At 71.4% G+C, this 41,517-nt stretch carries 33 protein-coding genes and 2 pseudogenes; 23 read left to right on the top strand and 12 right to left on the bottom strand.

The window, feature by feature from the left end; translation table 11 throughout:
* The coding region (locus ABZ848_RS47335; RefSeq protein ID WP_360842706.1) for a S1 family peptidase at positions 1-1,219 on the bottom strand (1,219 nt) is incomplete at its 3' end.
* A gap of 191 nt (positions 1,220-1,410) precedes the next feature.
* On the opposite strand from ABZ848_RS47335, the gene ABZ848_RS47330 reads away from it, so the two are divergent.
* The 5 genes from ABZ848_RS47330 to ABZ848_RS47310 all read left to right on the top strand — a co-directional run bounded on the left by ABZ848_RS47330 (position 1,411) and on the right by ABZ848_RS47310 (position 8,485).
* On the top strand, positions 1,411-1,824 hold the full coding sequence (locus tag ABZ848_RS47330) for a PaaI family thioesterase (RefSeq protein ID WP_360842703.1): 414 nt from the start codon (positions 1,411-1,413) through the stop codon (positions 1,822-1,824).
* Between the two features lie 450 nt (positions 1,825-2,274).
* Positions 2,275-2,490 carry a type A2 lantipeptide gene (locus ABZ848_RS47325; RefSeq protein WP_133043658.1) on the top strand — a complete coding sequence of 72 codons (216 nt, stop codon included), beginning with the start codon at positions 2,275-2,277 and terminating at the stop codon, positions 2,488-2,490.
* 151 nt (positions 2,491-2,641) lie between these two features.
* Positions 2,642-3,448, top strand: a complete 807-nt coding sequence (locus ABZ848_RS47320; protein ID WP_360842700.1) for an HlyD family efflux transporter periplasmic adaptor subunit — start codon at positions 2,642-2,644, stop codon at positions 3,446-3,448.
* A complete protein-coding gene (locus tag ABZ848_RS47315) occupies positions 3,445-5,667 on the top strand; it encodes an NHLP family bacteriocin export ABC transporter peptidase/permease/ATPase subunit (RefSeq protein WP_360842698.1) in 2,223 nt (740 codons plus the stop codon). Before ABZ848_RS47320 ends, ABZ848_RS47315 begins: the two co-directional genes overlap by 4 nt.
* Position 5,668: 1 nt before the next feature.
* Positions 5,669-8,485: an NHLP bacteriocin export ABC transporter permease/ATPase subunit gene (locus ABZ848_RS47310; RefSeq protein WP_360842696.1), complete on the top strand. Its 2,817-nt coding sequence runs from the start codon at positions 5,669-5,671 to the stop codon at positions 8,483-8,485.
* 4 nt (positions 8,486-8,489) lie between these two features.
* Here ABZ848_RS47310 and ABZ848_RS47305 read toward each other — a convergent pair whose 3' ends face one another.
* A complete protein-coding gene (locus ABZ848_RS47305; protein ID WP_360842693.1) occupies positions 8,490-9,017 on the bottom strand; it encodes an SRPBCC family protein in 528 nt (175 codons plus the stop codon).
* Between the two features lie 6 nt (positions 9,018-9,023).
* The gene (locus tag ABZ848_RS47300) at positions 9,024-9,368 is read right to left on the bottom strand and encodes a metalloregulator ArsR/SmtB family transcription factor (protein ID WP_360842690.1); all 345 of its coding nucleotides are present in this window, start codon (positions 9,366-9,368) and stop codon (positions 9,024-9,026) included.
* Between the two features lie 178 nt (positions 9,369-9,546).
* Here ABZ848_RS47300 and ABZ848_RS47295 point away from each other — a divergent pair, with 178 nt between their 5' ends.
* The 4 genes from ABZ848_RS47295 to ABZ848_RS47280 all read left to right on the top strand — a co-directional run bounded on the left by ABZ848_RS47295 (position 9,547) and on the right by ABZ848_RS47280 (position 13,189).
* Positions 9,547-11,049: an MFS transporter gene (locus tag ABZ848_RS47295; RefSeq protein WP_360842688.1), complete on the top strand. Its 1,503-nt coding sequence runs from the start codon at positions 9,547-9,549 to the stop codon at positions 11,047-11,049.
* An 82-nt stretch (positions 11,050-11,131) separates the two neighbouring features.
* Entirely contained in the window at positions 11,132-11,626 is a 495-nt protein-coding gene (locus ABZ848_RS47290) for an isoprenylcysteine carboxylmethyltransferase family protein (RefSeq protein ID WP_360842685.1), read from the top strand.
* Between the two features lie 40 nt (positions 11,627-11,666).
* On the top strand, positions 11,667-12,674 hold the full coding sequence (locus ABZ848_RS47285) for a Ppx/GppA family phosphatase (RefSeq protein WP_360842683.1): 1,008 nt from the start codon (positions 11,667-11,669) through the stop codon (positions 12,672-12,674).
* 137 nt (positions 12,675-12,811) lie between these two features.
* Positions 12,812-13,189, top strand: coding sequence for an STAS domain-containing protein (locus ABZ848_RS47280; RefSeq protein WP_360842680.1), 378 nt, complete (start codon positions 12,812-12,814; stop codon positions 13,187-13,189).
* Positions 13,190-13,325: 136 nt separating this feature from the next.
* On the opposite strand, the gene ABZ848_RS47275 is transcribed toward ABZ848_RS47280, so the two are convergent.
* Entirely contained in the window at positions 13,326-13,745 is a 420-nt protein-coding gene (locus ABZ848_RS47275; RefSeq protein ID WP_360842677.1) for a subtilase-type protease inhibitor, read from the bottom strand.
* A 323-nt stretch (positions 13,746-14,068) separates the two neighbouring features.
* Between ABZ848_RS47275 and ABZ848_RS47270 the strand changes: the two genes are divergently transcribed.
* The 5 genes from ABZ848_RS47270 to ABZ848_RS47250 all read left to right on the top strand — a co-directional run bounded on the left by ABZ848_RS47270 (position 14,069) and on the right by ABZ848_RS47250 (position 19,389).
* On the top strand, positions 14,069-14,620 hold the full coding sequence (locus ABZ848_RS47270; RefSeq protein WP_360842674.1) for a hypothetical protein: 552 nt from the start codon (positions 14,069-14,071) through the stop codon (positions 14,618-14,620).
* A 194-nt stretch (positions 14,621-14,814) separates the two neighbouring features.
* The gene (locus ABZ848_RS47265; protein ID WP_360842672.1) at positions 14,815-16,410 is read left to right on the top strand and encodes a cytosine permease; all 1,596 of its coding nucleotides are present in this window, start codon (positions 14,815-14,817) and stop codon (positions 16,408-16,410) included.
* A 40-nt stretch (positions 16,411-16,450) separates the two neighbouring features.
* Positions 16,451-17,143 (top strand): alpha/beta hydrolase, encoded by a 693-nt coding sequence (locus ABZ848_RS47260; RefSeq protein WP_360842669.1) that lies wholly within the window; start codon positions 16,451-16,453, stop codon positions 17,141-17,143.
* A gap of 99 nt (positions 17,144-17,242) precedes the next feature.
* On the top strand, positions 17,243-18,412 hold the full coding sequence (locus ABZ848_RS47255; RefSeq protein WP_360842666.1) for a lactate 2-monooxygenase: 1,170 nt from the start codon (positions 17,243-17,245) through the stop codon (positions 18,410-18,412).
* Positions 18,409-19,389 (top strand): 2-hydroxyacid dehydrogenase, encoded by a 981-nt coding sequence (locus tag ABZ848_RS47250; RefSeq protein ID WP_360842663.1) that lies wholly within the window; start codon positions 18,409-18,411, stop codon positions 19,387-19,389. Before ABZ848_RS47255 ends, ABZ848_RS47250 begins: the two co-directional genes overlap by 4 nt.
* Before the next feature lie 10 nt (positions 19,390-19,399).
* Here the strand turns inward: ABZ848_RS47250 and ABZ848_RS47245 are convergent, their stop codons facing one another.
* The 3 genes from ABZ848_RS47245 to ABZ848_RS47235 form a co-directional block, all read right to left on the bottom strand.
* Positions 19,400-21,013 carry an RICIN domain-containing protein gene (locus ABZ848_RS47245; protein ID WP_360842660.1) on the bottom strand — a complete coding sequence of 538 codons (1,614 nt, stop codon included), beginning with the start codon at positions 21,011-21,013 and terminating at the stop codon, positions 19,400-19,402.
* Between the two features lie 517 nt (positions 21,014-21,530).
* A complete protein-coding gene (locus ABZ848_RS47240) occupies positions 21,531-21,908 on the bottom strand; it encodes a toxin Doc (protein WP_360842657.1) in 378 nt (125 codons plus the stop codon).
* A 3-nt stretch (positions 21,909-21,911) separates the two neighbouring features.
* Complete coding sequence (locus ABZ848_RS47235) at positions 21,912-22,157, bottom strand: hypothetical protein (protein WP_242767388.1); 246 nt, start codon at positions 22,155-22,157, stop codon at positions 21,912-21,914.
* 146 nt (positions 22,158-22,303) lie between these two features.
* Between ABZ848_RS47235 and ABZ848_RS47230 the strand changes: the two genes are divergently transcribed.
* A complete protein-coding gene (locus ABZ848_RS47230; RefSeq protein WP_360842655.1) occupies positions 22,304-22,810 on the top strand; it encodes a methylated-DNA--[protein]-cysteine S-methyltransferase in 507 nt (168 codons plus the stop codon).
* A gap of 41 nt (positions 22,811-22,851) precedes the next feature.
* Positions 22,852-23,016, top strand: a pseudogene (locus ABZ848_RS47225) (2OG-Fe(II) oxygenase); the annotation flags it as partial.
* A 75-nt stretch (positions 23,017-23,091) separates the two neighbouring features.
* On the opposite strand, the gene ABZ848_RS47220 reads toward ABZ848_RS47225, so the two are convergent.
* A complete protein-coding gene (locus ABZ848_RS47220) occupies positions 23,092-23,703 on the bottom strand; it encodes a hemerythrin domain-containing protein (RefSeq protein ID WP_360842652.1) in 612 nt (203 codons plus the stop codon).
* A 187-nt stretch (positions 23,704-23,890) separates the two neighbouring features.
* Between ABZ848_RS47220 and sigJ the strand changes: the two genes are divergently transcribed.
* From sigJ to ABZ848_RS47205, 3 genes are all read left to right on the top strand, one after another.
* The gene (gene sigJ, locus ABZ848_RS47215; protein WP_360842649.1) at positions 23,891-24,811 is read left to right on the top strand and encodes an RNA polymerase sigma factor SigJ; all 921 of its coding nucleotides are present in this window, start codon (positions 23,891-23,893) and stop codon (positions 24,809-24,811) included.
* Positions 24,808-26,328: a cytochrome bc complex cytochrome b subunit gene (locus ABZ848_RS47210; RefSeq protein ID WP_360842646.1), complete on the top strand. Its 1,521-nt coding sequence runs from the start codon at positions 24,808-24,810 to the stop codon at positions 26,326-26,328. Before sigJ ends, ABZ848_RS47210 begins: the two co-directional genes overlap by 4 nt.
* Before the next feature lie 81 nt (positions 26,329-26,409).
* Positions 26,410-26,910: a hypothetical protein gene (locus ABZ848_RS47205; RefSeq protein ID WP_360842643.1), complete on the top strand. Its 501-nt coding sequence runs from the start codon at positions 26,410-26,412 to the stop codon at positions 26,908-26,910.
* A gap of 7 nt (positions 26,911-26,917) precedes the next feature.
* Here ABZ848_RS47205 and ABZ848_RS47200 read toward each other — a convergent pair.
* A pseudogene (locus tag ABZ848_RS47200) lies at positions 26,918-29,160 on the bottom strand (glycoside hydrolase family 9 protein).
* A gap of 177 nt (positions 29,161-29,337) precedes the next feature.
* On the bottom strand, positions 29,338-32,436 hold the full coding sequence (locus ABZ848_RS47195; protein WP_360842641.1) for a glycoside hydrolase family 2 TIM barrel-domain containing protein: 3,099 nt from the start codon (positions 32,434-32,436) through the stop codon (positions 29,338-29,340).
* A 203-nt stretch (positions 32,437-32,639) separates the two neighbouring features.
* Here ABZ848_RS47195 and ABZ848_RS47190 point away from each other — a divergent pair, with 203 nt between their 5' ends.
* Entirely contained in the window at positions 32,640-35,027 is a 2,388-nt protein-coding gene (locus ABZ848_RS47190) for a SpoIIE family protein phosphatase (protein WP_360842638.1), read from the top strand.
* 4 nt (positions 35,028-35,031) lie between these two features.
* Here the strand turns inward: ABZ848_RS47190 and ABZ848_RS47185 are convergent, their stop codons facing one another.
* Positions 35,032-35,601 carry an RNA polymerase sigma factor gene (locus ABZ848_RS47185; protein ID WP_360842635.1) on the bottom strand — a complete coding sequence of 190 codons (570 nt, stop codon included), beginning with the start codon at positions 35,599-35,601 and terminating at the stop codon, positions 35,032-35,034.
* 19 nt (positions 35,602-35,620) lie between these two features.
* Between ABZ848_RS47185 and ABZ848_RS47180 the strand changes: the two genes are divergently transcribed.
* The 3 genes from ABZ848_RS47180 (at position 35,621) to ABZ848_RS47170 (ending at position 39,114) form a co-directional block, all read left to right on the top strand.
* Positions 35,621-36,973: a serine/threonine-protein kinase gene (locus ABZ848_RS47180; RefSeq protein ID WP_360842632.1), complete on the top strand. Its 1,353-nt coding sequence runs from the start codon at positions 35,621-35,623 to the stop codon at positions 36,971-36,973.
* A 117-nt stretch (positions 36,974-37,090) separates the two neighbouring features.
* Positions 37,091-37,774: a DUF4232 domain-containing protein gene (locus tag ABZ848_RS47175; protein ID WP_360842628.1), complete on the top strand. Its 684-nt coding sequence runs from the start codon at positions 37,091-37,093 to the stop codon at positions 37,772-37,774.
* Positions 37,775-37,857: 83 nt separating this feature from the next.
* Entirely contained in the window at positions 37,858-39,114 is a 1,257-nt protein-coding gene (locus ABZ848_RS47170; protein WP_360842709.1) for an SLC13 family permease, read from the top strand.
* Between the two features lie 14 nt (positions 39,115-39,128).
* On the opposite strand, the gene ABZ848_RS47165 is transcribed toward ABZ848_RS47170, so the two are convergent.
* The gene (locus ABZ848_RS47165; protein WP_360842626.1) at positions 39,129-41,075 is read right to left on the bottom strand and encodes an RICIN domain-containing protein; all 1,947 of its coding nucleotides are present in this window, start codon (positions 41,073-41,075) and stop codon (positions 39,129-39,131) included.
* Positions 41,076-41,517: the final 442 nt, after the last annotated feature.

The raw sequence follows: 41,517 nt of genomic DNA, 5'->3' as shown, positions 1-41,517 counted from the left end.
GCCCTCCTCGACGACGCGGCCCACCGGGACCTCCAACGGCGCCTGGACGCCTGGCAGTCCGAGGAGTCCGCCGTACGCCCAGCGTGGCGCCCGTGGCCGTGAGGGCCGTGGTCACCGGCTGGAAGAAGGTCTCGCCGCCGCTGGTGCAGTCGCCACTGCCGCCGGAGGTCATGCCGACCGCGCTGCCGTCCTGCGTGAACAGGGAGCCGCCGCTGTCGCCGGCCTCGGCGCAGACGTCGGTCTGGATGAGGCCGGTCACGGTGTCGACGCCGTTCGGGTCGGTCTCGCTCTGGAAGTTGACCGTGGCGTCGAGGCCGGTGACCGTGCCGTCGTGCAGACCGGTGGTGCTGCCCATCCGGAAGACCTGCTCGCCGACGGTCGCGTCCGCGGCCCCGGTGATCTGGACGGTCTGGCCGCCGCCGACGTTGACCTCGCTCGGCGCCTGGGTGGCCGGGTCGTTGTACTTGACCAGGGAGAAGTCGCCGTCGCCGGGGAAGGTGGCCTGGTCGACGGTGGCGATGGGCTCGCCGGTCTCGGAGTCGGACCACTCCTTGGCGGCGACCCCGCAGTGTCCGGCCGTCAGGAAGGCCGGGGTGCCGTCGCTCGCGGTGACGTTGAAGCCGAGGGAGCAGCGGACCGTGCCGCCCTCCGCCTGGGCGAAGATGGCGTCGCCGCCGGAGACCAGGGTCTTGAAGGTGCCGGAGGACTTCTTGACGGCCGCCACGTCCGAGCCGAGGCTCTCGACGGTCGACGTCAGTCTGTCCCAGTTGGCGCCGGTCACCGTGGAATCGGCGGTCACCTGGATCTTGTTGGTCTTCGGGTCGAGGGCCCAGGCGGTGCCCGGGATGGTCGCGTCCGCCGCCAGGGTCTTCGCCCCGGCCTGCAGGGTGGCGAGGCTGTTCTTGACCTCGCGGACCTTCGCGCCGGCCTTCTTCGCCTGGACGATCACGTTGTTGTTGTCGCCGGATATGACGTTGACGACCAGCTGCTGGGTGCCGGAGTCGTAGTAGGAACCGGCGAAGGCCTGGCCGAGCAGGTCCTGAAGCTGCGCGGCGAGATCCGAGGCGTCGTTCGCCTTGAGGGTCTTGGGGGCGGCGTCCGTCGACGAACCGTCCTGCGAGGCGTTCGCGTTCGGCAGCAGGATCGCCGCCGCGCCGAGCGCCACGACGCTGCCTGCCGCGATCGCGGCCTTGCGCTTCGGAATTCGCTTGTGACTCAAACTTCTCGACCTCCTGGGGGACCGGAGTCTGTGTGCCGCCGTTCGGCAGCGGTTCTGTTCGGGCGCCTGGATGGCCATGGGTACGCACGGGGCGGACGGGGCGTTCAATTCCGTTTGCCAACTCGCTTTGCACGACGAGGAATCGGCCATGACCCGGGACTTGCCGAGGGGCGCGGGGAACAATCCCCCATATGACGATGACCACCGCCGAAGCCGACAAGATCCTCTCCGCCAACTTCGCGCCCTGGGTGCTCGATCTGGGCCTGACCGTCGAGGAGTTGGGCGACGACCGGGCGACGCTGCGTCTGCCCTGGTCGGACCGGCTCTCAAGGGAGGGCGGCGCACTGTCGGGGCAGGCGCTGATGGCCGCCGCCGACACCGCCACCGTGATCGCGGTGTCGGCCGCCCGCGGCGCCTACGGGCCCATGACGACGGTTCAGCAGTCGACGTCGTTCCAGCGCGCGGTGACGGACTCGGATGTCCTGATCGAGGCGGTGCTCACCAAACTGGGCCGCCGGATGGCGTTCGCCGACATCACGATGACCGCCGTGTCGACGGGTGAACTCGCGGCGCGGGCGAGCACGGTCTATGCACTTCTGGGCTGACACGGTCCGCAGTCGGTCGGCAACGGTCCGTTCCGAACGCGAAGCCGAAACGAAGCTCCCGAGAATCTGCACAGTGAATGCTCAGCGAAGTCACCGTCAGCGGAGGTTCTGCACAAGCCGGCGAGGGCCGTCGGGCCATTGGGGCGGAGTGTCTGATTCGGCGAGCGATCAGCAAGGGGCGGGACGAGTCGATGCCGTGACGCATGTGAAAAAGTAGCCGCCGAGGCGTGCAGGAGCCTGCACGGATCGGTACCCGAGGGGCTCAAGTTGCCTGGTGAGACGGCTGGTTGATTGGAAGCCCGCGGCTGCCCCGTGCTTTGATCCATCGCACCGCGGGGGCCGCGAAGGGTTCCCGGCAACGGGCGCCCGGCGCTCGCGGTCGCGGCCGTCGCTCTGTCCCCAGAGGGGCCGCTCCCCCTTGTGAATATCCATATGAAGGGAAGTTCCATCATGAACTCCACCCCCCAGGTTGAGACCGTCGAGATCTCCGACGCCGAGCTCGACAACGTCTCCGGCGGCCTGTCCGTGAACGCCCTCGGCACCGTCACCGGCCTGGTGGACGGCATCGCCCCGGTTTCCGGCCTGGTCGACACCGCTGTCGGCACCGTCGAGGGTGTCACCGGCCTGAACACCGCCCCGGTCACCAACCTGGTCGCCGGTCTCTGATCGCTGCCTTTGTGATCGTCGGGTCCCGGAGCCGTACAGCGGTTCCGGGGCTTGCGGTTGCCATGCTCCATTTTTCCGGGGAGTGACCCCCGGACCCCCAGCCGGCTCGTGCGAGCCGGTCCTTCCTCGTTTTCAGGTGAGGGAAAGTTCCGTGCAGTTCCGCCAACAGGCCCTCGCCAAGCTCCAGTCGCCGGAGGAGCTCGACCTTCCGGTGCGCTTCGCCCGGCCGCAGGGCTGGCTCGTGCTGTCCGTGACGGTCGTCGCGGTCGCGGCCGCCTCCGTGTGGGCGGTGACCGGTTCGGTGGCCTCCACGGTCAGCGCGCCCGCCATCCTCACGCACGGCGAGGGCAGTTACATCCTGCAGAGCCCCGTCGCGGGCCAGGTCACCGCCGTGCTCGCCGAGCAGGGCGAGCGGCTGCCTGCCGACTCCCCCGTCCTGAAGGTCAAGACCGCCCAGGGCGAGACGGTCGTCCGCACGGTCGCCGCGGGCCGCATCACCGGACTCGCCGCCACCATCGGCCAGATCATCCAGACCGGCGCGAACATCGCCGCGGTCGAGAAGGTCGCGAGGGCCTCCGACCCGCTGTACGCAACCGTCTACGTGCCCGCCGAGAACGCGGCCTCCATCCCCGCGGACGCCGCCGTCGACCTCACCGTCTCCTCGGTGCCGACCCAGACGTACGGCGTGCTGCGCGGGCATGTGAAGTCCGTGGACCGCTCGGCGCAGTCGGCCCAGCAGATCGCCGCGTTCCTCGGCGACAGCCAGCTGGGCGAGCAGTTCACCAAGAAGGGCCGCCCGGTGGCCGTACTGGTGAAACTGGACAAGTCGTCGGGGACAAAGAGCGGTTACAAGTGGTCGTCCAAGGACGGGCCGCCCTTCGGCCTCACCTCCATGACCACGGCCACGGGTTCGATCCGGCTGGCCGATCAGCGTCCCGTCGATTGGCTGCTGCCGTGAGCACCGCACAACAGACGCGGAGCAGACGCCGCTCCGCCCCGCCCAAACGCCCCGTCCCCACGGGGAGGTCGAAGACGGTCCGCACGCCGACCGTCCTCCAGATGGAGGCCGTCGAATGCGGCGCCGCCTCCCTCGCGATGGTGCTGGGCCACTACGGCAAGCACGTCCCGCTGGAGGAGCTCCGCATCGCCTGCGGTGTCTCCCGCGACGGCTCGCGCGCGAGCAACCTCCTGAAGGCGGCCCGCAGTTACGGCCTGACGGCCAAGGGCATGCAGATGGACACGGCCGCCCTCGCCGAGGTCAAGACGCCGGCCGTGCTGTTCTGGGAGTTCAACCACTACGTCGTCTACGACGGCATGGGCCGCCGCTTCGGCCGCCGCGGGGTGTTCATCAACGACCCCGGCAAGGGCCGGCGTTTCCTGCCCATGGAGGACTTCGACGGCAGCTTCACCGGCGTCGTCCTGGTGATGGAGCCCGGCGAGGGCTTCACCAAGGGCGGCCGCAAGCCCGGCATCCTGGGCGCGATGCCGGCCCGGCTGCGGGGCACCGCCGGAACCATGCCGGCCGCGGTCCTCGCGAGCCTGCTGCTGGTCCTGGTCGGCGCGGCGGTGCCGGCGCTGAGCCGCACGTACATCGACATGTTCCTCATCGGCGGCCAGACCTCGCTGCTGACCGTGCTGTTCTCCTCGATGGGCGCCTGCGTCCTGCTCACGGTCCTGCTGACCTGGCTGCAGCAGGCCAACCTGCTGCGCGGCCGCATCATCTCCTCCACCCTCTCCAGCGCCCGCTTCCTGCGCCATCTGCTGCGGCTGCCGGTGACGTTCTTCTCCCAGCGCAGCCCGGCCGACCTGGTGCAGCGCCTGCAGTCGAACGACCAGGTGGCCGAGACGCTGGCCCGCGACCTCGCGGCGGCGGGCGTGGACGCGGTGGTCGTCGTCCTCTACGCCGTCCTCCTCTACACCTACGATCCGCAGCTCACCTTCGTCGGCATCGGTGTCGCGCTGCTGAACATCGTCGCCATGCGGGTCGTCATCCGGCTGCGCGCGACCCGCACCGCGAAGCTGCGGGCCGACAGCGCCCGGCTCACCAACACCGCCTACACCGGCCTGCAGTTGATCGAGACGATGAAGGCGACGGGCGGTGAGGACGGCTACTTCCGCAAGTGGGCCGGCCAGCACGCCACGACCCTGGAGGAGCAGCAGCGCCTCGGTGTGCCGAGCGCCTGGCTCGGTGTCGTCGCGCCGACGCTGGCCTCGCTGAACAGTGCGGTGATCCTGTGGGTCGGCGGCATGCGCGCGGTCGAGGGCGGCATCTCGGTGGGCCTGCTGGTCGCCTTCCAGTCCCTGGTCACCCGCTTCACCGCGCCGATCACGCGCCTGAACGGTGTCGCGGGCCGCATCCAGGACTTCGCCGCCGACGTGGCCCGGCTCAAGGACGTCGAGAACTTCCAGGCCGACCCGCTCTACGGCCGCCCCGGCGACGGCGACTCCACGCGCCGCCTGCACGGCCATGTCGAGCTGCAGAACATCTCCTTCGGCTACAACCCGCTCGACAAGCCCCTGCTCACCGGCTTCGACCTCACGGTCGGCCCGGGCCAGCAGGTGGCGCTGGTCGGCGGCTCGGGCAGCGGCAAGTCGACGGTCTCCCGGCTGATCTCGGGCCTGTACTCCCCCTGGGAGGGCGTGATCCGCATCGACGGACAGCGCCTGGACGACATCCCGCGCGGCGCGCTGGCCGCCTCCGTCTCCTTCGTCGACCAGGAGGTCTTCCTCTTCGAGGGCACCGTGCGCGACAACGTGGCGCTGTGGGACCCGTCGATCCCGGACGACGCGGTGGTCGACGCGCTGCGGGACGCGGCGCTCCACGACGTCGTGATGCGCAGGCCCGGCGGCATCCAGAGCAGGGTCGAGCAGGACGGCCGCAACTTCTCCGGCGGACAGCGCCAACGCCTGGAGATCGCCCGGGCGTTGGTGCGCCGCCCCAGCATCCTGGTCCTCGACGAGGTGACCAGCGCGCTGGACGCGGAGACCGAGCAGGTCGTGATGGACAACCTGCGCCGGCGCGGCTGTGCCTGCGTGGTGATCGCACACCGGCTCAGCACCGTCCGGGACAGCGACGAGATCGTCGTACTGCAGCACGGCACGATCGTGGAGCGCGGGCGGCACGAGGAGCTGCTGGCGCGTGGCGGCGCGTACGCGGCGCTGGTCAGGGAGCGATGAGATGACGACCGCACACGAAGGCGACCTGGTCCTGGGCGCCCTCGGCTCCATGGGCACGTATGTCGACTGCTCGGGCCTGACCCGGCTCGACCTGGAGGGCCCGCAGGTGCTGTGGCTGGTCGCGGCGGGCAGCCTCGACCTGTTCGCGGTGGACGCGGTCCAGCAGGGCCACTGGCACCACCTCGGCCGTCTGGAGGCGGGTTCACTCGTCCTCGGCCCGGTCCCGGGACCCCAACACACCCTGGTGGCACGCCCGTTGCGCGACTGCGTCGTGCACCGCATCGGCCTGCGCGAGCTGTACCAGACGGCCGACACCCAGACCTGGTCCTACGACGAGTACGGCAACGCCCAGTACGTCCCGCCGACGACCAGCCCGCTGGAGTACGCCCTCGCCCTCGGCGTCGGCCGCAGCCTGTCCGTCCTCTTCCAGGCGCCCATGGCGACCGAGCGGGCCGCCGAGGTCAACGACGACGACGTCTTCTGGATGCAGGTGCCGCCGGGGAGCGTGCAGTACGGATCGCTATACGGCGCCGAGGCCGCCGCCGATCTGCTGATGGACCCTGCGGTGTGGCAGTCCATGGTCGACCAGCAGTACCGGCTGCTGACCACGCTGGACCGCTGGATCGAGCAGCTGGAACGCACGCACGAAACACGAACCGCCGCCGGGATCAAGGCCGGTGAGGCGGTCCGGGCCCAGGCCGACCGGACGCTGCTGGCCTCCATCGGCAAGTCCTCGGCCAAGCGCGCCACGGCCGCCGACGCGGACGCCACCTACGCGGCCTGCAAGCTGGTCGCCGACGCGGCCGGGATAGAACTCGCCGAGCACGCGCAGAACGGCACGGGCAGCGACCGGCTCGACCCGGTGGAGCAGGTGGCCATCGCCTCCCGGGTGCGCACCAGGGCCGTACGCCTGGACGGCCGTTGGTGGCGGGACAACGTCGGACCGCTGGTCGGACACCGGGCGCTGTCGGGTGCGCCGGTCGCGCTGCTGTGGCGGCGCGGCGGATATGTGGCCGTGCATCCGGCGACCGGGCGCGAGACGCCGATCGAGAAGGCGAACGCGGAGGAGTTCGAGCCGCGCGCGGTGATGTTCTACCGGCCGCTGCCGGAACGGACGTTGAGCCCGCTGCGGCTGCTGCGGTTCAGCATGCGGGGCACCGGCGGTGACCTGGGCAACCTGCTGATGAGCGGCCTGGTGACGGTGGCCATCGGCGCGCTGGTGCCGATCGCGACCGGCAAGGTGCTGGGCGAGTTCGTGCCGAAGGCGCAGACGCATCTGATCGTGCAGGTCTGTCTGGCCGTGATGGTGACCAGCGTGGTGGCGGCGGCCTTCATGCTGCTGGAGAACCTCACCATCCTGCGCCTGGAGGGCCGTATCGAGTCCACGCTCCAACCGGCCGTCTGGGACCGGCTGTTGAGGCTCCCCACGAAGTTCTTCACGGAGCGCTCGACCGGTGAGCTGGCGAGCGCGGCGATGGGCATCAGCGCGATTCGCCGCATGATGGCGGGGATCGGTCCCGTGGTCGCCCAGTCGGTGACCGTCGGCGCGATGAACCTCGGTCTGCTGTTCTGGTACAGCCCCTCGATGGCCCTCGCCGCGATCGGCATGCTCGTCGTCATCGCGGGCGCGTTCCTCGGGCTCGGCCTGTGGCAGGTGCGCTGGCAGCGCAAGCTGGTCGTGCTGTCCAACAAGCTGAACAACCAGGCCTTCCAGACCCTGCGCGGTCTGCCGAAGCTGCGGGTGGCGGCGGCCGAGAACTACGCGTACGCCGCCTGGGCCTCGGAGTTCGCCCGGAGCCGGGAGCTCCAGCAGAAGGTCGGCCGCATCAAGAACCTGACCACGGTGATGGGCGCGGTCTATCTGCCGTTGTGCACCCTGCTGATGTTCATGCTGCTCGCCGGCCCGGCGCGCGGCTCGATGTCGGCGGCCGCGTTCCTCACCTTCAACACCTCGGTGACGATGCTGCTGACCTCGGTCACCCAACTGACCGGCGCGTTCGTGTCGGTGGTGGCCGCGCTGCCGCTGTTCGAGGAGATCAAGCCGGTCCTGGAGGCCACCCCGGAAGTGCGCACGGCGAGCACCCGGCCGGGCCCGCTGACCGGCGCGATCGAGGCCCGCCGGCTGTCCTTCCGGTACGCCGACGACGGGCCGCTCGTCCTCGACGACGTGTCCTTCGACATCCGCCCCGGCGAGTTCGTGGCGATCGTCGGCCCCAGCGGCTGCGGCAAGTCGACGCTGCTCAGGCTGCTGATCGGCTTCGACAAGCCGGTCTCCGGGAGTGTCCTGTACGACGGCCAGGACCTGTCCGCCCTCGACCAGTCGGCCGTGCGCCGGCAGTGCGGTGTGGTGCTCCAGCACGCGCAGCCGTTCACCGGCTCCATCCTGGACGTCATCTGCGGCACCGAACCGTACACGCCGGAGGAGGCGATGGCGGCGGCCGAGATGGCGGGGCTCGCGGAGGACATCAAGCGGATGCCGATGGGCCTGCACACCATCGTCTCGGGCAGCGGCGCGGTCTCCGGCGGTCAGCGGCAGCGCCTGATGATCGCGCAGGCGTTGATCCGGCGGCCACGGATCCTGTTCTTCGACGAGGCGACCAGCGCCCTCGACAACGAGACGCAGCGCGTGGTCATCGAGTCCACCAAGGCCCTCAACGCCACCCGGGTCGTCATCGCCCACCGTCTGTCGACGGTCCTGGACGCCGACCGCGTCATCGTCATGGAGGACGGCAAGGTCGCCCAGCAGGGCCCGCCCGCGCAGCTGCTCGCGGACACGGGCGGGCGGCTGCACGAGCTGGTGCGGCGGCAGCTGGCGTGAGGGGTCAGTCCAGGCCGGGGACGGGGGCTCCGGAGGGCACACCGGCGTCGAGGTAGCCGGCGTAGAACTCCTTCCAGGGCGCGCTCGCCCCGGCATGCGGGCCCTCGAAGCGCTCGCCCCGTGCCTTCGCGTCCAGGGCGGCGAGGCACACCTCCCAGCCGGCGCCGTTGCGGGCGGCGGTGTCGGCGGCCTGGAGGACGTTGGTGAGGGTGAAGCGGGTGCGCTTGTCGTCCAGCGCCTCCAGGTCGAAGTGGAGTTCGTCGCCGCCCCACTCGAAGGACAGGTGGCGCGGCTCGTCGAGCGCGAGCACCCGGCCCGTCGACTCCGGCATGTTCGGATCGCCGCTGAAGGTGATCGTGCCGCCGGGGCGCGGGTCGATCTCCGCCCGGGACGGGAACCACTGGGCGAGTTCCTCGGCGTCCGTCACGAAATGCCAGACGCGCTCGATCGGATGGTCGTAGGTACGGCTGAAGCGGACGGCCGGGCGGCCGTCGTCCAGGGTCAGATAGGTGCCGGTGAGGTCAGCGGCCATGGTGGATCAGTCCTTCGGGGCGGGTTCCTCGGGATCGTCCGGCGCCGTCTCGTCGAGGCGGCGGCCCAGCTTGTCCAGGCTGCGGTTCCACAGCGTGCGGTAGGGCGCCAGCCACGCGTCGAGCTCGGCGATCGGGGCCGGGTCGAGGGCGTAGACGCGGCGCTGCGCGTCCTGCCGGACCCGGACGAGACCGGCCTCCCGGAGCACCTTCAGGTGCTTCGAGGTGCTCGGCTGGCTCAGACCGCAGGCCTCCACGATCTCCCCGACGGGCCGCGGCCGCTCCAGGAGCAGCGCGACGATGGCCCGCCGGTGGGGATCGGCGAGGGCGGTCCAGAGCGAGGCGTCGGACATGACTCCAATATGCCTCGACGGTTATATGCCGGTCAAGGAATAAGAGATGGACGCCACATCCTGCGAAACGTTGCCGTTTCGCTTGGGGAGGGTCTAGTCTGCTGGTGTACGAAACCGTTTCGTTCTTGGTTTCGGCGCTTCCGGCAACCCCGAACGACTTCCCTGGAGTGGTTCTCCCATGTCCCAGAAGACACTCACCGACGACACCTCCAGAGGTGCCGTCGAGGCGCCCGCCTCGTCATCGTCGAAGCGCTGGTGGATCCTCGCGGTCATCGCCCTCGCGCAGCTGATGGTGGTGCTGGACGCGACCATCGTGAACATCGCCCTGCCCTCGGCCCAGGCCGACCTGGGCTTCTCCGACGGCAACCGGCAGTGGATCGTCACCGCGTACGCCCTGTCGTTCGCCTCCCTGCTGCTGCTCGGCGGAAGGATCGCCGACCTGTTCGGCCGCAAGACGGCCTTCCTCGTCGGAGTCGTCGGCTTCGCCGCCGTATCGGCGCTGGGCGGTGCCGCCAATGGATTCGGGATGCTGGTCACCGCGCGTGCCCTGCAAGGTGCCTTCGGCGCGCTGCTCGCGCCGGCCGCGCTGTCGCTGCTCAACACGACGTTCACCGACGCCCGCGAGCGCGCCCGCGCGTTCAGCGTCTACGGCGCCATCGCCGGCGCCGGCGGTGCGGTGGGCCTGCTGCTCGGCGGAGTGCTGACCGACGCCTTCGACTGGCGCTGGACGCTGTACGTGAACGTGCTGATCGCCGTCGTCGCCTTCGTGGGCGGCTGGCTGCTGCTGGCCAACCACCGCGACGACACCAGCGCCAAGCTGGACGTCCCGGGCACGGTGCTCGTCGCCGCGGGTCTCTTCTCCCTGGTCTACGGCTTCTCCAACGCCGAGACGCACGACTGGGGTTCGGCCCTGACCTGGGGCTTCCTGATCGCCGGTGGCGTGCTCCTTGCCGCCTTCGCCTGGTGGCAGACCAGGGCCGCGCACCCGCTGCTGCCGCTGCGCATCCTGCTCGACCGCAACCGCGCGGCCTCGTTCCTCGCCGTGCTGATCTCGGCCGGCGGCATGTTCGGCGTGTTCCTCTTCCTCACCTACTACCTGCAGCTCAACCTCGGCTTCAGCCCGACCAAGACCGGCGTGGCGTTCCTGCCGATGGTCGGCGCCCTGATGGTGGCCGCGCAGTTGGGCACCACGGTCCTGCTGCCCCGTATCGGCCCTAAGGTGGGCGTTCCGCTCGGCTTCGCGGTCGCCGCGGTCGGCATGGCCTGGCTGACCGGCATCGGCGTCGGATCCAGCTACGTCAGCGCGGTGCTCCCGCAGCTGATCATCACCGGCTTCGGCCTCGGCCTGGTGATGCCGGCGGCCATGCAGCTGGCCACCGGCGGAGTGGCGGCCGAGGACGCGGGCGTGGCCTCCGCGACGGTCAACGCCATGCAGCAGGTGGGCGGTTCGATCGGTACGGCGCTGCTGAACACCCTGGCCGCGAGCGCCGCGACCGACTACCTGTCCGGCAAGGACGCGACCAGCAAGCTGGTGCAGGCCCAGGCGACGATCGAGAGCTACACCACCGCCTTCTGGTGGTCGGCGGGCATGTTCGCCGCCGGCGCCCTGATCGCCTTCCTGCTCTTCCGCCGCGGAGTTCCCGAGCAGGACGCGGACGCCGCACCGGTCGTCCACATGTGATCACCCGGTACTGAGCCGCACGGACCGAGGGGCCGCCGTCTGCAGGGAGACGGCGGCCCCTCCTCGCTGGCATGGTGTGAGGGTGCGCAGGGCGTCGGCGGCGCTGGGCAGCGCCGTGTTCCTCGTTCTCGTCTCCGGCAGCGCGGCCGTACTGGTGCCGTGGTGGCTGACCGGCTGGCGGGCCGGTGACTGGTGGCTGCCGCTGCGGCTGCTGGGGCTGGTGCCGCTGGCGGCGGGGACCGCCGTGATTCTCCAGGCGTTCGGCCGGTTCGCCCTCGAAGGACTGGGCACACCGGCGCCGATCGCGCCGCCGGTGCGGCTGGTGGTGACCGGGCCGTACCGGTACGTGCGCAATCCGATCTACCTCGCGGTGGCCGCCGTACTCTGCGGCCAGGCCCTGCTGCTCGCCCGGCCGGTGGTCTTCGTCTACTGCGCCTGCGTCCTGCCGGTGATGTGGGCGTTCGTGCGCTGGTACGAGGAGCCCGGGCTGGTACGGCGGTTCGGCGCCGAGTACGAACGCTACCGGCGGGCGGTGCCGGGCTGGTGGCCGCGCCGGCGCCCCTGGCCCGGCGGCTGACCGGCTTTTGACCGGCTCCGAACTGGGTACTCACCGGCCCATGCGAATCAGCGTGGTGGATGTGGGGTCGAACACGGTCCGGCTGGTGGTGGCGGACGCGCAGGGCGGGGTACCGCTGCCGGTGCACACCGCTAAGTGGCGACTGCGGCTGTCGGAACAGGTCAAGCCCGGCAGCAGCATCCCCGAGGAGGCCGTCGAGCGGCTGGTCCGGGCGGTCGCCGAGGCGAGCCGGACCGCCGCCCGGTGGGGCGCGACGGCGCCGCTGGCCTTCGCCACCGCGGTCGTACGGGCCGCCCCCAACCGCCAGGAGGTACTGCGCACCGTCCGCTCACGGACCGGCGTCCTGCTGTGCACGCTGCCGGGCGAGCTGGAGGCCGAGCTCACCTTCCTCGGGGCGCGGCGCTGGATGGGCTGGCAGTCGGGTCCGCTGGCCCTGCTCGACATCGGCGGCGGCTCCCTCGAAGTGGCCTTCGGACGGGGCCGGTTGCCGGAGTTCGTGGCCTCCCTGCCGCTCGGCGCGGGACGGCTGACGCACGAGTTCTTCCCGGAGGCGGACGCGCCGCTGCCCGAGCAGCTGCGGGCGCTGCGCCGCAAGGTGCGGCACCAGCTGCGGGACGTGGCGGCACGGATCCGCTGGGAGGGGCCGCGCACGGCGGTGGCCACCTCGCGCACGTTCCAGCAGTTGGGGCGGCTGTGCGGAGCGGCGCCCGGGCGGCACGGCCCGTTCGTGGAACGGCAGTTGCGGCGCTCGGACCTGCGCACGGCGGTCGAACAGCTGGCCGTCCTGCCCGTCGCCGAACGCGCCCTGCTCCCCGGCATCTCCGCCCCGCGCGCCGCGCAGAGCCTGGCCGGCGCGATCGTCGGGCACACCGCGATGAAGCTGACCGGCCTCAGGAAGGTCGACATCTGCCCGTGGGCGATCCGCGAAGGGGTCCTGCTGCGCCACATCGAGGACGGAGCGTCCTGGTGGGCGGAGATCAACCGCCTCGACGACTCCCCCGCCGCCAAGAATCCGGTGCCGCTGCGCATCGCATCTGCGACCAACTGAGCGGAAAGTCAAGCGGATCCATCTCAATTCACCAGGTCGAGTGAACCAGATCTTGCGCTCGGCGCGTCAGGGATGTTCGCCATCGCACCGGGGTAACTACCGGGATCGAATGCGCCCCTTGTCGAGGTGGAGCGGACATGACGCCCGACGCGGACGACCGCGCCTTTGAACCCCCGGCGGCGAACGCCCACGCCCGGACCCGGGCCGACGGCCGGTTCACCGTGGTCGTGGTCTCGGGTGAGATCGACCTGGCGACCGCGGAGTTCCTCACCGAGCACCTGGACGCGGCGACGGCCGGGCCGCGGCCGGACGTACTGGTCGACCTGCGACGCGTGGAGTTCTTCGACTGCTCGGGCCTGCGGGTGCTGTGCCGGGCCGAGAGCCGGGCCAGGGAGCGCGACGGCCGGCTGCGCCTCGTCTCCGACCGGCCGGCCATCCGCCGGCTGCTCGCCGGCGCGGGACTGCTCGGACGGTTTCCGCCCCTCCCCGACGTGCCCGGGGAGGGGCGGGAATGACCCGGGGGTCGGCGGGCGGCCCCACTCCGCCCGGCCGACCCCCGGTACGAGATCGCCGGTGTCCCCGCGACAGGGCCTCGCACTCCCCATCCGCGGGCCGCCGAGTGCGCACGGGGGACCGTGCGATCCCGGTCCCTCAGAACGCGAAGACGCTGGTCCCGTAGGAGGTCTTCACGCACTCGTTGGCGAAGGTGCGCTCGAAGGAGACGCGCTTGCCCTGCCAGACGCCGTCGACGGTGACGACGACCGGGTCGTACTCCTTGGTGCACAGCACGTCGGATCTGGGCGCCAGGGCGTCGAGGCCGCCGGCGGCGCGGAGTTCGGCGCAGGCGAGGGCGGCGGCCGGGTGGGTGCCGGAGGGCGTCGGGGCGCAGTTCAGGGTGACGGCGCGTTGTGGCGTGGTCGCCGCGGCGCTCTCGCCGTGGCCGGTGGTGAGCACCAGGGCCGAGGGGGCGTAGAGCGAGGCCGGGGCGGCGAGGGCGGTTCCGGTGAGCGGTGCGCAGACGGCGGTGGCCGTGAGGGTCAGGGTCGCTGCCCAGCGTGCGGTGTTCCGCATTGTGTGCATCCTTCCGCTGGATTCGAGGGTGTGCCGGACCGTTCGGGTTGGTGCCGGACCGGCGAGCGCGAGTCTGCCGAGTCCGCGCCGGAAACACACTTCGACCCCACGCGTTTCAGTAACCTTGCGTATTGAATCAGTGGCTCGAAGTTACGGAATCCGACCGGTCGAACCCCGGAACTGAGCGGTTCTTGATCGCTCGAAGCAGCCAGGTGGCCAGATTCCACCGCTTCGTTAATAGGCCTGAAACATTCCGATTGAGCTCTCGGCGGACTCCGCCGCACCCCCTTGTGTTCATGAACAGGCCGAGTAATCGTCATTACATGATTACGACTGAGCAGCACGAGAAACTGCGCGGCTGGTTCGCCGGCCGTCTGCCCGACGACCTCTTCGAGGAGGTGGCCGAGCTCACGGTCGACCGCGAGGAGATCACGGTGATCGGCCGCATCCCGGAACCCCGGCTCGCCGAGGACGCCTCGGCCGCCGAACGAGCGGCAGCGCTCAAGGCGCGGATCGAGGAGTTCCGGGAGCGCACCCGGGAGGCGCGGATCGAGGTGGCCCGGGAGGCCGAGCACCGGTTCCGCCGCAAGGTGTCCTGGGGCGTGGAGTGCGGCGGGGAACGCGCCATGTTCACGCACATCGCCGCACCGGTCATGACCCGGCTGCGCCAGCCCGAGCGGCAGGTCCTCGACACGCTGATCGCGGGCGGCGTCGCCCGCAGCCGCAGCGACGCCCTCGCCTGGTGCGTACGCCTGGTCCAGCGCCACACCGACGACTGGCTGACCGAGCTGCGGGAGTCCCTCGAACAGGTCCAGCGGGTACGGGCGCAGGGACCTGACGCCGAACCGGAGGACGCCGCACCGGACGACGAATGATGACGGAATCGCACACCTCGGGCCCGAAAGATGGATGAACCGTCCTCTGGTGCGGCTCTTGACCGTCCCCGTACGGTCGGCAGACCCCCAAGAGGACGGCCAACCCTGCCCGCCGCACACCCCGCGACGGCGACCGGCCGGCCACTCCGCCGCGCCACCAAGCGCTCCACCGCCCCGCCCCCGCTGGAGCCCCCATGACCCCGCAGTCTCCCGACGCCCCCGTCACGCCACCGCCGTCCCTCACCGAGGTCGAGGCGCACGGCGTCGAGCGCATCCCCGACGCGGACCGCACCGCTACCCCGCTCGACCTGTTCCGGCTCGCGTTCGGCGGCGCCAACACGTTCTCCACCTGTGTCCTCGGCGCCTTCCCGATCCTGTTCGGCCTCTCCTTCTGGCAGGGCCTGGCGGCCACGCTCCTCGGAGTGGTCGCGGGCGCGGTGATCCTGTGCCCGATGGCGGTGTTCGGCCCGGTCAACGGCACCAACAACGCCGTGTCCTCGTCGGCGCACCTGGGCGTGCACAGCCGCGTGGTCGGCTCGTTCCTGTCCCTCCTCACCGCGATCGCGTTCTTCTCCATCTCGGTGTGGAGTTCCGGCGACGCCCTGGTGGGCGGCGCGCACCGGCTGTTCGGCCTGGAGCGCAGCAATGTGTCGTACGTCGTCGCGTACGCGCTGTTCGCCGGTCTGGTGCTCGCGGTGTGCGTGTACGGCTTCCGGTTCATGCTGTTCGTCAACAAGGTCGCGGTGGCCTCGGCGACGGTGCTCTTCCTGCTCGGCGCGATCGCCTTCGCCGGGGACTTCGACCCGTCGTACGCCGGTGTCTTCACGGAGTCGGCGGACGCGGCGACCAAGTCGCTGTTCTGGCCGTCGTTCATCGGCGCGGCGCTCATCGTGCTGTCCAACCCGGTGTCGTTCGGCGCGTTCCTCGGTGACTGGTCGCGCTACATCCCGGCGAGCACCCCGCGCCGCCGCGTGGTCGGTGCCGCGTTCCTGTCGCAGATCGCCACCCTGATTCCGTTCGTCTTCGGCCTGGCCACCGCGAGCATCATCGCCACGCAGGCCCCGAAGTACGTCGACCCGGCGGCCCCCGACTTCGTGGGCGGGCTGCTGGCGATCTCCCCGGCCTGGTACTTCCTGCCGGTGTGCCTGATCGCCCTGATCGGCGGCATGTCGACGGGTACGACGGCGCTGTACGGCACGGGCCTCGACTTCTCGTCGGTCTTCCCCCGGCTGTCGCGGGTGCAGGCGACGGTGCTGGTCGGTGTCCTGTCGATCGCGTTCATCTTCATCGGCCGGTTCGGGCTCGATCTCGTGCAGTCCATCTCCACGTTCGCCACGATGATCATCACGTGCACCACGCCGTGGATGGTCGTGATGATGCTGGGCTTCTTCACCCGGCGCGGCTGGTACGACCCGGACGCCCTGCAGGTCTTCAACCGCCGTCAGCGCGGCGGCCGTTACTGGTTCGCGCACGGCTGGAACTGGCGGGGCATGACCGCCTGGTGGGTCTCCGCGCTCGTCGGTGTGCTCTTCACCAACATCCCGGGTCAGTTCGTCGGCCCGCTGGGCGACCTGGCGAACGGCGCCGACATCAGCCTGCCGCTGTCGCTGGTGGTGGCCGCGGTGCTGTACCTGTCGATGCTTCGGCTGTTCCCCGAGCCGCGCGCGGCGTACGGGCCCGAGGGCGCCCGGCTGGCCCGGACCGTGGAGGTCCCGGTACCGCCGATCACGGGCCCTGGCGCGCAGTCCGAGGGCGTCTCGGCGACGGCGGCCGCCGCCCAGGGCAGCTGATCGCGGGGCATTGTCAGTGGCTCCCGCTACGTTGGGCGGCATGACGAACTTCGTGCTGGTGGCAGGGGCCTGGCTCGGCGGATGGGCCTGGGACGAGACGGCGGGGGCGCTGCGTGAGGCGGGGCACAGCGTGTATCCCCTCACGCTCTCCGGGCTCGCCGGGAGACAGGGCGAGCCCGCCGGGCAGCAGACCCATGTCCGGGACATCGTCGACGAGGTCGAGCGGCTGGACCTGCGGGATGTCGTCCTCGTCGGGCACAGTTACTCGGGAGTGCCGGTCGGACAGGCGGCCGGTCGGCTCGGGGAGCGGCTGGCACGGGTCGTGTTCGTGGACGCCATGGTGCCGGTCGACGGCGAGTCGGCCCTCTCGGGCTGGCCCAGTGACGAGGTGCGGGAGGCGATCGCGGCGACCGGCTTCTGGCCGCCGCTGACCGCGCCCGAATTCGCGGGCCAGGGGCTGACGGACGAGCAGATCGCCCGGATCGTCGACGGTTCGACCCCGCACCCCGGCGCCACGGCCACCGAACCCGCCGTACTGACAAGCCCGTTGAGCGAACTCCCCGGCACCTACATCAAGTGCCTCCTGGACGGCGACGAGCCCTGGGGAGCCGCCGCCGAGCTGCTCAAGAGCGAGCGCTGGGAGCTGGTGAACCTGGACACCGGGCACTGGCCGATGTTCTCGCAGCCTGCCGAACTGGCCCGGATCCTGCACGAGTCCGTTTCCGGCCGCTGACCTGGATCCGCAGGTCCACCCCGGTGGACGGACCTGCGGCTACTCGTCAGTATCGTCGGGGTGCAGCGCGTTCTCAGCGACGAGAGGCGGGACCTTCCGATGGCCAACCACTGGGCGGACTTCCAGTACGAGATCTATCTGAACGGGATGTCGGGGGCGGTGCCCCGGCTGCCCACCGATCTGACCCGGCTGGAGGAGCTGACCGAGCAGCGGCTCGGTCCCGGGCCCGTCGGCTATGTGGCGGGCAGCGCGGGCAACGGCAGCACCGCGCGGGCCAACCGGGCCGCCCTGGAGCGGCGCCGGATCGTGCCGCGCATGCTGCGGGACGTGCACGAGCGGGATCTGTCGGTCGAGGTGCTGGGCCGCGCCCTGCCCGCCCCGCTGGCCCTGGCGCCGGTCGGCGTGCTGTCGATCATGCACCCCGGCGCCGAGCCGGCCGCCGCCCGGGCCGCCGCGGCGCAGGGGGTGCCGTACATCCTGTCCTCCGCCTCCAGCACGCCCATGGAGCAGGTCGCGGAGGCCATGGGGGACGCCGAGCGCTGGTTCCAGCTGTACTGGCCCAAGGACGTCGAGGTGGCCCGGAGCTTCCTGAACCGGGCGAAGGCGGCCGGGTTCACCGCCCTGGTCGTCACCCTCGACACGCCGCTGCTGTCCTGGCGCCCCCGCGACCTCGACCAGGCCTACCTGCCGTTCCTGCACGGCGTGGGCACCGCCAACTACTTCTCCGACCCGGCCTTCCAGGCGGCCCTCGCCAAGCCGGTGGCCGAGGATCCGAACGCGGCCGTGCTGCACTTCGTCGGCATGTTCGCCGACCCCGCCAAGACCTGGCCGGACCTCGGGTTCCTGCGGGAGAACTGGGACGGCCCGATCGTCCTCAAGGGCGTCCTGCACCCGGACGACGCGCGCCTCGCCGCCGACGCCGGCATGGACGGCGTGGTCGTCTCCAACCACGGCGGCCGCCAGGTGGCCGGTTCCGTCGCGGCCGCCGACGCGCTGCCGCGGGTGGCCGAGGCGGTCGGCGACCGGCTCACCGTGCTCTTCGACAGCGGCGTCCGCACCGGCGACGACGTCTTCAAGGCCCTCGCGCTCGGCGCCCGGGCGGTGCTGCTCGGGCGGCCGTACGTCTACGGGCTCGGCCTCGACGGACAGGCGGGCGTGGAGCATGTGATCCGCTGTCTGCTCGCCGAGTTCGACCTAACCCTGGCCCTGTCCGGACACGCCACGCCCGCCACGATCGGCCCCGCCGACCTGATCGAGGAATCCGTATGACCACCGCCCCGAGGAACGTCCTCGCCGTGATCGCCCCGCACGTCGGCGGCCGTACCGCCGGCGCCGGACTCGCCACGCTGTTCCCGGGCGAGGCGAACGTCACGGTGGTGGAGGCGACCGACGAGCAGCCGTCGGCCCTGCGCGAGGCCCATGTCGTCATCACCGCGCTCGCCCCGGTGACCGCCGAACACCTCGCCGCCGCACCGGACTTGCAGCTCGTGCAGTGCGCGAGCCACGGCTTCGACTACGTCGACCTAGACGCGGCGCGCGCCCGCGGAGTGCGCGTGGCCAACATCGGCTCCAGCGGCGCCGAGTCGCAGAACGTCGCCGAGCAGACCTTCGCGCTGATGCTCGCCCTGGCCAAGCAGCTGATCCCCGCGCACACCGCGCTGGTCGAGGCCGACTGGGCGCTCCCCCACCTCCAGCGCTCCCTGACCGAGCTCTCCGGCAAGACCCTCGGCATCGTCGGCCTGGGCAACATCGGGCAGGAGGTCGCCCGCCGCGCGGTCGCGTTCGACATGAGCATCGTCTACGCCGGCCGCCGGCGCCTGCCGGAGGAGACGGAGGCCCGCCTCGGCGGCGCCCGCCACGTCCCCCTCGACGAACTCCTGCGCACCGCCGACTACGTCACCCTGCACGCGCCCCTCACCGACGAGACCCGAGGCCTCCTGGGCGCCGAGCGGCTGGCCCTGCTGAAGCCGACGGCGTTCGTGATCAACACCGCCCGAGGCGCTCTGGTCGACCAGGACGCCCTGGCCGACGCCCTGGAGAAGGGCGCCCTGGCCGGAGCGGGCATCGACGTCTTCGACCCCGAACCCCCCACCCCGGCCCTGCGCCTGCTCAAGGCACCGGGCGTGGTCCTCTCCCCGCACGTCGGAGGCGTCACCCGCGAGACCCTCATCCGCATCGCCCTGGCCGCCGTACAGAACGTGACGGACTTCCTGACGGGCGGACAGCCGAAGGACGTGGTGAGCTAGCCCGCCGCCCCTACGCCGTCCCGTCGTCCAGGCGTGCGGGTCGCACCGTGGGTCTCTCGGTGCCTGTGATCGACAGCGACCCCGGGCTGGCCGTCGCCGACGGGTCGGCCAGCCAGTGCTGGGCGTCGGAGCCGTCGCGGGCCTTGACGACGATGTCGGCGCCCGGGGAGTCGGTGGTGGCGGCCAGCGCGAGCTGCTCGTCCCAGCGCGGCAGCAACTCGCCCTGCACGGTGATGTCGTAGCGCACGTCGTCGCCCCGCTTGTCCTTCGCGGCGGCGCACTTGCCGAGCACCACCACCCCGGCGTCCACATGGGAGTCCAGGCACAGCGCCGGATCCGCCGCACTGCGCAGCAGGCCGTCGGTCTCGTACGACCACTGCTGGGTGGGCGCGGACGAGCACGCCGCCAGCTCGGTCCCGGCCCCGGCCTTCACCTCGCCGGTGATGTCGAGGCAGAGGTCGGCGGCGACGTTGCGCAGCCTGGACTTGCCGGGCGCGGTGGGGAGTTGGGCCGTCGTGCCGGGCGAGGAGTCGGCGCCCGCACCGGGCGCCGTACCGTCGCTGGCGCTGTTCGAGGCGGCCGGGTCGACGCCGTCGTCGTGGGACCACAGCCCGGCGACGGCCACCGTGGCGATCAGACCGGCGGAGGCGACGCCCACCCCGGTCAGCAGCGCCCGGGAGTTGCGCAGCGAGCCCGGAGTGCGGCGGCCCGGCAGCGGAATGCGGGGCAGGATGCGTGAGCGTCCGCCGCCGTGCCGGCCGGAGCTGCGCGGCAAGCGGGGCGACTGGCCCGAGCGTCCCGGGCGGGACTCCAGATAGCGGCGCGCGCCCCAGCCGAGTACCGACTCGGCGAGCAGCACTCCCAAGCCGCCCTCGAAATGACTCAGTTGTTCGGCGGCGAAACGGCAGTAGCGGCACTCGCTCAGATGTTGCTGGACATCAGGCAGCAGCGCTCCGCCCCGGCGAATGGGAACGTCGAGGAGTCGGTTGTAGAAGCGGCAATCCTTCGTCGGCGCGAGTTCCCGATGGGCATGTACACAACCTTCGCGGAATTTTTCACGCGCCTGTTCGAGCGCCGCCGAGGCGGTGTCGGTATCCATACCGAGCAGTCCCGCGGGTATCGAAATCGGCTCGGCCTCCACCTCGGTGTGCCACAGCAAACACCGGGCGAGTCCGGGAAGCGCCTGGAATGAACGCTCTGCCAGCTTGCGGTTTTCGGGCGTCATGGACTTCGTGGTACGCATCCCGCGCCCGCCGGAGGGTTTCTGCAGTTCCGGCAGAACGGTGGATATTCGCTCATCGGCGGACCACACCCGGACAGTTTCGCGCACGGCCACCAGCAACCGGGGGCGCAGCGCGAGGGCGGCCTCGCCCAGCGCCAGCCGGTCGAGGACCTGATGAAAGGCGGCCGAGGTCACCATGGAGGCGAGCTCGGACGGGGCGGCGACACAGATGGCCGCGTAGTCGCGGGCCGGCTCCCAGTGCCGCGTCATGAGCAGCGCGACGGAATGGGAGACCTCGCCGTCCGGGCGGCCCCTCAGCCGGGCGGCGACGTTCTCGTCGGATTCGGCGGGCACCCCGCCGGCGGGCGGGTAAGGGGGACGAGGGGGGTGGGGGGTGGGCACTGAGCGGATTCCTTCCCACGCGCATCGGGACACAAGGGAGTTGTGACCGCCGAAAAGGCCCCCTGGTTGGTGCACACCTCTTGGACGGCCGGGCGCGAGGAGCGTGAATTCGGCTGCACCATTCCCCCCGCACGGCTGGTTCACCCTTGCACAACACACTCATGACCAACAAGGCACTTGAGCAACATCCGCCTCTTTGAAAGAAAGTCAGATACGGCGGCAACTCGCCTCACCCGCACGAGCTTTCCTCATTCCATGCGCCCCGTGTGAAACAGGCGCACGCGCCGGAGCGACGCGCACGCTCCCGGCGCGCGCCACCCCGTAGTGCACTGGAGTAGGCCCTTCTCGAAAAGGCCCCGCGCAGGAAGGCGGCTCTCCTGCGCCGAACGGGCCGCCGACCTTGTTCCTCCCGCCCTCGGTCGGCGGCCCCGGGGGGCGGGTCGGCGCGCAGCGGGCGGCGGCACCGAACGCGCGCCGACACCCCTCGGTCACGGGGACCGCTCAGCGCCCGCGGCCCTCAGATCTGCCAGGAGCGCAGCCGGTCGGCCGCGCCGTACACGTCGGCCTTGCCGTCGATCAGGTCGCGGGCCAGGTCGACGAGGGCGCCGTAGGGCGGGTCGATGCCCGCGCCGCTGACGAACATGTACGACACGGCGGTCGCGCAGGCGAAGCGGGCGTTGGCCGCGGGCAGGGGCTTGAGCAGCGCGAGGGTGTGCAGCAGGGCGGCGGCCCGCCAGGCCGGGTCGGAGTCCACGCCGAGGCGGGGCGGGTCGACGCGGTGCCGGGCGACGGCGGCGACCAGCGCGGAGAAGTCGTTGACCGTGGGCTGGTCCGGCAGGACCTCTTCGTGGCGCTGGAGCAGCCAGGGCACGTCGATGTGGATGACGGATGTCATCGGTCAGGCGACCCGCCCCTCGCTCGCGCCCGCTGGTTCGTCGTCCGGGAAGGCGGCCGCGAACTCGTCGGCGTGCGCGGCGAAGAAGCGGCGGAACTCCTCCGCGCCCTCCTGCAGCGCCCGGTGCCGGGCGATGTCCGCCGCGGCGGCCTCCCGCACGAGCGCCTTCATCGACGTACCGCGTTCCTTGGCGATCTGGCGCAGGTCCTCTAGTTCGCGATCGCTGAACTCCACATTCAGAGCTGGCATGCCTTCACGGTACCGCCGGGGTACTTACTCGTAAATACTCCCTGCTCAGAGTGGTTGTGATGTGGTACCTTCCGGCGCCCGTCCGGGCCGAGGTGCACGTCCGAATCCCGCCGGTCGCGGGCGGCGGCGCGCAGCAGACTGAAGGCATGACGACACACACGACGTACACGACGATCGACAGTCCACTGGGCGAGCTGCTCCTCGTCGGGGACGGCACCGCCCTCGTCTCGCTGTCCCTGCCGGGGCAGCGCAACGCGCCCGTCGTCGGTGCCGGTTGGCGGCGCGACGACGCGGCCTTCGGCGAGGCCGCACGGCAGCTGGCCGCCTACTTCGCGGGCCGGCTCACCCGCTTCGAGCTGAACCTCGCGCCCAAGGGCACGGAGTTCCAGCGGCGGGTGTGGGCGGCGCTCGACGACATCCCGTACGGCGGCACGACGACGTACGGCGAACTCGCCGCGCGGCTCGGTGTGCCGCGCGACGAGATCCGGGCGGTGGGTGCCGCGGTCGGCGCCAACCCGCTGCTGCTCGTCCGCCCCTGCCACCGGGTGATCGGCGCCGACGGCTCGATGCGCGGGTACGCGGGCGGCGTGGAGGCCAAGGTGCGGCTGCTCACGCACGAGGGTGCGCTGCAGCCCATGCTGGAGCTGTCATGACGCCCACGCTCACGCAGGCCCGCCGGCGCGTCGCCGAGACCGACTAGTACGGGGGCGACTACACGGGCGGGGAGTTCCTGATGGTCTAGGAGCGTGCGCGGGCGCGGACGCTGCGCGGCTGGTCGGCCGGGGGGATGCGGCATGGGGTGAGTACGGTGCGCTCCGGGAATCGGCACTCGCTCGGGATTGTCTTCCATGATGCGTGACGTCTGGAAGAGATGAATCTGCGGGCCGGTGGGGGCTTGTCGCGCAGTTCCCCGCGCCCCTTGGGGGGTGGCTGCTCAGGCGTCTGACCAGATACCCCTGCGCCTGTAACTGCCTTCCCAGAACAGGCGGTTGAGGATTCGTACCGGCGGTGGCATGGCTGACAGGAAGGCTGCCCGGTCGGTTGCCGGGGCTCCGTCCACGATCCACGGTACGAAGACCGCGGCGCCTCGCAGGCCCTGGACCTCGCGCATGCGGCCGGTGAAGGCGGCCCAGTCCGCGTTCGTCAGGACGTCCTGCATCAGGGGCAGCGCGCCGTCCTCCTCGTGCTTGAGGTGGTCGTCGAGGGTGGCCGTCAACGCCCGTACCAGATCGGGCAGTTCGGGCGCCCGCTCGGCCAGCGCGGTGTCGACCGCGGCCAGCAGCGGGTCGATGCGGGAGTGCTCGGCCTCCATGTCGTCCAGCAGGGCCAGGTCGCGCGGGCGGTCGGCGACGCGTTCCCGGGTGCGCGGCCACAGGTCGCTGTCCTCGGCGGTGTGGTGGATGTGCAGCTGGTGCTTGAAGTTCTCCCAACCGGCGCGGACCCCGGGAGTGTGCGCGCGGCCGTCGTCGACGGCTCGCGCGAGGCGCTCCAGGTCCCGGCGGAAGGCGTCGTGGGCGGCGTACATGGCGGTGAAGTCGATGCTCATCGGTCTGGTCCCTCGATCACGTTGTCGGAGTGAGTGCTCCGGACTCGCGTTCAAGAGGGCCGGGCGGCCGGCGAGTGTGACACGGGCCGAGAATCGTGAGAGCTAGGTCACATGCGGGCCGTTCCTTGTCACATTCGGACCCCCCTGTCCCCTCCCAGTTGTGAGCGCGACAGCGGGGAGGCCACACATGTCCGAGAGCAAGGTGTCCGACGAGGCGACCGATGTCTTCATGGACCATCGGGAGCTGTTGTTCAGCCTCGTCTACAACATGCTGGGCAGCGTCGCCGACACCGAGGACGTGCTGCAGGTCACCTGGCTGTCCTGGTCGGCCCGGGGCACCGACGGCATCGCCAATCCGCGCGCCTACCTGGTCCGCATCGCGGTCAACCACGCCCTCCAGCGCCGGGCCACGATCAGCCGCCGCCGTGAGACCTACGTCGGCCCGTGGCTGCCGGAGCCGCTGGTCGCCGACGACGAGACAGCGGACGAACCTGTCCTGCGCACCGAGTCCGTGTCACTGGCGATGCTGGTGGTGCTGGAGTCGCTGACCCCGCTGGAGCGCGCGGTGTTCGTGCTCAACGAGGTGTTCGGCTACCCGCACACCGAGATCGCGGACATCATCGACCGCAAGCCGGCGGCCGTACGGCAGCTCGCGCACCGCGCGCGGGATCATGTGCACGCCAGGCGGCCGCTCTACCAGGCACATCCGCGCGTGCGGCGGGAGGCGACCGAGCGGTTCGTGCGGGCCGCGCTCGGCGGGGACATCGGCGAGCTGATGGAGATCCTCGCGCCGGACGTCACGGTCTGGTCGGACGGCGGCGGCAAGCGCCGGTCGGCGGGGCTGCGGCCGGTGCACGGCCGGGACAAGGTGGTCCGCCTGATCACCTCCTTCACGACCCGGCGCAACCAGCCGCACCTCGACCTGAGCTACCGCCGGGTCAACGGAGACGACGCCGCCGTGCTGTTCGAGGGCGACTCCCCGTACGCCGTCATGGTCATGGACCTCACGCCCGAGGGCGACCGGGTCAGCGGCGTCTACATCGTCACCAACCCCGACAAGCTCACGCACGTGCACAAGAACGACGAGGACACCGAGGAGGCGGAGTGAGCACCACCACCGAGACCCCCGGCAGGGCAGCCGACCCCGGCAAGGGTGAGCGCGTCGCCGACTGGCTGGACGGCCGCCTCGGCATCCACACGCTGGGCCGGAAGTACCTGCGCAAGGTCTTCCCGGACCACTGGTCGTTCCTGCTGGGCGAGATCTGCCTGTACAGCTTCGTCGTCCTGATCCTGACCGGCATCTACCTCACGCTGTTCTTCCATCCGTCGATGAACGAGGTGACGTACCACGGCAGTTACGTCCCGCTGAACGGCGTGCGGATGTCCGAGGCGTACGCCTCCACGCTCGACATCAGCTTCGACGTGCGCGGCGGGCTGCTGATCCGGCAGCTGCACCACTGGGCGGCGCTGGTCTTCGTGGCCGCGATGTTCACGCACATGATGCGGCACTTCTTCACCGGGTCGTTCCGCAAGCCGCGTGAGGTGAACTGGCTGTTCGGGTGGGTGCTGCTGTTCCTCGGCCTGTTCGAGGGCCTGTTCGGCTACTCGCTGCCGGACGACCTGCTGTCAGGCACGGGACTGCGCTTCGTGAACGGCGCGCTGCTGTCGGTGCCGATCGTGGGGACGTACCTCTCGATGTTCCTGTTCGGGGGCGAGTTTCCGGGCCATGACATCGTGGCCCGCTTCTACTCGCTGCACATCCTGCTGATCCCCGGCGTCATGGCGGCGCTCGTCGTCGCGCACCTCATCCTGGTCGTCTACCACAAGCACACCCAGTTCGCGGGCCCCGGGCGCACCGAACGCAATGTCGTCGGCACCCCGTTCATGCCGGTGTACCTGGCGAAGGCGGGCGGTTTCTTCTTCCTGGTCTTCGGCGCCCTGTCGATCGTCGCCGCGGTGGCGACCATCAACCCGGTCTGGGTGTACGGCCCCTTCCGCCCCGACCAGGTCTCCACGGGCGCCCAGCCCGACTGGTACCTGGGCTTCGCGGAGGGCCTGGTCCGGGTGATGCCGGGCTGGGAGATCAATCTGTGGGGCCACACCCTGGTCCTCGGGGTGCTGATCCCGGTCGTGGTCTTCCCGCTGCTCCTGGTCTTCATCGGCGTCTACCCGTTCCTGGAGGCGCGGGTCACCGGCGACCGGCGCGAGCACCACCTCCTGGACCGCCCGCGCAACCGCCCGGTCCGCACGGCGATCGGCGCGGCCTGGATCAGCCTCTACCTGATCCTGCTCGCGGGCGGTGGCAACGACATCGTGGCGACCCGGCTGCATCTGTCCATCAACACGGTCACCTGGACGGTCCGTATCGCGGTGTTCGTCCTCCCGACGGTCGTCTTCGTCGTCACCCGCCGCATCTGCCTGGGCCTCCAACTCCGGGACAGGGAACTGGTGTTGCACGGCCGGGAGACGGGCGTGATCAAGCGGCTGCCGCACGGCGAGTACGTCGAGGTGCACCAGCCGCTCACGCAGGCCGAACTGCACACCCTGACCGCGCACGAGCGGCCCCGGGAACTCGTGGAGCACCGGCCCGACAACGCGGAGGAGCGGGAGACGGTGCAACCATGACGGCCGCTGGGGCGGTCTCTCCCATCAACACCCGGGTGACGCAATGCCGTTCACCCGTCGGCACCGCTGTGGGAGGCACCGATGGCCATGGTCGGCCTGTTCTGGATCACCGAGGACTGCGTGTACGTCGGAGCCGAGGCGGTCGGCACGGCGCCCGGGGTCCGGCTGACCGAGGACGGTGTCGAGACCGTCGGCCTCGGTCACGGCTCGTCGTGGGGCTGGGAGAAGGTACGGCGCGTCGAGGCCGCCGACGTCGCCGTGCGCTCGGCCGCGCGACGGCTGGCCTCCCTGGCCCTGGACTCGGTGGTCGTGCTGGTGAGCGGTGACGGAGTGCTTCCGCCGGCCTTCACCGTACGGGTGGAGACCGCCGACGGGACCGAGGAGGTGAGCGTCTCCTCCCCCACCGTCGGCGGTATCTACACGCCGCTCGAGTACGACCTCTCCCGCGCCGTCCTGGAGCGGCTCACCGACGATGTCTCGACTGTCGGTGAGCTGCTCGCCTGGGGTCGCGACCACGCCGCGGCCGGCACCCCGCGCCGCGAGGAGCGCGAGGCGTTGCTGCGGAAGTGGGCCGGAGCGTAGGAACCCCCTATCCCTGGTCCGCCACGAAGGACGCCATCCGGGCCAGGGCCGCGTTCCAGTTGATCGCCGTCTCGTTCGTCGACCAGGACTGGATGTCGTCGATGTAGCAGAACTGGCCCACGCAGTCCTGGAGTTTGCTCTGTGCGTAGGGGTCCTGGATGGAGGAGTTGGGGCCGCCGGCCAGGGTCCCGTGCGGCGGGTTCGGAAGGTTCGGGTCGAGTTCGTGGGCGTACCAACGGCTGTGCTGATTGTGGGAGTTGGCCTCGCCGTAGCCGGTGACGTACGACATGTTCAGGGCGTTGCGGCCGAGGATGTAGTCCATGCTCTGCACCGCGCCGTCCCGGTACTTGGCGGCGCCGGTGATGTCGTACGCCGTCGCCAGGACGACCGAGTTGTTGAGGACCTGGTGGCTGGAGCCCCAGTCGTAGATGTTGTCGGGCGGGGCGTACGGCATGCCGTACGCCTGTGACCTGAGCGTCGACAGGTAGCCGTCCGCGCCCTTGACGACGGACTCGCGCACCTTGTCCCGGCCGGGCAGTCTGCTCGGCACGGTCGCGAGGTCGAGGCGTCCGGCTGCCGCCGTGCGGCCCCAGTCGAAGCCGAGGGGGCCGAAGATGTCGGCCGTGTGCACCGGGGAGCCCAGCACGTAGTCCGCGAACTGCTTCTCGCCGGTGGTGAGATACAGCTCGGCGGCCGCCCAGTAGAACTCGTCGGTGGCGTTGGTGTCGTCGTAGGTGCCACCGCCGGTGCCGTCGCTCGCCGAGGCGTACATGGTGGGGTGCGTGAGCGCCGCCGACCAGGCCTTGCGGGCGGCCGTGAGGGCCTTGGCGGCGAAGGCGCGGTCGTAGGGGCGGTAGAGGCGGGCCGCCTGGGCCGCCGTGGCGGCGAGGTTGAGGGTCGCCTGGGTGGACGGCGGGTGCAGTTCGCGCTTCTGCGGGTCTTCGCTGGGCAGCAGGGGCAGGCCCGTCCACTGCTCGTCGTGGATCTTGTGGTGGGCCATGCCGGCCAGCGGCTGTCCGTCCGGCACCTGCATCTTCAGCAGGAAGTCCAGCTCCCAGCGGGCCTCGTCGAGGATGTCCGGCACCTTGTTGCCGCTCTCGGGGATGGCGAGGGTGCGTCGCGCAGCTTCTCCGACTCCCCTGTGCGCGCGAGGAGTTCACGCTCGTACGTGCTCAGCAGCTCCCAGGTGGCGATGCCGCCGTTGACGACGTACTTGCCGTGGTCGCCGGCGTCGTACCAGCCGCCGGTGACGTCGAGCGTGTAGTCGCACACGCCCGGCTGGCACGGGACGTTGTAGTCGCCCTGGTTGGGCGAGACGTTGAGGTGCCCGGCCGCTCTGCCGTACCCGGGCCGCAGGTCGTCGCGGATCGCGATGCCGCTGCGCTGGGTGTAGTAGTACTTCACCGAGTCGAGCCGCAGCTGCTCATAGGCGCCGGTGCCGATGTCGAACGGCCGGCTGGTCTCCCCGTCGGCGACCAGCGTGAGGCCCTGGCCCTGCTTGCGGTAGGCGCCGAAGTCGATCGAGTGGACGTTCTGCCCGGAGGAGACGTCGGTCCCGCGCGGCACCGTCCAGCCGTGCGCGACCGTCGTACCGTCGGCGTTCCTGAGCTGCCAGGGCAGCTTGGCGGTGGCGTCCGTGACGAGCGTGGCGTTCTTCGGGCCGGACGGCAGATAGGCGACCTGGTTGACGCGGACGCGCGGCCCGGTGTCCGGCTGGTAGACCTCCGGCGGGACCCCGCCGAGCAACGACACGTCGTCCATGCACAGCCGCCAGGGGTCCGCGCTGCCGCCGGCCTGGAAGGCGACCTGCCCCTGGGTCGTGTCGACGGGCGAGGTGAAGGTGTACGAATAGGTGTCGCCGGAGACGCTCAGCTGCGGGCTGATCTCGAAGTAGGTGTCGTAGGGCGCCACTTGGAGTCCCACGATCGCCCGCACCACGTGTCCCTCGGGCGAGCCGGACGCCTTGAAGGCGAACCGGTACGACTCCCCCTTGACCAGGGTGACGTCGTTCTGGCCGACCGCGGCGTCCCACCGGTTGGCGGTGCCGCCCGGGACGTCCGCGCACAGCTGTCCGTCGGCGAGGCCGGCGGTGACGTTGCTGGTCGTCCACCAGGGGGCGGTGGTGGTGTCGAAGGTGCCGTTCTTCAGCTGCTCCACCTCGTCGGCGGCCGCCGGTCCTGCCGGGAGGGCGGTGAGCACCGCTCCCAGCAGGGCGGTCAGGGTCAGCAGGGCGGTTCTGCGTCGTTTCACGTCTGGGCTCCTCGGGAGGGAGGTACGGGTGACGCTCACCGGCACGCGGCGATGGGAGCGCTCCCAGATGCGGACGCAGTCATGCTTGTTGGAGCCATGACACTCCGTCAACGGTCCGGACGGGACTGGTTCCCGACCGGACCGTCACGACGTGCCTCTCGGGCCGCCGGGCCGCGCTCAGCCCGCCGGCGCCTCCAACTTGCTGATACGCACGGCCCCGACCGCCTGTCCCGGGTGCGCGCTGGTCAGCTGGAGCCGCAGCCGGGAGCCGCTGAGCGCGTCGAAGGTGACGACGGTCGGCGCGTCGGAGGCGGTGGCCCAGTCGACCGCCGCGCCGGTGACGGGCACGTAGGTGTGGCCGTCCCACACCGCCACGTCGATCGAGGCGGGCAGGCTGTGGGTGGTGTCGACGGTGAAGGAGACCTCGACGCGGGAGAAGCTCCGGGAGCGCCCGTAGTCGACGGAGACCCAGTCCTTCGGCCGGGCGCCGTTGAAGGCGGGCAGCAGGGCCGTGGCCGACTTGGCGAAGGCGTTGGACCAGCCGGTGGCCGCGTCGCCGTCGAGCATGGCGGCGGGGAGGGTGTCGGGGCGGCCGGAGTAACCGGCGTCCGCGTGGGGGTAGTTCGGCGCGTCCGGGTGCTCCGGCTCGAACGGCGTCGGCCGGGCCGCCGCGACCGACCGGGCCGGCGTGGTGTGCACGGTCACCGTGCCCGTCCGCAGCCCCTCGGCACGCGCCGTCACCTTCAGCCTGCCCGCCTCGGTGCCGGACCGCACGATGGCAAGTGCCTTGCCGTGGAAGGCCGTTCGGGTGGTGGCCTGGTAGCGCTCGGCGCTCTCCTCGCGCCCGTTGTCCAGCCCGGCGAGGGAGCCGCCCGCGACGCCGAAGGTGATCAGATGCTCGGCGTCGGGCACGACCACCCCGCGGGCGTCGACCACGTCGGCGGCCACGAACACCAGTGAACGCCCGTCGGCGGCAAGGGACTTGCGGTCGGCCGTGAGCCGTACGGCGTGCGGCTTCCCCGCGGTGCGCAGCACATCGGTGGCGACCGTCCTGCCGTCCCGCCGGGCCACCGCCTTCAACTCGCCCGGCGCGTACGGCACTTTCCAGATCAGGTGCAGCTTGCCCGCGCTGCCGTTCGGGCTGGTGTAACTGCCGGGGTACGGCCCGCCGGTGAAGGTCTTGTCGTCGCCGGTCGCCTCGGTGGTCTCCAGGTAGGTGCGCCCGTCGGTGGTCTTCTTCGTGTCGAAGCTCCGGGCACCGAGGGACGTGCCGTTGAGGAAGAGCTCGACGGTCTCGACGTTGGAGTAGGCCCAGACCTCGACCGTGTCGCCGTCCTCGTGGTTCCAGCTCATGGGCAGCAGATGGACCATCGGCTCGCTGATCCACTGGCTCTGGAAGAGGTAGTACATGTCCTTGGGGAAGCCGGCCGTGTCGACCGCGCCGAAGAAGGACGCCTTCACCGGGAAGACGTTGTACGGCGTCGGCTCGCCGATGTAGTCGATGCCGGACCACAGGAACTGTCCCGCGAACCACTTCCGGTCCCGGTCCTTCTTGTGCCCGTACTCGCCGCTCATGGTCCAGGAGGCGAGGTTGTTGTCGTACGAGGAGGTGGCCCGTCTGCCCGGTGTGTGATTCTCGCCGGTGTTGAGGTGTTCCGGCTCCTGGTACGTCGAGCGCGTCGAGGTCTCCGAGGAGGACTCGGACTCGAAGAGGAACAGGTGCGGGTAGGCCGCGTGCAGGGCGTCCACCGACTTGGCCGTGTTGTAGTTGAGGCCCAGGCCGTCCAGCTTGGCGAGCATCAGGTCGGCGGCCGAGCCCTTGGCGGGCACGCTCCGGTACTTGTCCGAGCCGATGACGAGCGGACGGGTGTCGTCGGCGGCCTTGATCGCGCCGATGATCCGGTCGGCCATGGCGAGCCCCGCGGTGGAGGTCGAGTCGGGGATCTCGTTGCCGATGGACCACAGCACCACGGCGGGCGAGTTGCGGGCCGCGAGGACCATCTCGGTGGCGTCCTTCTCGCACCACTCGTCGAAGAAGCGGCCGTAGTCGTACTTGGTCTTGCCGGTCCGCCAGCAGTCGAAGGCCTCCACCATCATCACGATGCCCAGTTCCTCGCAGACCTGGACGATCTGCGGCGAGGGCGGGTTGTGGGAGGTGCGGAAGGCGTTGACGCCCATCGACTTCATGATGGTCAGCTGTCTGCGGACCGCGTCGACGCTGATGGCGGAGCCGAGCGCGCCCTGGTCGTGGTGGAGGTCGACGCCCTTGATCTTGCTGTAGGTGCCGTTGAGGGAGAAGCCCTCGTCGGGGTCGAAGCGGTAGGTGCGGATGCCGAAGGGGGTGCGGTAGGTGTCGACGGCCTTGCCGCCGACGCGGAGTTCGGTCTCCACGGTGTAGCGGTGGTGCGGGGTCGCGAAGTCCCACAACTTGGGCTCGGGGACGGTGAGTTCGTGCGTCTCGGCGACCTTGTCCGTGACCGCGACCGTGCTGGAGGCGCGGGCCACCGTGCGGCCGTCGGGGTCCTTCACCGCCGTGCGGACCTCGACCTGGCTCGCGGCGCCCGACTCGTTCACCACCGAGGTGCGCACCCGTACGACGGCGCGCTCGCCGGTGATGTCCGGCGTCGTGACGTACGTGCCCCAGCGCTCGACGTGCACCGGCTCGGTGATCACCAGTCGGGCCTCGCGGTAGATGCCGCTGCCCGAGTACCAGCGGCTGCTGGGGAGTTGGTTCTGCACCTTGACCGCGAGCACGTTCTCGGTGCTGCCGTCGGTGTGCACCAGGTCCGTGAGGTCGAGGGCGAAGCCCGTGTAGCCGTAGGGGTGCCGGCCGGCCTGGGTGCCGTTGCAGTAGACGTACGAGTCCATGTAGACGCCGTCGAACTCCACCGAGATCCGCTTGCCGGCGAGGTCCGGCGGCAGGGTGAAGACGAGGCGGTACCAGCCGAGTCCGCCGGGGAAGAAGCCGGTGCCGCTGGTGGTGCCGTTCTCGGTGGTGGGGGTCTGCTCGATGCTCCAGTCGTGCGGGACCGCGACCTCGCGCCACGCCGAGTCGTCGTAGCCGGGGTCGGGGGCGTTCGCGTACGCGCCGGTCGGATCGGTGATCCCGCCCGCGTTGACCAGCGCGAAGCGCCAGCCGTCCCGCAGGGCGACCGTGCGGCGGCCGGACGCGCTCCCGGCAGCCTCGGCGGCGCGGGCCGCCGGGGTGGCGAGGAGCGCTCCGGCCGCGGGCGCGGCGGTGGAGGCGATCAAAACCGATCTGCGAGTGACCGTCATGGCGGCTCTCCCTCATCAGGGCCCAGAAGTACTCACAACTGATCGTGCAACTGATCGTGAACAAACAGATTCTGACGGGGCGCTGCGCAGGATCGTCAAGGGTGCGGCCAGGGGTTCTCCGAACGTGGCGGGCCGGGAAGCACTAGGGTGGAACCCAAGTGACGTGGCTGTTCACTGTGAGTGCGCACGATGGAGTGGCGACGATGAGCCCGGTCTACCCGTTCGACGATGCCGCTACCGCGCGGGCGGTCATCGACGCGGGCGGCAGGCTCGTCGAGTGGAACGAAGGTGCTCAGCGGCTGCTGGGCTGGCCCGCGGCCGAGGTCCTCGGCCGGCGCGCCGCGGACCTGGTGATCGGGACGGCCCCCGGTCCGGAGTTCGATCCCCGGGACATCCGCTGGCACGGCATCGTCACGCTGCGCCACCAGGACGGCAGCGAGGTTCCCGTCTGGGTGCTCGTGCACCGCACCGAGGCCGCGGAGGGTGGCCCGGTGCGCTGGCTCGTGGTGACGCCCCTGGAAGGTGACGCCCCGCGCGCGGCCGACGATCCGCTGGAGCAGGTCGGCCTCCTCCAGTCCCCGTGTGCCGTGGCGATCTACGACGAGCGGCTGCGGCTGCGGCGGATGAACGAGGTCATGGCCCAGGTCCTGGAGCTGCCCGAGGAGCGGGTGCGGGGCCTGCGTGTGTTCGAGCTGACCGGGCGGCGGCAGAGCGCCGACATCGAGCGCCATCTGCGGCGCGTCCTGACCACCGGCCAGGGGCACGACGTACGGACGCATGTGCCGGCCGGCGGGGACGTGCGCGGGCATGCCTGGCTGGCCCGCATGGCCCCGGTCACCGACTCGACGGGGCGGGTGCGGGGCGTGTGCGTCGCCGCGCACGACTTCACCGAGGAGTACCTGGCCCGCGAGCGACTCCAGCTGGTCAACGAGGCGAGCGTCCGCATCGGCACCACGCTCGACGTGACCCGCACGGCTCAGGAGCTCGCGGAGGTGTGCGTCCCCGCGCTCGCCGACTTCGTCAGCGTCGACCTGCTCGACCCGCCGGACTCCGGAGCCGAACCCCTCGCCGGACCGCTGAGCGCCCCGATCAGCCTGCGCCGCGCCGCCCACCGCTCCCTCAACCCCGGCACCCCCGAGGCCGTGATCAAACCGGGGCACGTGGACCTGTACCCGGCCCCCTCCCCGCAGGCCGACTCGCTGCTCGCGGGCCACACCATCGTGGCCACGATCGAGTCCGACGACCTCGAGGACTGGCTCACCTGGGACCCGACCCGGCTGGAGCGGATCAAGGAGTACGGCATCCACTCGACGATGTCCGTGCCGATCCAGGCCCGTGGCCTCACGCTGGGCGTCGCCGTCCTGGCCCGCTTCAGACGCGAGGACCCCTTCACCCCCGACGACGTGCTGCTCGCCGAGGAGGTGACCGCCCGGGCCGCCGTGTGCATCGACAACGCCCGCCGGTTCTCCCGCGAGCGCGAGACCGCCCTCGCCCTGCAGCGCAGCCTGCTGCCGAGATCGCTGCCGCGCACGGCCGCCGTGGACGGCGCCTCCCGCTATCTCCCGGCCGCCCGTGCCGGAGTGGGCGGCGACTGGTTCGACGTGATCCCGCTGTCCGGGATGCGGGTTGCCATGGTCGTCGGGGACGTCGTCGGCCACGGCATTCAGGCCTCGGCCACGATGGGCCGCCTGCGCACCGCCGTTCGCACCCTCGCCGACATAGACCTCGCGCCCGACGAACTCCTCACCCACCTCGACGACCTGGTGGTCCGGCTGTCCGCCGAGGCCGGCAGCGAGGGCAGCCCGGGCGAGGTCGGGGCCACGTGCCTGTACGCGGTCTACGACCCGGTGTCACGGCGCTGCACGATGGCCCGGGCCGGGCATCCGCCGCCGGTGGTGATGGTGCCGGGCGGCGAACCCGTGCAGGTGGAGCTGCCCGCCGGTCCGCCGCTGGGTCTGGGCGGGCTGCCGTTCGAGTCGACCGAGCTGGAGCTGCGCGAGGGCAGTGTGCTGGCGTTCTACACGGACGGGCTGATCGAGTCCCGCGAGCGGGACGTCGACGCCGGCCACGACCTGCTGTGCGACGCGCTGGCCACGTACACCGATTCACTGGACGAGACCTGCGACCGGATCCTGCACGCCCTGCTGCCGCCGGGCGGCGCGCCGGACGACGTGGCGCTGCTGCTGGCCCGCACCCGCGGGCTGCCCGCCTCCCAGGTGGCGACCTGGCACATCCCCGCCGACCCGGCGCTGGTCGCCCCGATCCGCAAGCAGGTCGTCGAGCAGCTGGAGGTCTGGGAGCTGCTGGAGGCCTCCTTCACCGCCGAGCTGGTGGTGAGCGAGCTGGTCACCAACGCGATCCGGTACGGCGCCCATCCGATCCGGCTCCGGCTGATCCACGACGCGACCACGTTGATCTGCGAGGTCTCCGACACCAGCCACACCGCGCCGCATCTGCGCCGGGCGAAGACCTTCGACGAGGGCGGCCGGGGTCTGCTGCTGGTCGCGCAGCTCACCCAGCGCTGGGGCAGCCGGCACACCACCGAGGGCAAGACGATCTGGGCCGAGATCGGGCTGCTCGACGAGGAGTGAGCGCTCAGGACCCGTCCGCGAGCCACGGTCTGACCTGCCGGCGCGCCTCGTGCAGCCGCGACTTGAAGGTGCCCAGCGGGACGCCGGCCCGCTCGGCGGCCTCGGCGTAGTCCAGCTGACAGATGTCCCGGTACACCAACGGCTCGACCAGGTGCGGGCGTTCGCGCTCAAGGCGGTCCAGGGCTTCGAGCAGGTCGAGGCGGGAACCGGCGATCACGCTGGTGGTGCGCGGGTCGGCCTGCCGGTCGTCGGCGACGGGGACGGGCTGCTCGGCGGCCCGCCGTTTCAGCTCCCGGTACTTCTGCCGGCAGCAGTTGGCGACGACGGTGTGCAGCCAGGTGCTGAAGCGGCTGCGGCCCTCGAAGGTGCCGATCTTCCGGGCGAGTTGGAGCAGGACGTCCTGTGCGGCCTCCTCGGCGTCCTCGCGGCACGGCAGGAACCGGCCGCAGCGCCGCAGGACCTCGGGCCGGAGCGTCTGCAGCAGCTCCTCCAGCGCGGCGCCGTCGCCGGCCGCCGCGGCGCGGGCCAGGTCCTCGGTCGGCGGGACGAGGTGCTGTGCTCGGGGTCGGTCCACGGCCAGGCATGATAGTCGTATGCACTCCGTCGAGCGGATCGGGCGCTACCGCCTGGAGCGGCGCCTGGGCACGGGCGCGTTCGGCACGGTCTGGCTGGCCCACGACGACGTGCTCGAGGCTCCGGTCGCGGTGAAGGTCCTCGCCGACAACTGGTCCCACCGGCTCGACGTCCGCGAGCGCTTCCTGGCCGAGGCGCGCATGCTGCGGCGGGCCGGTTCGGAGCGGGTGGTGCAGGTCTACGACATCGGTGAACTCCCGGACGGCAGGCCCTACTTCGTGATGGAGTACGCCGACGGCGGCACCCTCGCCGAGCTGCTCGCCGCCGGTCCCCTGCCCGTGCCCGAGGCGCTGCGGCTGACGGCGGCGGCCGCCCGGGGCGCCGCCGATCTGCACGAGGCGGGGATCGTGCACCGGGACATCAAGCCGACCAACGTGCTGCTGGCCGAGGGCGGTTCGCGGGTGCTGCTGGCGGATCTGGGGCTGGCGAAGAGCCTGGCGCAGGCGTCCGGTCTGACCCAGGCCGCGGGCTCGGCGGGCTACCGGCCGCCCGAGCAGGCGGAGGCGGGGGCGGGGATCGACGCGCGGGCCGACGTGTACAGCCTGGGTGCGGTCGGCTATCACCTGCTCACGGGTGCGGTGCCGGGTGAGCCGGGCAGGGTCGTGCGGCCCGACCGGCTGCGGCCGGGGCTGGACCCGGCGGTACGACGAGCCCTGACGCGGGCGCTGCAACCGGACCGCGGACGCCGCTGGCCGAGCGCCCGGGCCTTCGCCGAGGAGCTGGAGCGCCTTGCCTCCGGCGTCCGGCCCCGGCGGCGCGGCCGGGTCCTCGCCCTGTCCGGCGTGGTCGTGGTGGCCGCGGCCGCAGGTGTGACGCTGACGCTGGTGCACGGGTCGGCTCCGGCTGCGCAGGTGCGGGTCGCGGACAGCGGCGGCCGGGTCACGGCCGAGGTGCCCGCCGCCTGGGACCGTCAACTGCGCGACTCGGGCTGGGATCCGGGGGCGCTCGGGCTGCCCGCCGGGCACGAGCCGGGGTTCGCGGTCGCGGACGACCTGGCGAAGTGGCAGGACCTGGGGGCGGACGTCAACGGCGTGTTCGTGGGCCTGAGCGAACGCGGCGATCTCACGGCCGCGGTGAACGCTCTGACCCACTCCAGCTGTCACTACGACGGCGCCCGGGCCTACACCGGCTCGGTCTGGCACGGCAGGGTGCGCACCTGGAGCGGCTGTCCGGGCGGCGGGGGTTCGGTCACCGAGGCCGCGCTGGCGCCGGCGGACGGTGGCGGGCGGACGCGGGTGTACGTGCAGCTCCGCGAGAGCGGCGAGGGGCCTTCGGCCGACCGCGTCCTCGGTTCCGTACGTCTCGGTGGCTGACGCGCAACACTCGCGAACTTTTCCGCCCCGGCGGGCATCGGACATGTATGACGGGGCACAGAGCGCCGTACGCACACGCCGGGCGTGTGCGTGGAATCTCCGGGAGTGTTGAGGACCATGACGAACAAGTCCCCCTCCGTCCGCCGGACGGCCCTGCTCGCGAGCACGGTCGCGGTGCTGGGTGTGCTGACCGCCTGCGGCAGTGGCGACGACACGGCGAGCTCGCCGAGCACCCTGCCGGGCACGGCCGCTCCCGCCACCGACGGCACCACGACCGGATCGGACAGCGCGTCGCCGACCACGGCACCCTCGGGCTCGGCCACCGACTCCGACACCGGGTCCGCCACCCCGTCGGGGGCCGTGTCGGCCTCCGGGAGCGCCGGCACCCGGTGCCACACCTTCCAGCTCAGCGCGACGGTCGGCCGCAACAACCCGGGCGCCGGGCAGGAGAACTTCCCGATCGTGCTGACCAACAAGGCGTCGCACACCTGCACCGTGCGCGGCTATCCGGGCGCCGCGTTCACGGATGCCTCCGGCAAGCAGCTGGGGCCGGATCCCAAGCGCTCCTCGGGCACGCCGGAGACGGTCTCGCTGGACCCGGGCCAGAGCGCATGGGCCGGACTGACGTTCTCGAACCCGGAAGTGAGCGGTGCGCACGCCGCCACGCCGACGACGCTGCTGGTGACGCCGCCGGACGAGCGGGACTCGCTCAAGGTGAAGTGGACCGGCGGCCAGGTGCCGGTCTCCGGGAACTCGTCGTCGGTGTTCCTGACCGTCTTCAGCCCCGGCACCGGGGCCTGAGGAGGCGGGGGCGGGGCAGGCGTCTTACTCCGACCTGTTTTCATTGAGGGTTCGTGCCCTGAACCGCTTCGAAGGACCCCGCCCTGAACACCCCGCTCGCCGAGACCCTGTCCGCCGTCCTGCTCGTCGCCGTCCTCGCCTTCGCCGTACTGCGCCCCAAAGGCCTGCCGGAGGCGGTGGTGGCCGTCCCGGCGGCGGGGATCGTGATCGCCACCGGGGCGATCACGCTGGACCACGCCCGCGAGGAGGCCGCGCGGCTCGGGCCCGTCGTCGGCTTCCTCGCGGCGGTGCTGGTGATCGCCCACTTCTGTGACGTGGACGGGCTGTTCCAGGCGTGCGGGGCGTGGATGGCCCGGCGCGCGGCCGGGTCTCCGACACGCCTGCTGACCTCGGTGTTCGTGCTGGCCTCGGCGATCACCGCGGTGCTCAGCCTGGACGCCACGGTGGTCCTGCTCACACCCGTGGTGATCGCCACGGCCGCCCGCGCGGGCGTGCGCGCGAAACCGCACCTCTACGCGTGCGCGCACCTGTCCAACACGGCCTCGCTACTGCTGCCGGTCTCCAACCTGACGAACCTCCTCGCCTTCGAGACCAGCGGCCTGAGCTTCACCCGGTTCGCGGCCCTGATGACCCTGCCCTGGCTGGTCGCGATCGGCGCCGAGTACCTGGTCTTCCGGCGGTTCTTCGACGAGGACCTGTGCGCCCGCGACCACTCCCCCGAACCCGGCGAGACGCCGGAGCTGCCCCTGTTCGCGCTGATCACCGTGGGCTGCACGCTGGCCGGGTTCGTGGTGGCCTCCGCGGTCGGCGTCGAACCGGTGTGGGTGGCCACGGCGGGCGCGCTGGTGCTGGCCGGCCGTGCGCTGGTACGGCGCAGGGCCACGCCGGTGTCGGTGGTGCGGGCCTCGGCTCCCGCCTTCCTGGCCTTCGTGCTCGCGCTCGGCATCGTGGTGCGGGCGGTGGTCGACAACGGGCTCGCCGACGCCCTCGACCGGGTGCTGCCCTCGGGCTCGGGGCTGCTCGCGCTGCTCGGGATCGCCGCGCTGGCCGCCGTACTGGCGAACCTGATCAACAACCTGCCCGCCGTGCTGGTCCTGCTGCCTCTGACGGCCGCGGCCGGGCCCGGTGCCGTGCTCGCGGTGCTGCTCGGGGTGAACATCGGCCCGAACCTGACGTACGCCGGCTCGCTCGCGACGCTGCTGTGGCGGCGGATCGTGCACGGGCACGGTCAGGACGCGGACCTCGGCGAGTTCACCCGGCTCGGCCTGCTCGCCACCCCGGCCGCGCTGCTCGCGGCCGTGGCGGCGCTGTGGCTGTCGCTGCAGGCCGTCGGCGTCTGAGGGCGCCGACCGGATCAGTGGCCGTTTCCGCCGCCGTAACCCCCACCGCCGTATCCGCCACCGCCATAACCTCCGCCGCCGTAACCGCCGCCTCCGTATCCGCCGCAGTAGGCCGGGTTGTAGTAGCAGTAGGGACTCGTCGTGGGGTACGTGCTGGACGGCGTCGGGGAAGCCGTGGTCGGCGTCGGTGTCGGCGTGGGCGTCTTCGACGGCGTCGGCGTGGCCTTCTTGACCGTGGGCGTCGGTGCCGGGGTGGTGTCCGCGTCCCAGTTGACGACCTGCATCTGGAGATCGGCCTTGGCCGTGTCGAACACCCAGCGCTGGGCGTCGCTGCCGTCGCGGTTCTTGACCACCAGGGCGCCCGAGCCGTCGGTGGCGGCGGGGCTCAGGGCCAGGTCCTGGTCCCAGCGCGGGACGACCGTGCCCTGGAGCGTGAAGTCGTAGCGGATGTTCTTCTGTGTGGTGGCCGCGCACGGGGCGAGCTGCACCGAGTAGCCGAGGTGGGAGTCCAGGCACAGGTCGGGGTCGGCGACGCTGCGCAGGCGGCCGTCGGTCTCGTACGACCACTGCTGGCTCGTCACCGAGGAGCAGGAGGCGAGTTCGGTCTCGGCGCCCTTGACGGCCTTCTTGCCGACGACGGCCACGCACAGCCCGGAGTCGACGTTGTGCAGCCGGCCCTGTACGTCACCCTCGGCGGCCTCGCTCGCGCTGATCCAGGACGGGTCGCCGGCCACGGTGCTCTTGGACGGGGCCGGGGTCGGCGAGGCCTGCCCGCCGTCGGCCGACGGGGTGCCGTCGCCGGAGCCCAGGACCGTCCACAGGACCAGCGGCAGGACCACGAGCCCGCTCACCGTGAGGACGGCCGCGGTGAGGTTGCGGCGGCGGGCCGCGGCGCGCCGGGCGGCCTTCTGGGCCGAGCGGTGGGAGCCGGTTCCGCCGTCGGGCGAGGGCCGGGAACCGGTTCGGCCGCGGTCCGCGCGGCGGGAGCCGGGACGGCCGTCGGGTCTGGGAGCGGTGCCGGGCGGGGGGCCTGCGGGGGCCATGGGCACGCCCGGCGTGGTGAACGGCTCGCCCGCCATCACCGGCGGCTGTACCTCCGCCGGCAGCGGCCGGGAGATGCCCTCCACGGGTCCGGCGAGCCGCGAGTCCACATAGGCCTGGGCGCCCCAGCCGAGCACCGCCTCGGCCAGCGCCACGCCGAGCCCCTGGTTGAACTGGGCGAGCTGGTCCGCGGTGTGGCTGCAGTGCCGGCACCCGGCGAGGTGGGCGGCGAGGTCGGGGTCGATGTCGACCCCGCCGCGCCGGTAGGTGACGTCCAGCATCCGCAGATAGCGGCGGCACTCCTGCTCGGGGGCGAGCTCGCGGTGGACCTGGAGGCACTCATCGCGCAGCCGCTCGCGGGCGCGCCCCAGTTCGACGCCCGCGTCCTCCACGTCCAGGCCGAGCAGCCCGCCGGGTATCTCCAGCGGTTCGGCCTCGACCTCGACGTGCCACAGCAGACAGCGGGCCGACTGGGGCAGCCGCTGGAAGGCCCCGGACATCAGGCGCCGGTCGGCCGGCGGGAGCAGCCGGGCCGCGACCCGCTGCCCGTCCTCGGCGCCGGAGCGCAGCGCGGGGTGGAGGTGTTCGCGCCGGTGGTCGTTGTCCCACTCGGCCGCGATCCGGCGCACGGTGACCAGGAGCCTGGGCCGCCAGGCGGAGGTCGGTCCGTTCTGCCGCAGGGTCTCACCGAAGAGCCGGGTGAAGGCGGCGGTCGTCAGCATTCCCGCGGAAGGGGCGCCGTCGGTGCACAGCCGGGCATACGTGAACGCCGCTTCCCAGTGCCGGTCGAGGAGTTCGCCGACCGGCTGCAGCGCGGGCGTCGTCCCCGTCCACTTCTTGAGTTCGGCGCTCAGTTGCTCGTCCGTCACGTCGAACCGGCGGGCAGGCGTGGGGGAATTCGACAGGCCGGTGTCTCTCACGGCTGCATTCCTCTCGGGGCCATGCGGCATAAAGTCCATACCAAGCGGTATGGGGACCCGCCGACAAGGCGACGAGGTCCGCTCGTACAGGGTTCGGCGCCTCGAACGCCCGCCTGGGGCAGCTCTTTTGAAGCATGCGGACGAACGGGAGGCACCTCGTGCGCACAGAGTGAATATGTATTACCTGTGCGCCGACAGGCCACACCTTTGCACAGGTCAGGGACGCCCAACAAGGGATCTCGCGGTTTTGTGCATTCCGTGCGCGGCACGAGATATTGACGAATCGTCAATCCTGCCGCCCGGCGATGTCCCGCTATCGGCGGGCCATTTGGGAACGGTATTCAGCTCAGGGCCCCGGCAAAGTCGTTCTGTAGGCCTGTGACGTGGTGTTTTGCAGGTGGAAGAGGCGCGCGGGCGTGTTCCGGTCCGGTTGGATGGAGGT

Origin of the sequence: Streptomyces sp. NPDC047081, assembly GCF_040643775.1 — a bacterium.
Classification (GTDB): Bacteria; Actinomycetota; Actinomycetes; order Streptomycetales; family Streptomycetaceae; genus Streptomyces.
Note: the sequence above shows the minus strand (reverse complement) of the source record. Positions and strands in the feature narration are given on the sequence as shown.

Coding starts and splice junctions, on each gene's coding strand:
- ABZ848_RS47265 (WP_360842672.1), top strand. CDS start 14,815: ATGACCCCGCAGTCTCCCGACGCCCCCGTCACGCCACCGCCGTCCCTC.
- ABZ848_RS47285 (WP_360842683.1), top strand. CDS start 11,667: ATGCGAATCAGCGTGGTGGATGTGGGGTCGAACACGGTCCGGCTGGTG.
- ABZ848_RS47270 (WP_360842674.1), top strand. CDS start 14,069: ATGATTACGACTGAGCAGCACGAGAAACTGCGCGGCTGGTTCGCCGGC.
- ABZ848_RS47280 (WP_360842680.1), top strand. CDS start 12,812: ATGACGCCCGACGCGGACGACCGCGCCTTTGAACCCCCGGCGGCGAAC.
- ABZ848_RS47310 (WP_360842696.1), top strand. CDS start 5,669: ATGACGACCGCACACGAAGGCGACCTGGTCCTGGGCGCCCTCGGCTCC.
- ABZ848_RS47255 (WP_360842666.1), top strand. CDS start 17,243: ATGGCCAACCACTGGGCGGACTTCCAGTACGAGATCTATCTGAACGGG.
- ABZ848_RS47205 (WP_360842643.1), top strand. CDS start 26,410: ATGGCCATGGTCGGCCTGTTCTGGATCACCGAGGACTGCGTGTACGTC.
- ABZ848_RS47260 (WP_360842669.1), top strand. CDS start 16,451: ATGACGAACTTCGTGCTGGTGGCAGGGGCCTGGCTCGGCGGATGGGCC.
- ABZ848_RS47250 (WP_360842663.1), top strand. CDS start 18,409: ATGACCACCGCCCCGAGGAACGTCCTCGCCGTGATCGCCCCGCACGTC.
- ABZ848_RS47235 (WP_242767388.1), bottom strand. CDS start 22,157: ATGCCAGCTCTGAATGTGGAGTTCAGCGATCGCGAACTAGAGGACCTG.
- ABZ848_RS47195 (WP_360842641.1), bottom strand. CDS start 32,436: ATGACGGTCACTCGCAGATCGGTTTTGATCGCCTCCACCGCCGCGCCC.
- ABZ848_RS47325 (WP_133043658.1), top strand. CDS start 2,275: ATGAACTCCACCCCCCAGGTTGAGACCGTCGAGATCTCCGACGCCGAG.
- ABZ848_RS47300 (WP_360842690.1), bottom strand. CDS start 9,368: ATGTCCGACGCCTCGCTCTGGACCGCCCTCGCCGATCCCCACCGGCGG.
- ABZ848_RS47330 (WP_360842703.1), top strand. CDS start 1,411: ATGACGATGACCACCGCCGAAGCCGACAAGATCCTCTCCGCCAACTTC.
- ABZ848_RS47190 (WP_360842638.1), top strand. CDS start 32,640: ATGAGCCCGGTCTACCCGTTCGACGATGCCGCTACCGCGCGGGCGGTC.
- ABZ848_RS47220 (WP_360842652.1), bottom strand. CDS start 23,703: ATGAGCATCGACTTCACCGCCATGTACGCCGCCCACGACGCCTTCCGC.
- ABZ848_RS47230 (WP_360842655.1), top strand. CDS start 22,304: ATGACGACACACACGACGTACACGACGATCGACAGTCCACTGGGCGAG.
- ABZ848_RS47305 (WP_360842693.1), bottom strand. CDS start 9,017: ATGGCCGCTGACCTCACCGGCACCTATCTGACCCTGGACGACGGCCGC.
- sigJ (WP_360842649.1), top strand. CDS start 23,891: ATGTCCGAGAGCAAGGTGTCCGACGAGGCGACCGATGTCTTCATGGAC.
- ABZ848_RS47240 (WP_360842657.1), bottom strand. CDS start 21,908: ATGACATCCGTCATCCACATCGACGTGCCCTGGCTGCTCCAGCGCCAC.
- ABZ848_RS47275 (WP_360842677.1), bottom strand. CDS start 13,745: ATGCGGAACACCGCACGCTGGGCAGCGACCCTGACCCTCACGGCCACC.
- ABZ848_RS47180 (WP_360842632.1), top strand. CDS start 35,621: ATGCACTCCGTCGAGCGGATCGGGCGCTACCGCCTGGAGCGGCGCCTG.
- ABZ848_RS47295 (WP_360842688.1), top strand. CDS start 9,547: ATGTCCCAGAAGACACTCACCGACGACACCTCCAGAGGTGCCGTCGAG.
- ABZ848_RS47175 (WP_360842628.1), top strand. CDS start 37,091: ATGACGAACAAGTCCCCCTCCGTCCGCCGGACGGCCCTGCTCGCGAGC.